At 68.3% G+C, this 55332-nt stretch carries 54 protein-coding genes and 1 riboswitch (2 of these 55 only partly in view); of the genes, 25 read left to right on the top strand and 29 right to left on the bottom strand.

Features of this window, described 5'->3' with window-relative positions:
* The 5 genes in view from EJO71_RS13740 to EJO71_RS13720 are tightly spaced (at most 47 nt apart) and all read left to right on the top strand, a layout consistent with a single transcriptional unit that may run on beyond the window.
* Nucleotides 1-932, top strand: partial view of a tripartite tricarboxylate transporter substrate binding protein gene (locus EJO71_RS13740; RefSeq protein WP_240651412.1) — the 3' portion only. 13 nt of this gene lie to the left of the window's left edge; only the last 932 of its 945 coding nucleotides appear in the window; its start codon lies off the left edge, out of view; it ends in the stop codon at nucleotides 930-932.
* Nucleotides 933-979: 47 nt separating this feature from the next.
* The gene (locus tag EJO71_RS13735; RefSeq protein ID WP_125949528.1) at nucleotides 980-2368 is read left to right on the top strand and encodes a DUF1254 domain-containing protein; all 1389 of its coding nucleotides are present in this window, start codon (nucleotides 980-982) and stop codon (nucleotides 2366-2368) included.
* A 3-nt stretch (nucleotides 2369-2371) separates the two neighbouring features.
* On the top strand, nucleotides 2372-3712 hold the full coding sequence (locus tag EJO71_RS13730) for a DUF1254 domain-containing protein (RefSeq protein ID WP_125949529.1): 1341 nt from the start codon (nucleotides 2372-2374) through the stop codon (nucleotides 3710-3712).
* Entirely contained in the window at nucleotides 3709-4968 is a 1260-nt protein-coding gene (locus EJO71_RS13725; protein ID WP_125949530.1) for an alkyl sulfatase dimerization domain-containing protein, read from the top strand. The genes EJO71_RS13730 and EJO71_RS13725 overlap by 4 nt, the downstream gene beginning before the upstream one ends.
* A gap of 22 nt (nucleotides 4969-4990) precedes the next feature.
* Entirely contained in the window at nucleotides 4991-5989 is a 999-nt protein-coding gene (locus EJO71_RS13720; protein WP_125949531.1) for a tripartite tricarboxylate transporter substrate binding protein, read from the top strand.
* 22 nt (nucleotides 5990-6011) lie between these two features.
* On the opposite strand, the gene ruvA is transcribed toward EJO71_RS13720, so the two are convergent.
* Nucleotides 6012-6584: a Holliday junction branch migration protein RuvA gene (ruvA, locus tag EJO71_RS13715; protein WP_093205790.1), complete on the bottom strand. Its 573-nt coding sequence runs from the start codon at nucleotides 6582-6584 to the stop codon at nucleotides 6012-6014.
* A 20-nt stretch (nucleotides 6585-6604) separates the two neighbouring features.
* Between ruvA and EJO71_RS13710 the strand changes: the two genes are divergently transcribed.
* A complete protein-coding gene (locus EJO71_RS13710) occupies nucleotides 6605-7561 on the top strand; it encodes a PhoH family protein (protein ID WP_171022515.1) in 957 nt (318 codons plus the stop codon).
* A gap of 1 nt (nucleotide 7562) precedes the next feature.
* Nucleotides 7563-8030 (top strand): rRNA maturation RNase YbeY, encoded by a 468-nt coding sequence (ybeY, locus tag EJO71_RS13705; RefSeq protein WP_125949533.1) that lies wholly within the window; start codon nucleotides 7563-7565, stop codon nucleotides 8028-8030.
* 14 nt (nucleotides 8031-8044) lie between these two features.
* Here the strand turns inward: ybeY and dtd are convergent, their stop codons facing one another.
* Both dtd and EJO71_RS13695 read right to left on the bottom strand, forming a co-directional pair.
* Nucleotides 8045-8488, bottom strand: coding sequence for a D-aminoacyl-tRNA deacylase (dtd, locus tag EJO71_RS13700; protein WP_125949534.1), 444 nt, complete (start codon nucleotides 8486-8488; stop codon nucleotides 8045-8047).
* Nucleotides 8485-9402 carry a cation diffusion facilitator family transporter gene (locus tag EJO71_RS13695; protein WP_125949535.1) on the bottom strand — a complete coding sequence of 306 codons (918 nt, stop codon included), beginning with the start codon at nucleotides 9400-9402 and terminating at the stop codon, nucleotides 8485-8487. Before EJO71_RS13695 ends, dtd begins: the two co-directional genes overlap by 4 nt.
* 149 nt (nucleotides 9403-9551) lie before the next feature.
* Here EJO71_RS13695 and EJO71_RS13690 point away from each other — a divergent pair, with 149 nt between their 5' ends.
* Entirely contained in the window at nucleotides 9552-10067 is a 516-nt protein-coding gene (locus tag EJO71_RS13690) for a FecR domain-containing protein (protein WP_125949536.1), read from the top strand.
* A gap of 5 nt (nucleotides 10068-10072) precedes the next feature.
* Complete coding sequence (locus EJO71_RS13685; protein ID WP_125949537.1) at nucleotides 10073-10693, top strand: OmpA family protein; 621 nt, start codon at nucleotides 10073-10075, stop codon at nucleotides 10691-10693.
* A gap of 24 nt (nucleotides 10694-10717) precedes the next feature.
* On the opposite strand, the gene tyrS is transcribed toward EJO71_RS13685, so the two are convergent.
* Entirely contained in the window at nucleotides 10718-11926 is a 1209-nt protein-coding gene (tyrS, locus tag EJO71_RS13680) for a tyrosine--tRNA ligase (protein WP_125949538.1), read from the bottom strand.
* A 185-nt stretch (nucleotides 11927-12111) separates the two neighbouring features.
* Between tyrS and EJO71_RS13675 the strand changes: the two genes are divergently transcribed.
* Nucleotides 12112-13458 (top strand): M23 family metallopeptidase, encoded by a 1347-nt coding sequence (locus EJO71_RS13675; protein WP_125949539.1) that lies wholly within the window; start codon nucleotides 12112-12114, stop codon nucleotides 13456-13458.
* An 11-nt stretch (nucleotides 13459-13469) separates the two neighbouring features.
* Nucleotides 13470-14594, top strand: coding sequence for an anhydro-N-acetylmuramic acid kinase (locus EJO71_RS13670; RefSeq protein ID WP_125949540.1), 1125 nt, complete (start codon nucleotides 13470-13472; stop codon nucleotides 14592-14594).
* Nucleotide 14595: 1 nt separating this feature from the next.
* Here EJO71_RS13670 and mdtD read toward each other — a convergent pair whose 3' ends face one another.
* The 4 genes from mdtD to rplM all read right to left on the bottom strand — a co-directional run bounded on the left by mdtD (nucleotide 14596) and on the right by rplM (nucleotide 17517).
* Nucleotides 14596-16020 (bottom strand): multidrug transporter subunit MdtD, encoded by a 1425-nt coding sequence (gene mdtD, locus EJO71_RS13665; protein ID WP_125949541.1) that lies wholly within the window; start codon nucleotides 16018-16020, stop codon nucleotides 14596-14598.
* 82 nt (nucleotides 16021-16102) lie between these two features.
* Nucleotides 16103-16468 (bottom strand): iron-sulfur cluster insertion protein ErpA, encoded by a 366-nt coding sequence (gene erpA / locus EJO71_RS13660; RefSeq protein WP_007827949.1) that lies wholly within the window; start codon nucleotides 16466-16468, stop codon nucleotides 16103-16105.
* Between the two features lie 212 nt (nucleotides 16469-16680).
* The gene (gene rpsI / locus EJO71_RS13655; RefSeq protein ID WP_125949542.1) at nucleotides 16681-17073 is read right to left on the bottom strand and encodes a 30S ribosomal protein S9; all 393 of its coding nucleotides are present in this window, start codon (nucleotides 17071-17073) and stop codon (nucleotides 16681-16683) included.
* 12 nt (nucleotides 17074-17085) lie between these two features.
* Nucleotides 17086-17517 carry a 50S ribosomal protein L13 gene (gene rplM, locus EJO71_RS13650; RefSeq protein WP_125949543.1) on the bottom strand — a complete coding sequence of 144 codons (432 nt, stop codon included), beginning with the start codon at nucleotides 17515-17517 and terminating at the stop codon, nucleotides 17086-17088.
* Nucleotides 17518-17715: 198 nt separating this feature from the next.
* Here rplM and rlmJ point away from each other — a divergent pair, with 198 nt between their 5' ends.
* A complete protein-coding gene (gene rlmJ, locus EJO71_RS13645) occupies nucleotides 17716-18672 on the top strand; it encodes a 23S rRNA (adenine(2030)-N(6))-methyltransferase RlmJ (RefSeq protein ID WP_125949544.1) in 957 nt (318 codons plus the stop codon).
* Nucleotides 18673-18681: 9 nt separating this feature from the next.
* Here rlmJ and EJO71_RS13640 read toward each other — a convergent pair whose 3' ends face one another.
* The 4 genes from EJO71_RS13640 to ahcY form a co-directional block, all read right to left on the bottom strand.
* Nucleotides 18682-19299, bottom strand: coding sequence for a septal ring lytic transglycosylase RlpA family protein (locus EJO71_RS13640; RefSeq protein WP_125949647.1), 618 nt, complete (start codon nucleotides 19297-19299; stop codon nucleotides 18682-18684).
* Nucleotides 19300-19388: 89 nt separating this feature from the next.
* The gene (gene metF, locus EJO71_RS13635; RefSeq protein ID WP_125949545.1) at nucleotides 19389-20213 is read right to left on the bottom strand and encodes a methylenetetrahydrofolate reductase [NAD(P)H]; all 825 of its coding nucleotides are present in this window, start codon (nucleotides 20211-20213) and stop codon (nucleotides 19389-19391) included.
* Nucleotides 20214-20223: 10 nt separating this feature from the next.
* Nucleotides 20224-21000: a TlyA family RNA methyltransferase gene (locus EJO71_RS13630; RefSeq protein ID WP_125949546.1), complete on the bottom strand. Its 777-nt coding sequence runs from the start codon at nucleotides 20998-21000 to the stop codon at nucleotides 20224-20226.
* 10 nt (nucleotides 21001-21010) lie between these two features.
* Entirely contained in the window at nucleotides 21011-22450 is a 1440-nt protein-coding gene (ahcY, locus tag EJO71_RS13625; protein WP_125949547.1) for an adenosylhomocysteinase, read from the bottom strand.
* Between the two features lie 67 nt (nucleotides 22451-22517).
* A riboswitch (S-adenosyl-L-homocysteine riboswitch) is annotated at nucleotides 22518-22588 on the bottom strand.
* A 115-nt stretch (nucleotides 22589-22703) separates the two neighbouring features.
* Here ahcY and EJO71_RS13620 point away from each other — a divergent pair.
* From EJO71_RS13620 to EJO71_RS13585, 8 genes are all read left to right on the top strand, one after another.
* A complete protein-coding gene (locus EJO71_RS13620; protein WP_125949548.1) occupies nucleotides 22704-23342 on the top strand; it encodes a hypothetical protein in 639 nt (212 codons plus the stop codon).
* A 148-nt stretch (nucleotides 23343-23490) separates the two neighbouring features.
* On the top strand, nucleotides 23491-23997 hold the full coding sequence (phaP, locus tag EJO71_RS13615; RefSeq protein ID WP_125949549.1) for a TIGR01841 family phasin: 507 nt from the start codon (nucleotides 23491-23493) through the stop codon (nucleotides 23995-23997).
* A gap of 14 nt (nucleotides 23998-24011) precedes the next feature.
* A complete protein-coding gene (locus tag EJO71_RS13610) occupies nucleotides 24012-24932 on the top strand; it encodes an alpha/beta hydrolase (protein WP_125949550.1) in 921 nt (306 codons plus the stop codon).
* 42 nt (nucleotides 24933-24974) lie between these two features.
* Nucleotides 24975-25394, top strand: coding sequence for a hypothetical protein (locus EJO71_RS13605; RefSeq protein ID WP_125949551.1), 420 nt, complete (start codon nucleotides 24975-24977; stop codon nucleotides 25392-25394).
* Nucleotides 25391-26464 carry an alpha/beta fold hydrolase gene (locus EJO71_RS13600; RefSeq protein ID WP_125949552.1) on the top strand — a complete coding sequence of 358 codons (1074 nt, stop codon included), beginning with the start codon at nucleotides 25391-25393 and terminating at the stop codon, nucleotides 26462-26464. Before EJO71_RS13605 ends, EJO71_RS13600 begins: the two co-directional genes overlap by 4 nt.
* Complete coding sequence (locus EJO71_RS13595; protein ID WP_125949553.1) at nucleotides 26461-27075, top strand: GNAT family N-acetyltransferase; 615 nt, start codon at nucleotides 26461-26463, stop codon at nucleotides 27073-27075. Before EJO71_RS13600 ends, EJO71_RS13595 begins: the two co-directional genes overlap by 4 nt.
* A 79-nt stretch (nucleotides 27076-27154) precedes the next feature.
* Nucleotides 27155-28783, top strand: a complete 1629-nt coding sequence (locus EJO71_RS13590) for a peptide chain release factor 3 (RefSeq protein ID WP_081269679.1) — start codon at nucleotides 27155-27157, stop codon at nucleotides 28781-28783.
* A gap of 9 nt (nucleotides 28784-28792) precedes the next feature.
* On the top strand, nucleotides 28793-29452 hold the full coding sequence (locus EJO71_RS13585) for an SIMPL domain-containing protein (protein ID WP_125949554.1): 660 nt from the start codon (nucleotides 28793-28795) through the stop codon (nucleotides 29450-29452).
* A 7-nt stretch (nucleotides 29453-29459) separates the two neighbouring features.
* Here EJO71_RS13585 and EJO71_RS13580 read toward each other — a convergent pair whose 3' ends face one another.
* From EJO71_RS13580 to EJO71_RS13570, 3 genes are read right to left on the bottom strand one after another with little or no spacing between them, the layout of a single operon-like run.
* Nucleotides 29460-30263 (bottom strand): ABC-2 family transporter protein, encoded by an 804-nt coding sequence (locus tag EJO71_RS13580; RefSeq protein WP_125949555.1) that lies wholly within the window; start codon nucleotides 30261-30263, stop codon nucleotides 29460-29462.
* Nucleotides 30264-30268: 5 nt separating this feature from the next.
* Entirely contained in the window at nucleotides 30269-31111 is an 843-nt protein-coding gene (locus tag EJO71_RS13575) for an ABC transporter permease (RefSeq protein WP_125949648.1), read from the bottom strand.
* Nucleotides 31112-31116: 5 nt separating this feature from the next.
* Nucleotides 31117-32112 carry an ABC transporter ATP-binding protein gene (locus tag EJO71_RS13570; RefSeq protein ID WP_125949556.1) on the bottom strand — a complete coding sequence of 332 codons (996 nt, stop codon included), beginning with the start codon at nucleotides 32110-32112 and terminating at the stop codon, nucleotides 31117-31119.
* Between the two features lie 92 nt (nucleotides 32113-32204).
* On the opposite strand from EJO71_RS13570, the gene EJO71_RS13565 reads away from it, so the two are divergent.
* Nucleotides 32205-33050, top strand: coding sequence for an HAD-IIB family hydrolase (locus EJO71_RS13565; RefSeq protein WP_125949557.1), 846 nt, complete (start codon nucleotides 32205-32207; stop codon nucleotides 33048-33050).
* Between the two features lie 117 nt (nucleotides 33051-33167).
* On the opposite strand, the gene EJO71_RS13560 is transcribed toward EJO71_RS13565, so the two are convergent.
* Both EJO71_RS13560 and EJO71_RS13555 read right to left on the bottom strand, forming a co-directional pair.
* Complete coding sequence (locus EJO71_RS13560) at nucleotides 33168-34385, bottom strand: porin (protein WP_125949558.1); 1218 nt, start codon at nucleotides 34383-34385, stop codon at nucleotides 33168-33170.
* Nucleotides 34386-34590: 205 nt separating this feature from the next.
* Nucleotides 34591-35856 carry an MFS transporter gene (locus EJO71_RS13555; protein WP_125949559.1) on the bottom strand — a complete coding sequence of 422 codons (1266 nt, stop codon included), beginning with the start codon at nucleotides 35854-35856 and terminating at the stop codon, nucleotides 34591-34593.
* A gap of 89 nt (nucleotides 35857-35945) precedes the next feature.
* On the opposite strand from EJO71_RS13555, the gene EJO71_RS13550 reads away from it, so the two are divergent.
* Nucleotides 35946-36515, top strand: a complete 570-nt coding sequence (locus tag EJO71_RS13550; protein WP_125949560.1) for a TetR/AcrR family transcriptional regulator — start codon at nucleotides 35946-35948, stop codon at nucleotides 36513-36515.
* On the opposite strand, the gene EJO71_RS13545 is transcribed toward EJO71_RS13550, so the two are convergent.
* The 5 genes from EJO71_RS13545 to EJO71_RS13525 all read right to left on the bottom strand — a co-directional run bounded on the left by EJO71_RS13545 (nucleotide 36502) and on the right by EJO71_RS13525 (nucleotide 42099).
* Nucleotides 36502-37485, bottom strand: coding sequence for a tripartite tricarboxylate transporter substrate binding protein (locus tag EJO71_RS13545; RefSeq protein WP_125949561.1), 984 nt, complete (start codon nucleotides 37483-37485; stop codon nucleotides 36502-36504). The genes EJO71_RS13550 and EJO71_RS13545 overlap by 14 nt on opposite strands.
* A 132-nt stretch (nucleotides 37486-37617) precedes the next feature.
* A complete protein-coding gene (locus tag EJO71_RS13540) occupies nucleotides 37618-38658 on the bottom strand; it encodes a histone deacetylase family protein (protein WP_125949562.1) in 1041 nt (346 codons plus the stop codon).
* Nucleotides 38659-38698: 40 nt separating this feature from the next.
* Nucleotides 38699-39748, bottom strand: a complete 1050-nt coding sequence (locus EJO71_RS13535) for an ornithine cyclodeaminase (protein ID WP_125949563.1) — start codon at nucleotides 39746-39748, stop codon at nucleotides 38699-38701.
* A gap of 144 nt (nucleotides 39749-39892) precedes the next feature.
* Entirely contained in the window at nucleotides 39893-41116 is a 1224-nt protein-coding gene (locus EJO71_RS13530) for an amidohydrolase (protein WP_240651404.1), read from the bottom strand.
* Nucleotides 41113-42099, bottom strand: a complete 987-nt coding sequence (locus EJO71_RS13525; protein ID WP_125949565.1) for a tripartite tricarboxylate transporter substrate binding protein — start codon at nucleotides 42097-42099, stop codon at nucleotides 41113-41115. Before EJO71_RS13525 ends, EJO71_RS13530 begins: the two co-directional genes overlap by 4 nt.
* 114 nt (nucleotides 42100-42213) lie before the next feature.
* On the opposite strand from EJO71_RS13525, the gene EJO71_RS13520 reads away from it, so the two are divergent.
* Nucleotides 42214-43173, top strand: a complete 960-nt coding sequence (locus tag EJO71_RS13520; RefSeq protein WP_125949566.1) for a LysR family transcriptional regulator — start codon at nucleotides 42214-42216, stop codon at nucleotides 43171-43173.
* A 10-nt stretch (nucleotides 43174-43183) separates the two neighbouring features.
* Here EJO71_RS13520 and uvrA read toward each other — a convergent pair whose 3' ends face one another.
* Nucleotides 43184-48934: an excinuclease ABC subunit UvrA gene (uvrA, locus tag EJO71_RS13515; RefSeq protein WP_125949649.1), complete on the bottom strand. Its 5751-nt coding sequence runs from the start codon at nucleotides 48932-48934 to the stop codon at nucleotides 43184-43186.
* Between the two features lie 187 nt (nucleotides 48935-49121).
* Between uvrA and EJO71_RS13510 the strand changes: the two genes are divergently transcribed.
* The gene (locus EJO71_RS13510; protein ID WP_125949567.1) at nucleotides 49122-50234 is read left to right on the top strand and encodes an ABC transporter substrate-binding protein; all 1113 of its coding nucleotides are present in this window, start codon (nucleotides 49122-49124) and stop codon (nucleotides 50232-50234) included.
* A 174-nt stretch (nucleotides 50235-50408) separates the two neighbouring features.
* Nucleotides 50409-51521: an ABC transporter substrate-binding protein gene (locus EJO71_RS13505; RefSeq protein ID WP_125949568.1), complete on the top strand. Its 1113-nt coding sequence runs from the start codon at nucleotides 50409-50411 to the stop codon at nucleotides 51519-51521.
* 115 nt (nucleotides 51522-51636) lie between these two features.
* Here the strand turns inward: EJO71_RS13505 and EJO71_RS34325 are convergent, their stop codons facing one another.
* The 6 genes from EJO71_RS34325 to rhtB form a co-directional block, all read right to left on the bottom strand.
* Complete coding sequence (locus EJO71_RS34325) at nucleotides 51637-51786, bottom strand: hypothetical protein (RefSeq protein WP_164546835.1); 150 nt, start codon at nucleotides 51784-51786, stop codon at nucleotides 51637-51639.
* Between the two features lie 110 nt (nucleotides 51787-51896).
* Nucleotides 51897-53591: an MFS transporter gene (locus tag EJO71_RS13500; protein WP_125949569.1), complete on the bottom strand. Its 1695-nt coding sequence runs from the start codon at nucleotides 53589-53591 to the stop codon at nucleotides 51897-51899.
* 188 nt (nucleotides 53592-53779) lie between these two features.
* Nucleotides 53780-54427: a 2-hydroxychromene-2-carboxylate isomerase gene (locus EJO71_RS13495; protein WP_125949570.1), complete on the bottom strand. Its 648-nt coding sequence runs from the start codon at nucleotides 54425-54427 to the stop codon at nucleotides 53780-53782.
* On the bottom strand, nucleotides 54424-54699 hold the full coding sequence (locus EJO71_RS13490; protein WP_125949571.1) for a DUF1289 domain-containing protein: 276 nt from the start codon (nucleotides 54697-54699) through the stop codon (nucleotides 54424-54426). Before EJO71_RS13490 ends, EJO71_RS13495 begins: the two co-directional genes overlap by 4 nt.
* Nucleotides 54696-55184, bottom strand: coding sequence for a YbaK/EbsC family protein (locus EJO71_RS13485; RefSeq protein WP_125949572.1), 489 nt, complete (start codon nucleotides 55182-55184; stop codon nucleotides 54696-54698). Before EJO71_RS13485 ends, EJO71_RS13490 begins: the two co-directional genes overlap by 4 nt.
* Nucleotides 55185-55197: 13 nt before the next feature.
* On the bottom strand, nucleotides 55198-55332 hold the 3' portion of the coding sequence (rhtB, locus tag EJO71_RS13480; RefSeq protein ID WP_125949573.1) for a homoserine/homoserine lactone efflux protein. It continues 504 nt past the right edge of the window; the window shows 135 of its 639 coding nt (coding positions 505-639); its start codon lies off the right edge, out of view — the gene reads right to left on this strand; the stop codon is at nucleotides 55198-55200.

Below are 55332 nucleotides of genomic sequence, written 5' to 3'. Positions count from 1 at the left end.
TGGCAGGCGGCGCGCAGGCCGAAGCGCCCTTTCCGTCGAAGCCGCTTCGCATCATCGTGCAGTACCAGGCGGGCGGCTCCACCGACATCCTCGCGCGCATCGTGGCCGAAGGCCTGTCGAAGCGGCTGGGCCAGCCGGTGGTGGTCGAGAACCGCAGCGGCGCGGGCGGGATCATCGGCACCGACTACGTCGCCAAGAGCGCGCCCGACGGCTACACGCTGCTGCTGACGGTGCCGGGCCCGGTCACCGCGAACATGGTGCTCTACAGCAAGCTGCCCTACGACCCGCGCACCGACCTGCGCATGGTCTCGGACATCGCCACCACGCGCACCGTGCTGGCGGTGCACCCCTCGGTACCCGCGAAGGACTTCAAGAGCCTGATCGCCACCGTGAAGGCCGCGCCCGGCAAGTACACGATGGGCTCGTGGGGCCCTGGCACGCAGCCGCACCAGATCCAGGTCTACATGGACAAGACCTACGGCCTGCAGACGCTGCACGTGCCCTACAAGGGCGAGAGCCCGATGGCGGTCGACCTGATCAGCGGCGTCATCAACATGACCGTCGGCTCGGTCACCACGCTGCAGCCGTACATCGCGGCCGGCAAGCTGCGACCGCTGGCGGTGGCCGGCCCGCGCCGCGCGAAAGCGCTGCCGGACGTGCCGACCTTCGCCGAGCAGGGCTACGCCGACGAGGTCTACGCGCTCACCGGCCCGACCTCGCTGATGGCCCCGGCGAAGACGCCCGACGCGGTGATCGAACGGCTCGGGCGCGAAGTCAGCGCGGTGGTCCGCCAGCCGGAAGTCAGCCGGCGCATCGAGGAACTGGGCGCCGAGCCCGTCGGCAACCTGCCGGCCGAGGCGAGCGCTGCCTACAAGGCCTTTCTTCCGGTGACGCTGCGGCTCACGCAGGCCACGGGCGTGAAGCTCGATTGAGCGCCGTCCATCCGCATTCCATGAACTCCAGCAAAGAGACATCCACCATGAACGCTCCCGATCCCAATCTCGCCGTTTTCCTCGCGCGCAAGGCACTCGCCCGCTCCATCGGCCTGGCCGCCTTCGTCTACGGCTACCCGCTCACCGAGACCTACCGCACCTGCGCCATGCAGACCGCGCCGCAGGCCGAGCGCCGCGCCGGTGCCTCGCACGGCTCGGACGTGCGTGCGCCGCTGAACACGCTGCACCACGCGCCGCGCCCTTCCACCCATGAAGACCGCGACGTGGTGACGCCGGCCAACGATCTGCTCTACACCATCGCGTGGGTCCACCTGGCCCCTGGGCCGATGCTGCTGACGGTGCCCGCGTCGTCGCGCCATCCCGGGCGCTACTTCGTGCTGCCGCTGTACGACGCCTACACCGAGAACTTCGAGAACCTCGGACCACGCAACTGCAACCCCGAGGGCGAGACCGTGGTGCTCGTCGGGCCCAACAGCATGGTGCCCGCATCGCTCGCCGGCCATCGCGTGGTGCATTGCCCCACCGATCTCGTCTGGCTGATCGGCCGCATCCTGGTGGGCGACGAGAGCGACTGGCCTGCAGCACGCGCGCTACAGGCCGAGATCAGGCTGGCACCCGCCCCCGGCACGGCACTGCAGGGCCGGCCGGCTGCGGTCGAGCACTGGGACGGCCCTCTGGTGGACGCGATGGCCGCCGCCTTCGAGAACGGCGAGCCGGCTGCACAGGTGGCACAGCGCTTCTTCACCAACATGTGCCGGGAACTCGCAGAGGCACCGGGCCGCGTGGAAGACCGTGCGCTGGTGGCCTGGTTCGGCCAGGCCGGGCTGCGGCCGGATGCCGCCTTCTCGTGGGACACACTGGACGAACCCGCGCGCGAGGGCCTGATCGAGGGCTTCGCGGAAGGCGTGCAGCTCGTCGGTGCGGCAGGCCGCAACCGCCGTCCCAAGCCCTGGTCGATGGCGCCCGCCACTGGACGCTACGGCGACGAGTTCCTCGGCCGCGCCCGCACCGCCTACCTGGGCCTGGGCGCGTTGGCCACCAGCGAGGCCGTGTACGCCGCTGCGCATCACGACGCGAAGCAGGAGCCGCTGGACGGCAAGCACAGCTACACCATGCGCTTCGAAGCCGACGACCTTCCGCCAGCGGATGCCTTCTGGTCGGTGACGCTCTACGACGCCGACCGTTTCCTCTACCCCAACGAGATCAGGCGCCACGCCATCGGCGACCGCACGCCCGGCCTGAAGCACGGCGCCGACGGCAGCCTGGAGATCCACATGAGCCACGCACGTCCGGCCGACGCCGCCAACTGGCTGCCGGCGCCGGCCGGGCGCTTCTACCTGATCCTGCGCATGTACTACCCACGCGAAGGCGTGCAGAGCTGGCGCGTTCCGGCCCTTCAGGCACGGGAAGGCTGAGCCATGCCAGCGACCATCGACAACGAACTGCGCACGCTGGCCGAGGAGGCCGTCGTCTACGCCTTTCCGCTCTACGAGATGAGCCGCATGCGCGCGGCCACCTCGCCGCAACGCACCGACATCGCCGGAGAAGCTCCGAAGCCTCATCGCTGGTGCAACGTGTTCACGCATGCGCGGCAGCTGCTGGGCGCGGGCAAGAGCCGCGTGGTCACGCCAAACAACGACACGCTCTACACCAACGCCTGGCTCGACCTGGGCGACGGCCCGCTCGTGATCGACGTGCCGGACACGGCCGGGCGCTATTACGTGCTGGGCCTGCTGGACTTCTACACGAACCCCTTCGCGCACATCGGCCAGCGGCTCACGGGCACGACCGCGCGCTCGTTTCTCGTCACGCCACCGGGCTGGCACGGCGAACTGCCGGCCGCGTTCCGGGAGGCGGGCGCGCGTATCGAAGCGCCGACGCGCTGGCTGTGGGTCATCGGGCGCATCCTGGTCGACGGGCCGCAGGACGTGCCTGCCGTCAATGCGCTGCAGGACGGCTTCATCGTGCGCACGCTCGGCGACTGGCAGGCGGGCAAGGCATCTTCGATGCCGAGGCACTTCGACCCGGCCTGTGATCCGAAAGCGCCGCTGACCGCCGAGCACTTCGCGGCGCAGGTGAATCGCGCGCTGCGCGAGAACCCGCCGCCCGCGCGCGATGCCGGGTTGATCGCCCGCTTCGCCTCGCTCGGTCTCGGACCTGACGTCGATGCGCTCGACGACACGCAGCGCAGTGTGCTTCAGGACGCACTCGATGCCGTGCTGCCGCAGCTGCGCGGCGCGCAATCCGGCACCACGTCTTCCACCGGCTGGGTGCAGATGCCGCTGGTCGAAGGCAGCTTCGGCGACGACCACCTGGCGCGCGCGCTGGTGGCGCTCAAGTACATCGGCATGCTCGAGAGCCGCGAGGCGACCTATCCGCTGGCGTGGAACGACGCTTCGGGGCGCAAGCTCAACGGAAGCAGCCGCTACACGCTGCGCTTCGCGCCCGGCGCGCTGCCGCCGGTCGAGGCCTTCTGGTCGCTCACGATGTACGACAGCCGCGACTACATGCTGGTGGACAACCCCATCGGCCGCTACGCCATCGGCGACCGAACGCCAGCGCTGCGCCATGACGCCGATGGCGGGCTTACGCTGCACATCCAGCATGCGCGCCCCGAAGGCGAGGCCGCGCATGCGAACTGGCTGCCGGCACCTGCCGGCGATTTCTATCTCTGCCTGCGCGCCTACGTGCCGCGCGAGGAAATGCTGGACGGCCGCTATGCGCTGCCGGCGCTGGTCCGCACCGGGGAGGCCGTATGAACACGAACGACACGGAACAGGAAAAGCCTTTCCTCATCGTCGGCACGGGCACCGAGACGGTGGCGCCGGGCCTGCACATCCTGCGCGGACAGGGCCAATCCTTCGTGGCCGAGACGGACGCCGGCCTCGTGGTGATCGACGCAGGGCCGGGCGGTCCGGTGACGCAGGGAATGATCGACGCGGTGCGCGAGCTCAGCAACGCGCCGCTGCATGCGCTGTGCTACAGCCACGGGCACGTGGGCTACAACTCCGGCGTGCCGATGTGGCTCGCGCATGCCGCGCAGCGCGGGGACGCGCCGCCGCGCGTCATCGCGCACCGCAACGTGCTGCGGCGCCAGGCCCGCTACCGGGAGACAGAGGCACTGCAGCACCGCATGGCCGAGATCCAGTTCAACCGGCCGGCTGGCTTCTTCGACCGGCGGCTCACGATGCACGCGCCCACGGAGACCTTCGAAGACAGGCTGCAGATCGGCCAGGGCGACAGCTGCATCGAGCTGCGCTGGGCGCCTTCGGAGACCGACGACGCGATCGCGCTGTGGAGCCCGTCGCAGCGCGTGCTGTACGGCGGCGCGGCGCTGATCGATTCGATTCCCAACATCGGCACGCCCTTTCGCACGATGCGCGACACGGTGCGCTGGGCCGACACGCTCGATGCGCTCGCGGCGCTCGGCGCGCGCAAGGCGGTGCGCGAGTTCGGCGCCACGCTCGAAGGCGAGGAGCAGGTGCGGCACGTGCTCACGCACACCGCGCGGGCACTGCGCTGGCTGCGCGCCGAGGTCGTGCGGCTGATGAACGAGGGCTTCAACGAGCGCGGCGTGCTGGCGCGCATCCGCTTTCCCGACGAGCTGTTCGGCGTCGAGTGGATGAAGCCCACGTATGGCGACCCCGGCTACATCGTGCGCGACATCTATCGCTCGGAGAACGGCTGGTGGGACCGCAACCCGACCTCGCTGCATCCCGAGGCGCCCGAGACCATCGGCCGGGCCGTGGGCGAGGCCATAACCGACAAGCGCGGCGTGATCGCGCATGCGCGCAGCCTCGCGAAGGACGGCAACTGGCAGCTCGCGCTACATGTGATCGACCTGCTGGCCATCGCCGAGGGCGACGCGCCCGAGATCGCGGAAGCGCGCTCGCTCAAGGCCGAATGGCTGCGCGAGCGCGCGCGGCAGGTGCCCAGTTACGTGTCGCGCAACCTGTATCGCGTCGGCGCGGACATGATCGAGCAGGGAACGCAGGGGCGCTTCGGCATTCACTGATACAGATGACAGGAGACAAGACATGAGAACAACACGCCTCCAGCGCCGACTGCGCATGCTGGCCCTGGGCGCGCTCGCGACCTGGGGCGCGACCGCCGCTCACGCGCAAGGCTCGGCCGATGCCTACCCCGACAAGCCGGTGACGCTGATCGTCCCCACGGCAGCCGCCGGCGGCACCGACACCATCTCGAGGCTGATCGCGGACGCGCTCTCCAAGAGGCTGAAGCAGCCCTTCATCATCGACAACCGCCCCGGCGCCAACGGCATCCTCGGCACCGAGCTCGCGGCGCGCGGCACGCCCGACGGCTACAAGCTGCTGTTCACCTACGCCGCGGCGATGGTGGTGAACCCCAGCCTCTACAGGAAGCTGCCCTACGACCCGGTGAAGGACTTCGCGCCAGTAGCGCAGATCGGGCGCGGCGGCAACCTGCTGCTGGTCCGGCAGGACCTGCCGGTGAAGACGCTCAAGGAATTCGTCGCCTATGCAAAGGCGCGCCCCGACAAGCTCAACTACTGCTCGTGGGGCAACGGCTCGGGCGGCCACCTCGCGATGGAGAGCCTCAAGAAGCAGGCAGGCCTTGCGATGACGCACGTGCCCTACAAGGGCAGCGGCCCCTGCGTGCAGGACCTGATGGGCGGCCAGGTGGATGCGGCGTTCGCGGACATGTCGTCCACTGTGGAGCTGGTGCGCGCCGGCCGCCTGAAGGCACTGGCGAACAGCGGCCCTTCGCGCATCCCGATGCTGCCCGACGTGCCGACGATGACCGAGGCCGGCTACCCCTTCACGAACTACTCCTGGTACGGGGTGCTGGCGCCCGCGAAGACGCCACCGGCCATCGTGAAGAAGCTCAATGTGGCGTTGAACCAGGTGCTGAAGGATCCGGCCGTGGTGCAACGCCTGCGAGAGCTCAACTTCACCGACCTTCCGCAGAACACGCCCGAGCAGTTCGGCGCGACGATGCAGAAGGACCTGCACGACTGGAGCGTGCTGGTGAAAGACATCGGGCTGACGCTCGAGTGAACGGCCTCCCGCTGGCCGAGGCTTACTTGGCCAGCGACTTCAGCGCCATCTTGATGCCCTCGCTCACCGTCGCATCCTTCGGCAGCGCCTTGAGCGCGAGCGCGGCTTCCTTGTCGCTGTAGCCCAGCGCGACCAGCGCCTGCAGGATGTCGGCCTGCGCATCGGAGGCCGCGTGCGCCGGCAGGCCGATGTCGGCGCCGAGCTTGCCCTTGAGCTCCAGCAGCAGCCGCTCGGCGGTCTTCTTGCCGATGCCGGGGATCTTCACCAGTCGGCCCAGTTCCTGCGTGGTGATCGCCTGCGAGAGCTCTCCCACGCTCATGCCCGAGAGCAGGCCCAGCGCGGTGCGCGGGCCCACGCCGGTGATCTTGATGAGCTGGCGAAAAGCCGCCCGCTCCTCGGCGGTACCGAAGCCGTAGAGAATCTGCGCGTCCTCGCGCACGACGAAGTGCGTGAGCAGCGAAACCTTGGTGCCGACGTTCGGCAGGTTGTAGAACGTGCTCATCGGCACGTCGACCTCGTAGCCGACCCCGTTGCAGTCCACAACCACCTGCGGCGGGTTGCGTTCGGCCAGCGTGCCGGTCAGTTTGCCTATCATGGGTGCCCTTTTTCCTTGAAATGTCCGGCGTGATTCTGCGACACACCTTTACCCCACTGAACAATTCGCGCCTCAGCCACCTGTGCGGCCCCCTGGACGCACACCTGCGCCGCATCGAGGAAGCACTGGGCGTGAAGATCGCGCACCGCCACGAGCAGTTCAAGGTCGACGGCCACAAGGCCGCCGCACAGCGCGCGATGGACGTGCTGCAGGCGCTGTACGAGATCGCGCAGCGCCCCATCGACGCGGCCGTGGTGCAGCTCACGCTGGCCGGCGACGGCGGCATGCTCGATGGCGACGACGACATGGCGATGCTCGTCACCCGCCGCACCGACCTGCGCGCGCGCACGCCCACGCAGGCGATCTACCTCGACAACATCGCGAAGCACGACATCACCTTCGGCATCGGCCCGGCCGGCACCGGCAAGACGTACCTCGCGGTGGCCTGCGCGGTCGATGCGCTGGAGCGCGCCGCCGTGCAGCGCATCGTGCTGACGCGGCCGGCCGTCGAGGCGGGCGAGCGGCTGGGCTTCCTGCCCGGCGATCTGACGCAGAAGGTCGACCCGTACCTGCGCCCGCTGTACGACGCGCTCTACGACCTGATGGGCTTCGAGAAGGTGCAGAAGGCCTTCGAACGCAATGCGCTCGAAATCGCGCCGCTGGCCTTCATGCGCGGGCGCACGCTGAACAACGCCTTCGTGATCCTCGACGAGGCGCAGAACACCACGCCGGAGCAGATGAAGATGTTCCTCACGCGCATCGGCTTCGGCGCGCGCGCGGTGGTGACGGGCGACGTGAGCCAGATCGACCTGCCCAAGCAGCAGCTCAGCGGGCTGATCGACGCGGAGCGCGTGCTCAAGCGCGTGAACGGCATCGCCATGACGCACTTCACGAGCGCGGACGTGGTGCGCCACCCGCTGGTGGCGAAGATCGTCGATGCCTACGACGGGCAGCGCAAGCGCGCGGGGAATCACTGAAATGGCCGCATCGAAGCTCCCTGCACTTTCGCTCTCGCTGCAGTTCGGCCGCTTCAAGGGCGTGGAGCGCCATCGCGCGGCGCTGCCGCGCCACAGCGTGACGCGCTGGATACGCCATGCGCTCGACATCGATGGCGAGATCACCGTGCGCATCGTCGATGCCGACGAAGGCCAGCGCCTGAACCGAGAGTTCCGCGGCAAGGACTACGCGACCAACGTGCTGACCTTCGACTATGCGCAAAGCCCGCTGGTGATAGCCGACCTGGTGCTGTGCGCGCCGGTGGTCGCGCGCGAGGTGAAGGAAAACCGAAAGACGCTGGCCGACCACTACGCGCACCTGCTGGTGCACGGCACGCTGCATGCGCAGGGCTGGGACCACGAGACCAGCGAGGCGGACGCCGACGAGATGGAGGCTTACGAGATCGAGATCCTCGCGGGGCTGGGCATCCGCAGCCCGTACGGCAAGTAGATCGACAGCAGCCGCTACGCCGTCATCTGCAGCGGGATCGTGACCGGCCCGTCGTTCAGCAGGTGCACCTGCATGTCGGCGCCGAATTCGCCGGTGGCAACCACCGGATGCGCGGTGCGGGCCTGCGCCACGAAGTATTCGTAGAGCCGGCGTCCCTCGTCGGGCGGCGCGGCCTGGATGAAACTGGGGCGGTTGCCGGCACTCGCGTCGGCCGCCAGCGTGAACTGGCTCACCACGAGCAGGCCGCCGCCGATGTCCTGCACGCTGCGGTTCATCTTGCCGGCCTCGTCGGCAAAGATGCGCAGCTTGAGGATCTTGGCGAGCATGCGGTCGGCGAGCGCATCGACGTCGCCGCGCTCGGCACACAGCAGCACGAGCAGCCCTGCATCGATGGCGCCGACGGTGCGGCCGGAAATGTCGACGCGTGCATTCGCCACGCGCTGGAGAACAGCTTTCATACGGGGTGATGTTCGCCGGCCTGGGTGGCGCGGGCTTCCATGGTCAGGGGCAGGAGCTGGATCGTGACACGCAGGCCGGGCACGGCGTCCATCAGGGCCTGCTCGAGTTCGTCGCGCATGCTGGCGGCGTGCTGCAGGGTCCACTCGCCGGGCACGTGCATGTGCAGGTCGGCGAAGCGGCGCTGGCCGGCGCTGCGCGTGACCATGTCGTCGAAGCGCAGCCGTGCGCCGTCGGGCACACGGGCGGCGAAGGCTTCGAGCGTGGCGCGCACGGTGGCGAGGGTTTCGGGGTCGAGGGCTTCGTCCATCAGCCCCTGCGAGGAGCGCCACACCAGCTTGACGCCCTCGCGCGCGATGTTCAACGCGACGCCGATGGCCAGGACCGGGTCGAGCCAGAGCCAGCCGGTGAGCAGCACGCCGAGGATGCCGGCCAGCACGGCGGCGGAAGTCCAGACGTCGGCCATCAGGTGGCGGCCGTCGGCCTCCAGCGCGATCGAGCGGTGGGCCTTTGCCGCGCGGAACAGCACGAAAGCCAGCCCGGCATTGAAGCCCGAACTCAGCACCGACAGCGCCAGGCCCCAGCCCAGCTGCTCCAGCGGCTGGGGAGACAGCAGGCGCTGCACCGAGACCCAGAGGATCGCGATGGCCGCGCCGACGATCAGGACGCCTTCGAAACCCGAGGAGAAGTATTCGGCCTTGTGGTGGCCGTAGGGGTGCTCGTCGTCGGCCGGCCGTTCGGCGATGGTCACCATGGCCAGCGCGAACATGGCGCTCGCCAGGTTCACGAAAGACTCCATGGCGTCCGATATCAGGCCCATGGAGTTCGTCATGTAGCCGGCCAGGCCCTTGAGCACGATCGTGATCAATGCCACACCGATCGACACGCGAAGCAGCGCCTTAGGGGTAAACATCATGCAAGAGCCATCAGGAAAGGGGCAGGAAGCAACGCAAAAAGCGGTAAAAGGCCGCAGAAACTGCCTGAATTATCAGCCTCGTGTCCATATGTAACGCCTTCGCATTAATATTTGCGACCATTGCGCAACAGTTCCTTGCAGAGAGCCAGATGATGAAAAACCTCGTGACCGCCCTGGGCGGCCTCGCCATCGCGGGGGCCGCGCTGGCACAAGCACAGACGCCGCCAGCGGCTCCCGCACCCGCGGCAACCACGCCTGCCGCGCCCGCCGCCAAGGCCGATCTCCAGGCCGGCTTCGTGAAATCCGTGCGCGGCAGCGTACAGCTGCTCAACGGCGCCGGCGCCGCCCGCACCGCCAGCCCCGGCGATGCACTGGGCGCCGTGGACCGCATCGTGACCGGCCCCGATTCCTCCGCCTCCGTGGTGCTGCGCGACGACACGACGCTGGTGGTCGGCCCCTCTTCGCGGCTCGACCTCAAGGAATTCCACTTCGACGGCACGACGCGCGACGGCGGCATGCTGCTCTCGCTGCTGCGCGGCTCCATGCGCATGATCACCGGCCTGATCGGCAAGACCAACCCCGACGCGGTTCGGGTCGAAACGCAGACCGCCACCATCGGCATCCGCGGCACCGACTTCATCGTGCAAGCAGACGGCCAACCATGATGAAGATGCCGAAACTCCAATCCTCCCGCCTCGCATCCCTTTTCGCGGCCACGCTGGCCGCAGCGCTGCTGGCCGCGTGCTCGACGCCCGGCACGCGGGTTGTGCTCCTGCCGCAGGCCGATGGCTCTGCTTCCGGGGTGGTGGTGCGCGCCAAGGACGGGGAGGAAGTGCTCTCCACGCCCTACCAGCGCGCCACGGCCGCGGTGGGCGCCAAGGGCGCGCCGGTGGTCGACAAGGTCGACCCGGCCAAGGTGCAGGCTGAAAACAAGTCGCTGTTCGACATGCGCCCGCCCCCGCCGCAGCGATACACGGTGTACTTCGAGCTCGGCGGCACCACGCTGACGGCGGCGTCGCAGCAGATCATGACCGAGGCGCTGGCCGCAGCCCTGGCGCGCAGCGGCGGCGACATCGTGGTCACGGGCCACACCGACACCAAGGGCAGCGGCGAGCAGAACGACGAACTGTCGCGCCGTCGGGCGCAGGAAGTGGCGCAGCTCTTCGTGGAGCGCCAGTTCCCGGCGAACCGCATCGAGGCCGTGGGCCGCGGCGAGCGCGACCTGGCCATTCCGACCGCCGACGAGGTGGACGAGCCGCGCAACCGGCGCGTCACGATCGAGGTCCGCTGAGAAGCGGACCTAGTCCGGCCGGCCTCAGCTCAGGGTCACGCGAGCGAACTTGCGCTTGCCGACCTGCACCACGTAGCTGCCTGCGGGCAGCTTCAGCGCCTTGTCGCTGACCACGGCGGAGTCGATCCGCACGCCGCCGCCGTCGATCAGGCGGTTGCCTTCCGAGGTCGACGGCGCAAGGTTTGCCTGCTTGAGCACCTGGGCGATGCCCAGCGGTGCACCCGACAGCGACACTTCCGGAATCTCGTCAGGCACGCCGCCCTTGCTGCGGTTGATGAAATCCTGCTCGGCCGCGTCCGCCGCCGCCGCATTGTGGAAGCGCGCGGTGATTTCCTTGGCCAGCGCGACCTTGGCGTCCTTCGGGTTGCGGCCGCCCTCGATCTCGGCCTTCAGCGCCGCGATCTGCTCGAGCGACTGGAAGCTCAGCAGCGTGTACCAGCGCCACATCAGGTCGTCGGAGATCGACAGCACCTTGGCGAACATGGTGTTGGCGTCCTCGCTGATGCCGATGTAGTTGTTCTTGCTCTTGGACATCTTCTCAACGCCATCGAGCCCCTCCAACAGCGGCATAGTGAGTATGCACTGCGGCTCCTGGCCATACTCCTGCTGGAGGTGACGGCCGACGAGCAGGTTGAACCTCTGGTCGGTTCCACCCAGTTCGAGGTCGCTCTTCAGGGCGACCGAGTCGTAGCCCTGCATCAGCGGGTAAAGGAATTCGTGGACCGAGATCGACTGGCCGGCCTTGAAGCGCTTGTTGAAGTCGTCGCGCTCCATCATCCGGGCCACCGTGTACTTGGCGGCGAGCTGGATCATGCCGCGGGCACCGAGGGGGTCGCTCCATTCGGAGTTGTAGCGGATCTCGGTCTTCTCGGGGTCCAGCACCAGGCTGGCCTGCTTGTAGTAAGTCTGAGCGTTGGCCTCGATCTGCTCGCGGGTGAGCGGCGGGCGGGTGCTGTTGCGGCCGGAAGGATCGCCGATGGTGGTCGTGAAGTCGCCGATCAGGAAGATCACCCGGTGCCCCAGGTCCTGCAGCTGGCGCATCTTGTTGAGCACCACGGTGTGGCCGATGTGGATGTCGGGCGCCGTCGGGTCCAGGCCCAGCTTGATCCGCAACGGGGTTCCGGTCGCTTCGGAGCGCTGGAGCTTGCGCACCCATTCGTCCTGCGGCAGCAGCTCGTCAGCGCCCCGGAGGGAGATTTCGAGCGCGCGTCCTACACTATTCGAGAGGCTCATGGATGTAACAGATTCGGCCTTTACGGGCTTTTTTGGCTGATTTTTGGGGTGCCGAAGCTATACTCAGCCCGACTTTTCAAGCGCCGAATTCTAAGCGGCGCTTCTTTCCGCACCGTCTCCTGCCGCCCTGAACGTTACTGGGCCTTGCAGCACGGACCTGCAGAACCTGAGCTGGAATTCATAGTTTGATCAACGGCATTCTTGCCGCCGAGGAGCTTCTCGCTTCTCGCGTGGCCTATACATTCCGGACGTACCCCAGGCAGATCACAGCGGTCATCGCTGCCGCCTTGCTGAGCGCCGGCACCCTCGCGGTGGCCTCCCTCGGCCCCGACGCATCCGACCTCCCGGTCCACCAGATCCTCGAAGCCACGGCGCCCGTCTCGTTCGCCGACCAGAGCGAATCGCTCGAGAACTTCAGCTTCACACTCTTCCGCACCGACGTCACCCGCTCGAGCGACACCGCCGACGCGCTGATGAAGCGCCTGGGCATCTCCGACCCGGCCGCCACCGCCTTCGTGCGCGGCAGCGTGGAAGCCCGCAATGCGCTGTTCTCGCGCGCCGGCCGCACCGTGACGGCCGAGGCCACGCAGGAAAACCAGCTCAAGAAGCTCAGCGCCCGCTGGATTCCCGATGGCGACGGCGGCTTCAAGCGCTTCGTCATCGAGCGCACGCCCACCGGCTTCGCCGGCGTGACCGAGCGCGATTCGCTCACCCCGGGCACGCGCCTGGCGAGCGGCACCATCCGCACCTCGCTGTTTGCCGCCACCGACGACTCGCGCATTCCCGACGCAGTGGCGAGCCAGCTGGCCGACATCTTCGCGGGCGACGTCGACGTGCGAAACCTGCGCAAGGGCGACCGCTTCGCCGTGGTGTACGAGACCTTCGAAGCCGACGGGCAGGCGCTGCGCAGCGGCCGCGTACTGTCGGCCGAGTTCGAGAACAACGGCAAGATCCACCAGGCCGTCTGGTTCCAGCCCCCGGGCGCGGGCCAGAAGGGCAGCTACTACCGCCCGAACGGCGACAGCCTGCGCAAGGCATACCTTGCAACGCCGGTCGAGTTCTCGCGCGTGTCCAGCGGCTTCGCGATGCGCATGCATCCGATCCTGAACAGCTGGCGCCAGCACAACGGCATCGACTACGCGGCGCCCACCGGCACCTCGGTGCGTTCGGTCGGCGACGGCACGGTCGATTTCGCCGGCACGCAGAACGGCTACGGCAACATCGTCATCATCAACCACCGCAACAACCAGCAGACGGCGTATGCGCACCTGAGCCGCATCGACGTCAAGGCGGGCCAGGCCGTGAGCCAGGGCCAGACGGTCGGCGCGGTGGGCTCCACCGGCTGGGCCACCGGCCCGCACCTGCACTTCGAATTCCGCGTGGGCGGCGTCTACCAGGACCCGACCTCCATCGCACAGGAAGGCGGCGCACCGATCACCGCCGCCATGCGTCCCGCCTTCGAGCGCGTGGCCATCGGCGCGCGCACCGAACTGGCCGCGGCCTTCTCCGTCATCCAGGCCAGCGCCGACTGATCACCCGGCAAATGGCGGCCGATCTCTTCATCGGCCTGATGTCGGGCACCTCGCTCGACGGCGTCGACGGCGTGCTCGCCGATTTCTCGGACGGCCGCATCGCGGTGCGCTCCTACGCCACGGCCGCCTTTCCCGTGGCACTGCGCGCGGAACTGCTTGCGCTCAACACTCCCGGCGACAACGAACTGCACAGGGCGGCCCTTGCCGGCAATGGGCTCGCGCGCGCCTATGCCGGCGTGGTCCACCAACTACTGGCGGACAGCGGCACGGACGCCCGCGCCGTCACCGCCATCGGCGCGCATGGGCAGACCGTGCGCCACCGGCCGCTCGAGTTCGACGAAGTCGGCTACACGCTCCAGATCAACAACCCTTCGCTGCTGGCTGAGCTGACCGGCATCGATGTAGTCGGCGATTTCCGCAGCCGCGATCTCGCGGCCGGCGGCCAGGGCGCACCGCTGGTGCCGGCCTTTCACAGAGCGCTGTTCGCGCGGGCCGACGAGACGGTCGCGGTGCTGAACATCGGCGGCATTTCGAATTTGAGCTTTTTGCCGGCCACGAACACGTCTGGCGGCGCCTCCGTGCTCGGCTTCGACTGCGGCCCCGGCAACGCGCTGATGGACCACTGGTGCCAGGCCCACCAGGGCCGGCCCTTCGACCTCGGCGGCCAGTGGGCAGCCAGCGGACAGGTGCTGCCCGGCCTGCTCGCGCAGTTTCTGGCCGATCCGTACTTCGGCAGGACGCCGCCAAAGAGCACCGGGCGCGACCTGTTCAATCCGGACTGGCTCGCCGCCCAGCTCGGCACCACGGTGATGGTGCCCGAGGACGTGCAGGCCACCCTGGCCGAACTGACCGCCCAAGCCTGCGCAGCGGACGTGAAGCGCTACGGAAAAGACAGCAAGCTGCTGATCGTCTGCGGTGGCGGCGCCCTGAACGACCATCTGCTGGCCCGCCTGCGCGCACTGTTGCCCGGCGTGACCGTCGCGGCATCGACCGATCACGGCCTGCCGCCCCAGCAGGTCGAGGCGGCGGCATTTGCCTGGCTTGCCCGCGCCAGCGTTCGTCGCGAGGCGGGGAACCTCGCCAGCGTGACCGGCGCGCGCGGAGAGCGCGTGCTCGGCGCGATCTACCCGGCCTGAATCAGCCCTGGCCGGAAACCTCCGGCTGCGCCGGGTGCGGCGCGCGCACTTCCGACGGCAGATGCCAGAAGATCAGCGCAGAAGCCACCGTGATGAGCCCCATGCTCGCAAAAGTAGCCTGAAAAGCGTCCAGCGTGTGCGCCGGCGTATCTGTACCGAAGATGCCGTTGTAGCCTGCCAGCACGGCACCCGCGGCGGCCACGCCCATGCTCATGGCCAGCATCTGCACCATCGACAGCAGGCTGTTGCCGCTGCTGGCCATGCTGCCGTCCAGGTCCTTCAGCGTGATCGTGTTCATCGCCGTGAACTGCAGCGAATTGACCGCACCGAAAGCCAGCAGCTGCAGCACGTGCAGCGCCATAGGCTGGCCCGGCGCCGTCAGGCCGAAGCTGGCCATGGTGCAGCCCACGAGGATGGTGTTGACCACCAGCACCTTGCGGTAGCCGTGGCGCGTGATCAACGGCGTGGCGAAGCGCTTCATGGCCATGCCGGCCAGCGCGATCGGCAGCATCATCAGCCCGGCGCGCACCGGCGAATAGCCCATCGACACCTGCAGCAGCAGCGGCACCAGGAAAGGCATGCAGCTGCTGCCCAGGCGCGAGAACAGGTTGCCGATCAGGCCGATGCTGAGCGTCGGCACGTGAAAGAGCGACGGTGCAAAAAGCGGCTCAGGTATGCGCGCGGCGCGCAGCCAGTAGGCGACGATGCTCGCGAAGCCGAAGATCAGCACGACCATCACGCCGCCCTGGCGCAGGCCCACGCCGTCGAGCGAGAGCGAGATCGCCACCATGCCAAAGGCAAGCATCGCGTAGCCGACGCTGTCGAAACGCTTCTGCACCACGCCACGCAGGTCGGGCATGTACTTGAGCGTGGCGATGCAGCCGGCCAGCCCCACGGGCACGTTGATCAGGAAGATCCAGTGCCAGGAGGCGTACTGCACCAGCCACCCGCCCAGCGTAGGGCCCAGCAAGGGACCTATGAGCCCCGGAATGGCCACGAAGCTCATCGCCTGGAGGAACTCCCCGCGCGGCACCGTGCGCAGCAGCGACAGCCGCCCCACGGGCAGCAGCAGCGCCCCGCCGAGCCCCTGCACCACGCGCGCCGCCACCAGCTGGCCCAGGCTGTGCGACAGCGCGCACAGCACCGAGCCGAGCGCGAACAGCACGATGGCCGAGAAGAAGATGCGGCGCGTGCCGAAGCGGTCAGCGATCCAGCCCGAGGCCGGGATCAGCATCGCCATGGTCAGCGCATAGGCCACCACCACCGACTGCATGCGCAGCGGGCTCTCGCCGAGGCTGGCGGCCATCGCCGGCAATGCCGTGTTGATGATGGTGGCATCGAGCGTCTGCATGAAGAAGCCGACGGCGACCAGCCACAGCAGGCTCTTGCGGACGGGATGGGCGGAGGGTTCAGCCTCGGAAGTCATGGGCGGGAGGAAAAAGAAGCAGGAACGAAAAAGCCGCCCGAAGGCGGCTTTTTGGGGAGGCTAGGTCAGAAGCATCCGGGCATCAGGCCGAGAAGCTCGATCCGCAACCGCAGGTACTGGTGGCGTTCGGGTTCTTGATCACGAACTGGGCGCCTTGCAGGTCTTCCTTGTAGTCGATCTCGGCGCCGACCAGGTACTGGTAGCTCATGGCGTCGATCAACAACGACACGCCGTTCTTGGTCATGGTCGTGTCGTCTTCGTTGGTGATTTCATCGAAGGTGAAACCGTACTGGAAGCCGGAGCACCCGCCGCCCTGCACGAACACGCGCAGCTTGAGGTCGGGGTTGCCTTCTTCGGCGATCAGGTCGGCCACCTTGGCTGCCGCGCTGTCGGTGAAGACGATCGGCTCGGGCATCTGGGTCTGGATGTTTTCGGCTACGGCGCTCATGGACTGGTAACTCCTTGGGGGCCGGACATGCGGCCAATGGAACGGATCGTACTGCAATGCGGCATTCCCGGCAGGCCGGGTGTGGCGTGCACCCCTATGCAAGTGGGGTCGGGACGCCGCCATGCCAGGGCATGCGATGAAAAGACCGCCCGAAGGCGGCCCTGGCAACGAAAAAGCCGCCCGAAGGCGGCTTTTTGATCGCAACAAGTGGATCAGCGCTTGCTGAACTGCTTGCGACGACGGGCGGAGTGCAGACCGACCTTCTTACGTTCGACTTCGCGCGCGTCACGCGTCACGTAGCCGGCCTGGCTCAGCACGGGCTTGAGCGCGGCGTCGTAGTCGATCAGCGCACGGGTGATGCCGTGGCGCGTGGCGCCGGCCTGACCCGATTCGCCACCGCCGTGCACGTTGACCATCACGTCGAAGGTTTCGAGGTTGTTGGTCAGCGCGAGGGGTTGCTTCGCGATCATGATCGAGGTTTCGCGGCCGAAGAACTCTTGGATGTCCTTGCCGTTGACCGTGATCTTGCCCGAGCCCTTTTTCAGAAACACGCGGGCGACGCTCGATTTGCGACGGCCGGTGCCATTGTTCCATTCACCAATCATTCTCAAGGCTCCTTACAGTTCCAGCACTTTGGGCTGTTGGGCGGTATGCGGGTGCTCAGCGCCACCGTACACCTTGAGTTTCTTGATCATTGCGTAACCGAGCGGGCCCTTGGGCAGCATGCCCTTGACAGCCTTTTCCAGGGCGCGGCCCGGGTGCTTCGATTGCATGTCGCGGAAGTTGGTCGCCGTGATACCGCCCGGGTAGCCCGAGTGACGGTAGTACACCTTGTCGATCGACTTGGCGCCAGTGACGCGCAGGTGCGATGCGTTGATGATGACGATGAAGTCACCGGTATCGACGTGAGGCGTGTAAATGGCCTTGTGTTTGCCGCGCAAACGGAGAGCAACTTCGCTGGCTACTCGTCCGAGGACCTTGTCGGTCGCGTCAATCACAAACCACTCGTGCGTCACGTCAGCGGGCTTGGCGCTGAACGTTTTGGTCATGAGTTTTTCTCTTGAAAAGAGGGTTTGGCGGGCCCTTTTCCACGGTCGGCGTTCCTCTGACGGGAATCTCTTAGGTGGGTTTGAAGTCTTCGCCGCGGGGCCACAAAAACGCTGCGAAGCCCGCGATTATACGAAGAATGGCCCTGCGCAGGCAAATTCGCGCTTCTGCGGCCCCAACACCGTTACCATCCTCCCCCTATGTTCAGTTACCGCCACGCCTTCCATGCCGGCAACCACGCCGACGTGCTCAAGCACACGGTGCTGATTGCGACGCTCGACCACCTGCTCGAAAAAGAGGCAGCCCTGACGGTCGTCGATACCCACGCCGGCGCCGGCCTCTACCGGCTCGATGGCGATTACGCCGGCACGAGCGGCGAGGCTGCCGAAGGCGTTTTGCGCCTTCTCTCTTCGGACAAGAAAGAGCCCGCCGCGCCCGCTCCCGCAGCGAAGTCTGCTACCAAAAAAATAGCATCCGAACCCGAAGCCCCATTGGCCAACGCCATCGCCCGCTACCTGAGCGTGGTCCACGACTTCAACCCCAAGGGCGGCGCCCGCGTCTACCCCGGCTCGCCGTTCATCGTGCAGCACCTGCTGCGCGACCACGACAAGCTCAAGCTGTTCGAACTGCATCCCACCGACGCCCGCACGCTGGACGCCAACATCGCGCAGCTCGAAGCCGGCCGCCAGATCGCGGTGCTGCGCGAGGACGGCTTCGGCAGCGCCACCAAGTTCCTGCCGCCGCCGTCGCGCCGCGCGCTGGTGCTGATGGACCCCAGCTACGAAATGAAGACCGACTACGGCCGCGTGCTCGACTTCGTGGCCGAGGCGCTCAAGCGCTTCGCCACCGGCACCTATGCGGTCTGGTATCCGATCATTCCGCGCCCCGAGGCGCATGACCTGCCGCGCCGGCTCAAGACGATGGCGACCAAGGCCGGCAAGCCCTGGCTGCACGCCACGTTGACGGTCAAGTCCAGCAAGATCACGAAGGATGCGGCCTCTGGCGAAACGCACCGGCCCGGCCTGCCGGCCAGCGGCATGTTCCTGATCAATCCGCCCTACACGCTGAAGCCGCTGCTGGCGGCGGCGCTGCCGCAACTGGTGCAGCGGCTCGGGCAAGACCGCAACGCCGCGTTCTCGCTCGATTCGGACGGCTGAAGCCGTCGCCTACTTGCGGCGACGCGGCGGCACCACCGCCTTGCGTCGTGCCGGAACCGGCGCACGCGCGCGTTGCTGCGGCTCGCTCGACGCCACCGGCGCAGTTGCATCGCCCGCTTCCACCTGCAGGCCGCCGCAGCGCATGCCGTCGCGGTCGACGACCGTCAGCGCCACCTGCTTGATGCCCAGCCCCGTGAGGCCGATCCGGTCGGCCGCCGCGCGGCTCAGGTCGATGACGCGACCCGCGGCATAGGGCCCGCGATCGTTGATGCGCACCAGCACCTCGCTGCCGTTGACGAGGCTGCGCACGCACACGCGGGTGTTGAAGGGCAGTGTCTTGTGGGCCGCCGTCATGGCGGTCATGTCGAAGCGCTCGCCGCTGGCGGTCTTGCGCTGGTGGAACTGGATGCCATACCAGGAGGCACCACCGCGCTCGAAGATCTCGCGCGGCCCGTCGTCGGGCACGCCGTCGTCCGGGGCCTGCTCTCCCGCGCCGGACACGGCGAGGTCATAGCGCACCGACGGCACGCTCGAGCGCGCAGCCGCGCCGGGAGGCACGGCAATCGCGCGAGGCAGGGGCAGCAGCTTTGCAGTCGCCCCGCCCTCGGCATCCGTGGCCGGCGGCATGGCGCACCCTGCGAGGACGCAGGTCGCCGCGACCAGGGCCGCATGCAGCCCCGTGCGCAGCGAGTCCGCCGCTCCGGCCACGCGCCCTCTCAATCGAGACGCTCCAGCACAGCCAGCGTGGCGACCGACTGGTTCATCGTGTAGAAGTGCAGCGCCGGGGCGCCGCCTTCCTGCAGGCGCGCGCACAGGTCGGTGACCACGTCGAGGCCGAAGGACTTGATCGATGCTGTGTCGTCGCCGAAGGCCTGCAGCCGCAGGCGGATCCAGCGCGGGATCTCGGCGCCGCAGGCATCCGAGAAGCGCATGAGCTGCGTCGAGCTCGTGATCGGCATGATGCCCGGCACGATCGGCGTGTCGAGCCCCAGCTTGCGCGCGTCGTCGACGAAGCGGAAGTAGGCCTCGGGGCTGAAGAAGTACTGCGTGATCGCCGAGTCGGCGCCTGCCTTCACCTTGGCGGCGAAGGCCTGCAGGTCGGCCTCGGGCGAGCGGGCCTGCGGGTGGATCTCGGGATAGCAGGCCACCTCGATGTGGAAGTCTCGGCCGGTCTCCTCGCGGATGAAGGCGACCAGGTCGCTCGCGTACTGAAACTCGCCGCCGATGCCGTAGCCGCTCGGCAGGTCGCCGCGCAGTGCCACGAGGCGCTTGACGCCCATGGCCTTCAGCTCGGCGAGCTGCTCGCGCACCGTGGCGCGCGTGGCGCCGATGCACGAGAAGTGGCTCGCGGCGTCCACGCCCTCGGACAGGATCTCCTGCACCGCACCGAAGGTGCCCTGGTGCGTGGAGCCGCCCGCGCCGTACGTGACCGAGCAGAACTGCGGCTTGCGCGCATACAGCTGCTGGCGCACCGCGCGCAGCTTGACCGCGCCTTCGGGCGTCTTGGTCGGGAAGAATTCGAAACTCAACGGAAGGCGCACCTGCGTCTCCTTAGGAACCGTTCGCATGAGCAGCGCGAACAGCGTGAATGAAAAACTCGCGGTTGCCGTCGCCGCCGGCGATCGGACTGTCGAACCACTGCAGCACCCGCAGGCCGAGCGCCTCGCAGGCGTCGTGCAGCCGCTTCTCGACCACCGCATACATCGACTCGTCGCGCACGATGCCGCCCTTGCCGACCTGGCCCGGCTGCAGCTCGAACTGCGGCTTGACCAGCATCAGCAGGCGCCCATCGTCCGCCAGGAACCCGACCACCGCCGGCAGCACCAGCGTGAGCGAGATGAAGGACAGGTCGCCGACGATCAGGTCGAAGCGCGACTCGCCCTCTTCCCCGAGATCGTCGGCCGACAGCGCGCGCGCATTGACACCCTCGATGGGCACCACGCGCTCGTCCTCGCGCAGCTTCGCATGCAACTGCCCGTGGCCGACATCGACGCCGACCACCTTCGCGGCACCGCGCTGCAGCAGGCAATCGGTGAAGCCGCCGGTCGACTGCCCCACGTCGAGGCACAGCCTGCCGGCAGGGTCAACGCCGCTTACGGCGAGCGCGCCTTCGAGCTTGAGTCCGCCGCGCGACACGTAGCGCGCCTCGGCCGCATCGACCAGCTCGAGCTCGGCCGATTCGGGCACGTCGTCCTTGTTCTTGACGACCGAGCGCCACGCGTCGCCCGTGCCCGCGTCGCGCCAGCGCAGGCCGCCGGCAATGAGCCGCACCGCCTGCGAACGCGACGCGGCCAGGCCGCGCTCCACCAACAGTTGATCGGCGCGCATGCGCTGTCGATCAGTAGCGGTACGTGTCCGGCTTGTACGGACCGTTCTTGTCCACGCCGATGTAGGCGGCCTGCGCGTCGGTCAGCTCGGTGAGCATGGCGCCGACCTTCTTCAGGTGCAGGCGCGCGACCTTCTCGTCGAGGTGCTTGGGCAGCACATAGACCTTGCCGGCCTGGTAGGCGTCGGGCTTGGTGAACAGCTCGATCTGGGCGATGGTCTGGTTCGCGAACGACGACGACATCACGAAGCTCGGGTGGCCCGTGCCGCAGCCCAGGTTCACGAGGCGGCCCTTGGCCAGCAGGATGATCTTCTTGCCGTCGGGGAACTTGATGTGGTCGACCTGCGGCTTGATTTCTTCCCACTCGTACTTCTCGATCGAAGCGACGTCGATCTCATTGTCGAAGTGGCCGATGTTGCAGACGATGGCCTGGTCCTTCATCTTGACCATCGTGTCGTGCGTGATCACGTCCTTGTTGCCGGTGGTCGTCACGAAGATGTCGGCCTTGTCGGCGGCGTATTCCATCGTCACGACCTTGTAGCCTTCCATCGCGGCCTGCAGGGCGTTGATCGGGTCGATCTCGGTCACCCACACTTGCGCCGACAGCGCGCGCAGCGCCTGGGCCGAGCCCTTGCCCACGTCGCCGTAGCCTGCCACGCAGGCCACCTTGCCGGCGATCATCACGTCGGTCGCGCGCTTGATGCCGTCCACCAGCGACTCGCGGCAGCCGTACAGGTTGTCGAACTTGCTCTTGGTGACCGAGTCGTTCACGTTGATGGCGCGGAACAGCAGCGTGCCCTTGGCCGACATCTCGTTCAGGCGGTGCACGCCGGTGGTGGTTTCTTCGGTCACGCCGATGATCTCGGCCGACTTGCGGGTGTACCAGGTCGAGTCGACGGCCAGCTTGGCCTTGATGGCGGCGAAGAGAATGCGCTCTTCCTCGCTGCCCGGGTTGGCGAGCACGCCCAGGTCCTTCTCGGCGCGCTGGCCCAGGTGCATCAGCAGCGTGGCGTCGCCGCCGTCGTCCAGGATCATGTTCGGGCCTTCGCCCTTCGAGTCCTTGGCGCCGAAGTCGAAGATGGCGTGGGTGTAGTCCCAGTAGTCCTTCAGCGACTCGCCCTTGATGGCGAACACCGGCGTACCGGCGGCGGCGATGGCGGCGGCGGCGTGGTCCTGCGTCGAGAAGATGTTGCACGAGGCCCAGCGCACGGTCGCGCCCAGAGCTTGCAGGGTCTCGATCAGCACGGCCGTCTGGATCGTCATGTGCAGCGAGCCGGTGATGCGCGCGCCCTTCAGCGGCTGCGACTTCGAGAACTCCTCGCGGATGGCCATCAGGCCGGGCATCTCGGTTTCCGCGATCTTGATCTCCTTGCGGCCCCAGGCGGCAAGGGACAGGTCGGCGATCGCCTGGTCGGCGGTCGAAACGGGGGTGGGCTTGAGAACAGCGCTCATGGGAACTCCAACAAAACTGGTTTGAAAGATGCCGCCGGATACGGGGAAAAAGGCTCACCGCAAGAACAGCGGGTGAGCGTCGTTGCGGTATGTGGTCCGAGCCTCACGCCTGATGGCGCTGCAACGCTCCTCGGAGGGGCGGATTGTAGTCGGGGCGAAAGGCGACGCCAATCACTGGGAGATACCACATCACGGAACGCACGCTTTTCGGTCGAGGCGTACATTGAATCGCCCCAACCACTGGAATCTTTCCATGCCTTTATCCATCAGGCGCTACTCGAGCTTGCTCGTCGCAATCACGTTTCTTGCCGCCGCAGGCGCCTCGTTGTCTGCCACTGCGCAAAGCTCCGACACCGTCCGCATCCGCGGCACCCTCGTTCGCGTCGATGCCAGCACCCTCGTGGTGCAGGACCGCGGCGGCGAAGTCGTCTCGCTCGCCCGCCCGGCCGACCTGGCCGTGTCCGAGGTTTATCCGATCAAGCTGTCCGACATCAGGCGCGGCAGCTTCATCGGCACTGCCGCCATGCCGCAACCCGACGGCACGCAGAAGGCGCTCGAAGTGGTGGTGTTCCCCGAGGCCGCGCGCGGCACCGGCGAAGGCCACCGGCCATGGGACCTGCTGCCCCAGAGCACGATGACCAACGCCACCGTCGCCGACCTGGCCGCGGCGCCGAAGTCGGTGCGCGGCGGACAGCAGTTGCACCTGACCTACAAGGGCGGCGAGAAGACCGTCATCGTGCCGCCCCACGTACCGGTGGTCACCTTCCGCCCCGGCACCGACGCGCTGCTGGTGCCCGGCGCCCGCGTGCTGGTGAATGCGCAGGAGAAGAACGGCACGCCCACTGCCCTGCGCGTGACGGCCGGGCGCAACGGCTTCGCGCCGCCGATGTAGGGCCGCGCCACCCAAGGGAAATCCCGCAGGCATTTCTGTCGCTGCGGCGACCTCCGGCGCACCGGTGCGGCGTATCGTGGCGAGGGACTTTTGCCGTCCGGCCGGTCCCTGCCATCCAACCGTTCACCGTCACAGGAGATTCCGCACCATGGCCACTGCCAAGAAAGCCGCCGCCAAGAAGACCACCGCCAGCAGTAGCAGCAACAGCAGCACCTCCGGCGCGAAGAAGGCGGCCCCGAGCGCCGCGGACATGCTCAACCCGCTGAAAGGCATGGCCGACAAGCTGCAGAACCTCAACCTGACCGGCGGCGCCGGCAAGCTGCTGGAGAGCGGCCGCAAGGACCTGGCGGCACTGATGCAGGCCAACGAGAAGTCCTACCAGGGCCTGCAGACCGTCGTGGCGCGGCAGACCGAGATGATCAAGAGCGCCATCGCCGAATGGCAGGCCGCGGCCAAGGAAATGCCGGGCAAGGACCCGAAGGAGAACTTGGCCAAGCTCGACGAGCTCGGCCGTCAGTCGTTCCAGCGCGCCATCGACGACATCAAGGAGCTGGCCAACCTCGCCGCCAAGTCGCAGGCCGACGCCTTCGACGTGGTGCGCCAGCGCATCCAGGCCAACGTGGACGAAGTGACGAAGCTGCTTCAGCGCAAATAGGCAAGGGCCCACGCATGACAGCAGTTCCGCCTCGCGTGGAGCAGCGCACGCGCGCCAACGGCATCGAGCTGGCCTGGGACAGCTTCGGCGACCCTGCCGGCTCGCCGCTGCTGCTGGTCATGGGCCTCGGCGCGCAGATGGTGGCGTGGGACGACGCTTTCTGCGCCCGGCTCGCCGAAGCTGGCGGGCATCGCGTGATCCGCTTCGACAACCGCGACATCGGCCATTCGACGCACCTCCCGCTGCTCGGCGTGCCCGACATCCAGGCGCTGATGGCGCAGGCGATGGCCGGCCAGCCGCTGCGCACGCCCTACAACCTGCGCGACATGGCGGCCGACTGCGTCGGGCTGCTCGACGCGCTGGGCATCGCGCGGGCCCACATCGTGGGCGCCTCGATGGGCGGCGCCATCGGGCAGGAGATGTGCATCCATCATCCGCACCGGATGCTGTCGTTCACCAGCATCATGTCGACCACCGGCGCACCCGGCCTGCCGCCGCCCACGCCCGAGGCGATGGCGGTGCTCTTCACGCCGGCGCCGACCACCTTCGACGCCTACCTGCCGCACCACGCCAGGGTGTGGCGCGTGCTGCGCGGACCGTCGGACTTTCCGCTCGACGAGGCGCAGGACGCGCAGCGCGCGCAGCTCGTCTTCCTGCGCGGACTCAACCCGCCCGGCGTGGCGCGGCAGCTCGCGGCCATTCTGGCCTCGGGCAACCGCAAGCCCGCGCTGCGCGAGGTGCGCGTGCCGACGCTGGTGATCCACGGCGACGCCGATCCGCTGGTGCCGGTGGCCTGCGGTGTGGACGTGGCCGATGCGATTCCCGGCGCGCAGCTGCTGCGCATTCCGCGCATGGGCCATGCGCTGCCGATCCCGATGTGGCCGCAGATCGTCGATGCCATCGCCGAACACACGGCACGGCATGCCGGCACCTGAAACGACAAGGACCCAGGCGACAGAAAAAAGGGAGCACCCGCCATGACGAACAAGTTCTCCCCGCTCGACCCGATGGCCATGTGGCGCGAACTCACGGCCCAGTGGGAAAAGAGCACCAACGAATTCGCCAACGAGGCCATGGCCTCGGATCCGTTCCGCCAGGGCATGCACGGCGGCATGAACGCCTCGCTCACCGCGCAGAAGGCGCTGGGCGACCTGATGGCGCGCTACCTCACGATGCTGAACCTGCCCACGCGCGCCGACCTCCAGGTGCTGGGCGAGCAGCTGCAGCGCATCGACGACCACCTTGCGCGCATCGCCCGCGCGGTGGAAGAAAGCGGCGCCGCCTCGGCATCGGCCGCGCCCGGACCGCGTCACACGCGCCAGCCGCCGAGTCCGCCACCGGCCACGGCGCCCCAGCCCGCCCGCACGCGCAAGCCCGCGGGAAAGCGCCCGTCATGACCGCCGAAGCCGACGCCTTCGCGCTGCCCGACATCGTCGGGGAGATCGAGCGCGCGATCCAGCGCAACATCAAGGGCCTCGATTTCCTCACCTCGACCGCGCCCTCGGTCGGCCAGACGCCCAAGGACGAGATCCACCGCCGCGGCACGCTGAGCCTGTACCACTACCGCCCGATGGTCGACGAGATCTACCGCGTGCCGCTGCTGATCGTCATGGCGACCACCAACCGCGGCTACATCCTCGACCTCGCGCCGGGCCAGAGCATGGTCGAACACCTGCTGCTGCAGGGCTACGACGTCTACATGATGGACTGGAACGCGCCGCGTCCGCAGGAAAAGCACCTGCGCATCGACGACTACGTGCTCGACTTCATCCCCGACTCGCTGCGGCGCGTGCAGGAACGCTCGGGCGAGGAAGACATCACGCTCATCGGCTACTGCATGGGCGGCGTGCTCTCCACGCTCTACATGGCGCTGCACCCCGACGGCCCGGTGAAGAACCTGGCGCTCTTCACCACGCCCATCGACTTCAGCCGCATGAAGCTGTTCCACGCGTGGTCGGACCGGCGCTACTTCGACGTCGACCGGCTGGTCGACACCGTGGGCAACGTGCCGCCCGAGATGCTCTTCGCCTCCTTCGACATGCTGCGCCCGGCAGGCCGAAGCGCGGGCATGGTGCAGCTGTGGGACAACATGGACAACGACGAATTCGTCAAGTCGTACCGCATGTTCGACCACTGGGGCAACGAGATGCTGCCGCTGGCCGGCGAGTACTTCCGCCAGACCGTGAAGGAACTCATGTGGGGCAACAAGCTGTTCAAGGGCGAGCTGGTGCTCCGCGGGCGCAAGGTGCAGCTGAAGAACATCAAGGTGCCGGTGCTGCACGCGCTCGCGCAGCACGACCACATCGTTCCCTACGAGGCCGGACAGCCGCTCATCGCCGGCATAGGCTCCACCGACAAGGAAGAGGTGGTGCTCAAGGGCGGCCACGTCAGCCTCGCCGCCGGCCCGAACGCCGTGCGCAGGCTGTGGCCCAGACTGGACGAATGGCTTGGAGTGCGATCGACATGAGCATCACCACCGTGACCGACTCTTTCTCGCGGACCTACCCGCGCACCGTGACCAGCAGCGAGGGCAACATCGTCCTGCGCCTGATGGGCGCGGAAGACGCCGGCGCCGTGCTCGCCTTCGCGCAGGCCTTGCCGGCGCACGATTTGCTCTTTTTGCCGCGCGACATCACGCAGCCCAAGGTGATGAACGCCTGGGTGCGCGCCATCGAGCGCGGCGACATCGACAGCGTGCTCGCCGTGCGCGACAAGGCGGTGCTCGGCTGCGCGGCGGTGATCCGCGACCCGCACTCCTGGTCCAGCCACGTCGCCGAGCTGCGCGTGCTCGCCGCGCCCGAACTGCGCGGCAGCGGCCTGGGCCACAAGCTCGCCCGCGAGGCCTGCGCGCTGGCCATCGAGCGCGGGGCGGAAAAGCTCGTCGCCCGCATGACCGTCGACCAGCGCGGCGCCATCGCCGTCTTCCAGGCCCTGGGCTTCAAGCCCGAAGCGCTGCTCAGCAAGCACGTGAAAGACCGGCAGGGTTTGACGCACGACCTGGTGGTGCTGAGCCACGACGTGGCGCGGTTCGAGGCGCAGATGCGGGCGTACGGGATGGGCGAGGCGCTGGGGGGCTGAAACCCCTTGGGCGGGGCTGCGGACGGGCGAAAACCGCCAGCCTTTTAAAATCGCGGATTCCCCCCGCAGATTGCCCACCTTGTCTTTCGTAGCCGAAACCCGCCGCCGCCGCACCTTCGCGATCATTTCCCACCCTGACGCCGGCAAGACCACGCTGACCGAAAAGCTGCTGCTTTTCTCCGGCGCGATCCAGATCGCCGGCTCGGTGAAGGCTCGAAAGGCCTCGCGCCACGCCACGTCCGACTGGATGGAAATCGAAAAGCAGCGCGGCATTTCGGTGGCCTCGTCGGTCATGCAGATGCTGTACCGCGACCACGTCATCAACCTGCTCGACACGCCCGGCCACAAGGACTTCTCCGAAGACACCTACCGCGTGCTCACCGCCGTCGACTCGGCGCTGATGGTGATCGACGCGGCCAACGGCGTGGAAGCGCAGACGCGGCGGCTGATCGAGGTCTGCCGCCAGCGCGACACGCCCATCATCACCTTCGTCAACAAGATGGACCGCGAGGTGCGCGAGCCGCTGGACATCCTGGACGAGGTGGAGCGCGAGCTCGGCATGCCCTGCGTGCCCATGACCTGGCCCGTGGGCCAGGGCAAGACCTTCCGCGGGATCATGAACCTGCGTACGCAGGCCATGACCGTGTTCGAGTCGGGCAGCGAGCGCCTGCCGCAGGACTTCGAGACCATCCCGCTGAGCGAGCGCGACACACTCGCCAAGCGCTTCGGCGCCGACTTCGAGACCGCCATGGAAAGCATGGAACTCGCCACCGGCGCCTCGCCCACCTGGGACCGCGAAGCCTTCCTGGCCGGCAAGCAGACGCCCGTGTTCTTCGGCTCCGGCGTGAACAACTTCGGCGTGATGGAAGTGCTCGACGCGCTGGTCGACCTGGCGCCTTCGCCGCAATCGCGCACCAGCACCACCATGGTCAACCGCCAGCCGGTGGTCAAGGAGATCCAGCCCGAGGACAAGGACTTCGCGGGCGTGGTCTTCAAGGTGCAGGCCAACATGGACGCCAACCACCGCGACCGCATCGCCTTCGTGCGCATGGCCTCGGGCAAGTACACGCCGGGCATGAAGCTCAAGGTGCAGCGCACCGCCAAGGAGCTGCGCCCCACCAGCGTCGTGACCTTCATGAGCCAGCGCCGCGAGGCGGTGGAAGAGGCCTACGCAGGCGACATCGTGGGCTTCACCACGCACGGCGGCGTGCAGCTGGGCGACACCATCACCGACGGCGCGAGCCTGCAGTTCACCGGCCTGCCCTTCTTCGCGCCGGAGCTCTTCATGACCGTGATCCTGAAGAACCCGCTGCGCACCAAGCAGCTGCAGCAGGGCCTGGCCCAGCTCGGCGAGGAAGGCGCGATCCAGGTGTTCCGCCCCGAGATCGGCGGGCCGATGCTGCTGGGCGCGGTCGGCCAGCTGCAGTTCGAAGTGGTGCAGCACCGCCTGAAGGCCGAATACGACGCCGACGTGCGGCTCGAAGGCTGCCAGTACACCGGCGCGCGCTGGATCACCGCCGACACGCCGGCCGAGCTGCGCGAATTCGTGAACGCCTACCCGCAGCGCATGGCGAAGGACGCGGCGGACACGCTGGCCTTCCTGTGCACATCGCCCTACGACGTGCGGCTGGCGCAGGAGCGCTTTCCGAAGATCCACTTCCATCCGCTGCGCGAGCATGCGGGGCTGGCGCTGCAGAGCGCGGGATAGGCATTCGTCATGGACACCTACATCCAGGTGGCGGGCATCGGCCAGGTGGTCGAGACGATCGTGGAGCAGCGCGCCGCGCTGACGATCACCGTCAAGGCTTCGAAGACCGAAGTGGCGATGGCGGAAGCCACCACCCTTCGCAACGAGACGATCCGCGCGCTGAAAGCCGCGGGCCTGGATGCGGACGAGATAAGCGAGGGCGGACGCCAGTCGTGGCAACCGTGGTACCGCAAGCGCAGCGCGGGCCAGGAAGTCTCGCATCGCGTGCTCCTAGCCTGTCGCGAAACGCCGCGCCTGTACAAGGCGCTCGATGCGCTGCAGCCGCTCTTCGAAAACTCCCGCTACACGCTGGACGTCAGCATGCAGCAGCCCCGTTTCGAGGCATCGGAAGATGCGGAGACGGCTGCGCGGCTCGCGGCCATCCAGCACGCGCGCGGCAAGGCGTTGGCCATCGCGAAGGAAGCCGGCGCGACGCTGGGCGCGATCGCGCAGGTCGAGGAACTGGGCTCGCAGGCGGAGAACTCGGGCTCCTACGGCGACCACACCTGGGCATATGCTGGTGGTGCGGTGGCGCTGGCCGCCGCAGGTCCGGGAGACGACTTCGAGGAGCTTGCCGGCGCCACGCGTGTGCGCACCCTGCGCTACCGCGTGCGCTTCCTGATCGGCTGAGGCCCTCTCAGCTCCCCGTCGAAGCGTAGTGGCGCAACCCGACGCGCCACACCCCGAACGCCGCCGCGAGAAACACGCCCCCCGCGAGCGGCGACACCAGGCCCACCCACGTCGGCGCCCCCAGCGGATCGGTCTTCCCCAGAATCGCCAGCACCGGGTAGTACGCCACGCAGGCCAGCGGCACGATGAAGGTCAGCACATACCGGAACCATCGCGCATAGAGCGCCAGCGGATACTGCGCCGCCTGCACGCCGCCATAGGTCAGCACGTTCGCTATCTCCAGGCTCTCGACGGTCCAGAAGGCCAGCGTGCCCTGCAGCACCAGGATGCCCAGGAACAGCGCCACGCCGCCCGCAACCGCAAGCAGCGCAATGGCGACGGCGCCCGGTGTCCACGCGATGCCCATCTGCTGCGTCGCGAACGCAATCATCGCCAGCCCCTGCAGAAGGCGGCCCAGCCGGCTGATGCGGAAGTCGTTGCCCATGAGCTGCAGCGAGAGCGGACGCGGGCGCAGCAGCAGGCGGTCGAACGCACCGGTGCGCAGGAACTCGGTGCCCAGTACGTCGAAGCCGCGGCCCAGTGCATCGGCCAGCGCGAACATGCAGTTCACGAGCCCGTAGAACAGCGCGACCTCGCCGATGCGCCAGCCCTGCACGTCGCCGAAGCGATGGAACAACGCCCACACGGCGACGGCCTCGATGCCGGTGCCGAGGAACTGGCCGACCGTCAGCATCAACGCCGAGGCCGGGTAGCGCGCCTGTCCGCCGACGGACGCGCCCACCAGCCGGAAGAAGAGCGGAATCGATCCCATCGCCCTCACCCGCCCTGCACCTGGAGGCTGCGCATGGTGCGGCCCATCGCCAGGTGCCCCAGCGTCACGAGCACGGCGATCCAGAAGACCTGCAGCCCCAGCCCGCCGATGGCCTGCCAGCCCTGCAGCTGCCCGAAGTACAGCCGCGCGGGAATGTCCATCAGCCCGGCCAGCGGCTGGATCAGCAGCGCCGTCTGCCACGCGTCCGGAAGCATCGCGAGCGGCAGCAGATTGCCCGAGAACACGATGACCACGGGCGTCGCCACCGCACTGATGCCGCGTTCGTTGAGCGCGGCGGTGGCCGCCACGTTCAGCAACATCACCATCGAGGTCGAGAGCAGCAGCGCGAAGACGGCCGACAGCGCGAAGGCGAGCCCCGCCGCCACGCCCGCCGGGAGCTGCCATGCCCAATCGCCGAGTCCGACCAGCGGCAACGCGACCATCGCGAAGGCCGCCATCAGCGCCACGCGCGGAAGCACGCGCGCGGCGATCCAGCCGGCGCTGCGCGCGAACCACAGCGCGTAGGCGTCCACCGGTCGCAGGCGGTCGTAGGCGACGGCACCGGTGCGCACAGCCTGCGCCACCTCCGGGTCGCCCAGCCAGGGCAGCAGCACGAGCAGCCCCTGCGCGAGCCACGTGTAGGTGATGGCCTGCGCGAGCGACATCGACGCGCTCGCCCCCGCAGCAGTCGCGCCGCCGTAGAAGGCCGCGAACACCATCACCTTGATGCCGCCCCACCAGCACTGCGTGGCAAAGCCGGCGAGCGCGGCGGTGCGGTACTGCAGCATCTGCATGAAGCGCGATGCGAAGGCCGCGATGTAGGGCCGCGCGAGGTCGTGCGCGCTCATCGCCGTCATGCCTCGGCCGCTCCATGCATCGCGTAGAAGCGCGCGATGACGGCCTCGATCGCCAGGCCTTCGAGGCGGATGTCCTCCACCGCGTGCGCGGCGGCGATGCGCGCGATGAGCGCTGGTGCGGCGGTCTGCGCCGGATCGAAGTCGAGCACCAGCGTCTGGCCGTCGCGCGAATGCACCCGTGCGCCGTCCACCTGCGCGGGCAGCTCGGCGCCCTGCGCGAAGTCGACGACGAGGCGGCGCTCGGCCATCACCTGCGCGCGCAGCGCCTCGACAGGGCTGTCGGCCAGCACGCGGCCGTGGCCGATGATGATCACGCGTCGGGCCAGCGCCTCGATGTCGTGCATGTCGTGCGTGGTCAGCAGCACGGTGGTGCCGCGCTCGCGGTTGGCGCGGCGCACGAAGTCGCGCACTGCCAGCTTCGAGGGCGCGTCGAGGCCGATGGTCGGCTCGTCGAGGAACAGGATGTCGGGCTCGTGCAGCAGCGCAGCAGCGATCTCGGCGCGCATGCGCTGGCCCAGCGAGAGCTGGCGCACCGGCTGCGCGAGCACGCGCTCCAGGTTCAGCAACGCCACCAGCTCGTCGCGCGTGCGACGGTAGCGCGCCGGGTCCACGCGGTAGATGTCGCGCAGCAGGTCGAAGCCGTCGCCCACGGGCAGGTCCCACCACAGCTGCGTGCGCTGCCCGAAGACCACGCCGATGCGCGCCACGTGGCGCTCGCGGTCGGTGAAAGGGTCGCGCCCGTCGATCTCCACGCGCCCGCCGTCGGGCCGCAGGATGCCCGAGAGGATCTTGATGGTGGTCGACTTGCCCGCGCCGTTCGGCCCGATGAAGCCCAGCAGCTCGCCACGCTCCAGCGCGAACGACACACCCGACAGCGCCTCCACCGTGCGATGGCGGCGCTGCACGAGCCCGCGCAGCGCGCCCATCACGCCAGGGTCACGCTCGGAGATGCGGTAGGTCTTGCGGAGTTGGTCGACGAGGATGTGGGGCATGGAAGGCGCCGCGCCGGCCTCGATGGCGCGGCGGGGGCGGGATGCTACACGAAAGCGCCGGTACGATCGCGGCTCCTTCCGGTTTCCTTGCCATGTCTTCGTCGTCCTCTCAGCCCGTGCTGCCCTCCCCGCCCCATCACCTGCTGCCCCTGTCCCGCTGGGAGGCCGCCGCGCGCGGCGGCCTCGTCGGCGTCTTCACCGACATCGACGACACGCTGACCCACGACGGCGCGATCACGCCCGACGCGCTGCAGGCGCTGGGCGATCTCAAGGCGGCGGGGCTTTCCGTGGTGGCGATCACGGGCCGGCCGGTGGGCTGGAGCCTGCCCTTCGTCAACACCTGGCCCATCGACGCCATCGTGGCGGAGAACGGCGCGGTGGCGCTGCTGCCTTCGGCCGGCGGCCAGGTCGAGAAGCGCTACCAGCAGGACGAAGCCACGCGCACCGCCAACTTCGCGCGCATGCAGGCGGTGCTGGAGCGCATCGAGCGCGAGCTGCCGGGCGTCGGCCGCGCCACCGATTCGCCGGGACGCGAGACCGACATCGCCATCGACCACAGCGAGTTCGTGCAGCTGAGCGACGAGACCATCGCGCGGGTCGTCGCGCTGATGCGCGGCGAAGGCATGCACGCCACCGTGAGCAGCATCCACATCAACGGCTGGTACGGCGACAACGACAAGCTCGAGGGCGCGCGCTGGATCGTGCGCGAACTGTGGAGCCGCACGCTCGACGACGAGATGGACCGCTGGGCCTACGTGGGCGATTCCACCAACGACCATCTGATGTTCCGCACCTTCGCGCACAGCATCGGCGTGGCGAACGTCGCGCGCTTCGTGCCGCAGCTGGAGCATCTGCCGCGCTACGTGACGCAGGGCGAGCGCGGCACGGGCTTCGCGGAAGCGGCGCGCGCGATTCTCTCGGCCCGCACGGTCCGCTGAGCAGCGCGGATCGCGGCGAAGAAACAACACACAGACGAAAAAAAGCCCGCACGAGGCGGGAAAAAAAGAACCGGTGAAGGCTCCTTGGAGAAAAGGTTGCGGTAGCCGGCGTGCGGCTCAGAAGCTGTGGCGGATGCCGAACTCGTAGCCGGTCGACGACTTCGGCTGCAGCGCCGTGCGGTTGAACGTGGCGACGTACGACGGGCCGGCACCGACCGTGTTGCCCGCGCCGTTCTTGTTGCTGACGCGCGCGATCGTGCCGTAGAGCGCGGTGCGCTTCGACAGGTTGTGCACGTAGCCCAGCGCCAGCTTGTTGGACTTCGGATCGGGAGCGTTCACGGCGAAGAGGGCCGGCGTGCGGTTGAAGTCGTACTTGATCTGCGAGTACGAGGCACGGATCTGACCCGGGCCGATCGGCACGGTCACGCCGATCAGGTAGCCGGTCAGGTCGGTGCTCGGCACGCGGGTGAAGACGTTCAGCGGATCGCGCTGGTCCTTCGAGCGCGAGAACTCGCCGAACAGCTTGGCCACGCCGAAGTCGTAGGTCGCGCCGAGGTTGAAGGTCTTGATCTTGCCCGGGCGCGCCACGGCGGCCGCGCCGGTGCCGGTGGTGAAGCTGGTGTCGTTCTGCGCGTAGCTGACGGCGACGTCGAACGGGCCCGACGCGTAGCCGACGCGACCGCCGATGTGGCGGCCGGTGTTGCTCCGGTCGGCGCCGGCCACGGAGTCCGGCGAGGTGCGGGTGATCTCATGCAGGCTGTAGCCCACGTTGCCGTAGAAACCGCCGAGGTTGCGCGGCAGGAAGTACTGCACCATGTTGCCGGCGCGCTTGTAGGTGCTGTTGCTGCCGTAGCCGGTGCCCGACACGCTGGCTTCGTTGGCGTCGATGATCAGCGAGCCGCCGATGCCGGTGTCGGCGAACGGGTCGAACTGCTCGTCGTTCAGCACGGTGGCGGTCTTGTCGCGGCCGAGGCGGACTTCGCCGAAGCTGCCGGCCAGGCTCACCGTCGAGCGGCGGCTGAAGTTGGAGACGCCGGTGGCGCCGTCGTCGTTGGTGATCGGGGCTTCGAGCCAGAAGCTCGCCGACAGGCCGCCGCCGAGGTCTTCCACGCCGCGGAAGCCGAGACGGCTGGAGCTCAGGCCCGAGTTGGCCAGTTCGCTGCGGCTGGCCTTCACGCTGTAGTAGGGGGTGAAGGGGGTAGCCGGAATCGACTCGCTCTTGTTCGACACGTTGCGGTAGGCGGCATCGACCACGCCGAACAGCGTCACGGTCGACTGCGCCGAGGCGGCACCGCAGGCCGCGAGGGCGGCCAGAACAAGCAGGGATTTCTTCATTCGTATCACTCCAGGATGGGGAATTGCCACACCCGTGTCAGGTGTGGCTGTTAAGGGCCCGGGCCTTCGCGCCACAGGTCTGCATCCGAGTGTTTCCATCGTGGAAGACAAATGAATTACATAGGGTAAATACTCTCCTGCCGAAGGGCCAAGGGACTTGACATACGTGTCCTGACTATTAACTGACTCGATACAAGATTCCGGGCTACTCGCTCACGGGCAGCTCGCGCGCACCACGACGCAACACCGCCCACTGGTTCCACACGCCGAAGGCGGCAATCAGCAGCAGCACCGCCGCATAGCCCTCGGTCGTGGTCAGCAGTCCGACGGGCGCCACCAGGAAGCCCGCCAGCATCGCCGGCAGGCTGAACGCGAGATAGCTCACCACGAAGATCGCCGCGAACAGCTCTCCGCGTTCGTGCGACTGCGCCAGCGGCGCCAGCGTCTGCACCAACGCAGAGAACGCGCCGCCGAAGCCCAGGCCCGCCACCGCCGTGCCGACGAAGAACAGCGCGAGCGAGCGCGTGGCGAGCGACGCGAGCAGCAGCACCAGCCCGACGGCGATGCTCGCCATGCCGAGGATGATCGGCTTCGGCGCGGCGAAGCGCGCGAGCAGAGTGGGCGCGATCGCCCCCATGCCCGACAGCACCGCCACCGTGAGGCCGTTGACCACGCCGTTGTCGATGCCGAACACGTGCAGCATCAGCGAAGGCGCGAGCGACAGGTAGAGCCCGCCGAGCGCCCACACCACGACGAACACCGGCAGCCCGCGCGCGAACTCGGCGCGCGCCCTCACCGGAATCGACACGCGCGGCACCAGCGAAGCCAGCGCGCCGGCGCGCGGCGTGACGGTCTCGGGCATCCACAGCACCACGGCCGCACCCAGCGCGAACACAAGGGCCAGCACGCCGAACACCAGCATCACCGGCTGGACCGAGAACTTCACCGCGATGCCGGTCAGCAGCGCCCCCACGGCAAGGCCAGCCAGCGGCGACACGCTCGTGATCATCGCCCCCAGCCGCTTGCGCGTGGCCGGCGCAGCCTCGACCACCGCCGCGCTCAACGCACCGCTCGCGACGCCCGTGGCGATGCCCTGCACCACGCGCGCGGCGATCAGCCCGCCGATGCCGTTTGCGAGCAGGAAGAGCCCCATCGCCACCGCCTGCAACACCAGCGCCGCCAGCACCACCGGCCGCCGCCCGATGTGGTCCGACAGCGAGCCCGCGATCAACAGGGAAACCAGCAGCGCGATCGCATAGACCGCAAAGGCCACCGTGAGCAGCGAGGACGAGAAGTGCCACGCATGCTGGAACACCACGAAGAGCGGCGAAGGCGCTGCAGCCGCGAAGAAGAAGGCGAACAGCACCGCCGCCAGCAGCGGAAAGGCCGCGCGTGGCGGCAGGCGCCAGGGCCTGGAGCGCGCCGCGAGGTCGGCGGTGGCGGATGCGAGTTCGGGGCAGGAGGACGGCATGGCGAATCCTTAATGCAACTTTTTTTGCTTTTGCGATTCTAGACCTGAGAATCGACTAAAGCAAATATCTTTGCGTTAAAGTGACAACCATGACTGACATCGCCCTTCCCAACAAACGCCCCGGCGGCCGCAGCGCGCAGGTGCAGGCCCTGGTGCGCACCGCCCTCGAAGAACTGGTGGTGGAGCAAGGACGGGAGCGCGTCACGGTGCCGGCCGTGGCCGAACGCGCTGGCGTCAGCGCATCGAGCATCTACCGGCGCTGGGGCGACCTGCAGGGCCTGCTGGCCGAGACGGCCACCCACCGGCTGGACCCGAACCGCCCGCTGCCGGACACCGGCTCCCTGCGCGCCGACCTGGAAGCCTGGGCGCGCGAACTCATCGAGCACCTGGCCAAGCCGTGCAATACCTCGTTGCTGAAAGCCGCGGCCGCGCTGGCCAATGGCAACTCCGACACCGACTGCCTGCGCAACCGCCGCAGGGAAGCGCTGGCGCTGGTCGAGCAGGCGCACGCCCGGGGCGAGCGCGCACCCGAGCCGCAGCAGGTGATCGATCACCTGATCGCGCCGATCGTGTTCCGGCTGGTGTTCGGGGGAGATGCGGTGCAGCCGGAGCTTGCGCAGCGGCTGGTGGACGAGCTCTTCGCGATCAGTTCGTCTTGACTTCCTTCGCCAGGCCCAGCTTGTCGATGATCGCCTTCTCGCGCACCACCGTGTCCTGCGCGAACTTGGTGTAGGTCGCCGAGCTCATGTAGTTCGGCAGCATGTCGTAGCGGCCCAGCGATGCCACATAGCTGGGCTCTTCCATCGCCTGCTTGAAGGCGTCGTGCAGCTTCTTCACCACCTCGGGCGGCGTGCCCTTGGGCGCGCCGATGCCGAAGGGCGAGTTCTGCACCACGTCGTAGCCCAGCTCCTTCAGCGTGGGCGCGTCGGGGAACTTGGCCAGGCGCTTCTCGCCCCAGGTGTTGAGCACGCGCAGCTTGCCGGCCTCGACCTGCGGCGCGAAGCCGGTGCTGTCGGCGGCGGCCATCAGCTGGCCGCTGACCACGGCGAGCATCAGGTCGGCGCTGCCCTTGTAGGGCACGTGCTGCAGCTGGATGCCGGCCTTCTGCGCGACGATCTCGGTGGTCAGGTGCGGGCTCGTCAGCGTGCCGGTCGAGCCGTAGGTGAGCTTGCCGGGGTTGGCCTTGGCGTAGGCGACGAAGTCGGCCCAGGTCTTGAAGGGGCTGTCGGCCGGTACCACGATGCCGAAGGCATAGCCCGTGACGTTCAGCACGTACGTGATGTCCTTCAGCGGGTCCCAGTTGATCTTGGTCGTGTAGCCCAGGCGGAACACGCCCAGCGGGATCTGCGCGACGGTGTAGCCGTCGGGCTGCGCGGTCTGCAGCGCCTGCGCGGGCAGCGTGCCGCCGGCGCCGGGCTTGTTGTCGATGATGACCGGCTGGTTGAGGATCTTGCTCGCGTTCTCGGCGAGCTGGCGCATCGTGATGTCGGTCGGGCCGCCCGCCGGGAAGGCGATCACCAGCTTGATGGGCTTCGCGGGAAAGCCCTGCGCAAAAGCCGCCAGGGGAGAAGCGAGACCGCACGCTGCAACGAGCGAGGCGGCACGGAGGAAAGTGGAGCGGCGGAGCATGGCTGACTGGTTCCTGACTTGGAAAAGCGCCGATTGGGCCCCGCCGGTCCGGTGAAGGCAATCGGGACTGCCCTGATTTCCCGCTCCGGCACGGGTGATTCGGGCAATCCGAGTCGCCTGCGCGTCAGCCGGTCAGGCCTGGGCGAAGCCTTCGATCACGTTCACCGCGTTGACGCCCACCTCGGCCACCGCATAGCCGCCCTCGAACACGAACACCGTCGGCAACCCGGCGCGCGCCAGGTCTTCGCCCATGCGCAGGTAGTCGTCGCTCCTGAGCTTGAAGCCCGAGATCGGGTCGCCCTCGAAGGTGTCGACGCCGAGCGAGACCACCAGCGCGCCGGCCTTCACCTCGGCGATGCGGGCCAGCGCAGTCTTCAGCGCCGCGCGCCATGCCGTGAAGTCCGTGCCGCGCGGCAGCGGCAGGTTGTGGTTGAAGCCCTCGCCCCGCCCGGCACCGCGCTCGTCGGCGTGGCCCAGGTAGTACGGATAGTCGGTCAGCGGATCGCCGTGCAAGCTCGCGAAATGCACGTCGTCGCGCTCGTAGAAGATGGCTTGCGTGCCGTTGCCGTGGTGGTAGTCGACGTCGAGCACGGCCACGCGTTCCACGCCCGCGTCGCGCAGCGCCTGCGCCGCGACGGCGGCGTTGTTCAGGAAGCAGTAGCCGCCGAAGAAATCGGCACCCGCATGGTGGCCCGGCGGCCGCGTCAGCGCGAAGGCAGCGCGCTCGCCGCCGACGATGCGCCGTGCCGCGGTCCACGCACAGGCCGCGCCGTGGCGTGCCGCCGCCCAGCTGCCGGCCATCAGCGGTGTGCCCGCGTCGAACGAGAACAGCCCCAGGCGCGCCGGAAAGCTCTTCGGCAGCACGTCGCTGCGCATGCCGCGCGTGGGCCAGTACGAAGGCAGCGCGTCGCGCGTCGCATTGGCCGGGTCCAGCGCCACCCACTCATTCCACGCATGCGCGATGAAGTCCAAATAGCGCGGCGCATGCACCTTGGCGAGCAGCGCGTCGTCGAAGGCATCGGGCGCCTGCAGCGGGCCGAGTCCTCGGCGCTCCAGCTCGCTCTTCACATGGTCGACGCGGGCGGGCACCTCGAAGCACGGCACGAGTTCGCCGCGGAACATCTCGACTTTGCCCTGGTGAAGAACGTGCTGGTCGTTGTAGATGGTGAGCATGGATGAGGGAAGGCGGGATCGGCGGTGACGAAGCCGCCCATCATGCCGCACGCCGCAGCACCGCCCGGCGCCGGCCCGAGGCCGTGAGCCCGAACAGGTCCTTCGGATCGTCGAGCTCGGGCACCAGCGCGATCTGCCGGCCGATGCCGCGCTCGGTGGCGATGCGCTGGATGTAGCGCAGCGCCGTGTAGTCCTCCAGCGCGAAGCCCACCGAGTCGAACAGCGTCACCTGCGCCGGGCTCCCCCGGCCGGGCACCTCGCCGAGCAGCACGCGCCAGAGTTCCTGCACCGGAAAGTCGGCGGCCACCTGCTGGATCTCGCCTTCCACGCGGGTCTGTGGCTCGTACTCGACGAACACGCGCGCCTTGCCGAGCACGCCGGGATGCAGCTCTGTCTTGCCGGGCGAATCACCGCCCACCGCGTTGATGTGCATGCCCGGCTCGATCATGTCGGGCGTGAGCACCGTCGCGCGCCCCTGGTAGGCGGTGACGGTGGTGACGATGTCCGCGCCGCGCACCGCCTCGGCCACGGAACGCGCACGCACGATCTCCAGCGGCGTGCAGGCTGCCAGGTGACGCACCAGCTTGTCGGTGGCGTGCGGATCGATGTCGAACACGCGCACCTCCTCGATGCCCAGCAGCGCATGGAAGGCCAGCGCCTGGAACTCGCTCTGCGAGCCATTGCCGATCAGCGCGAGGCTGCGCGAATCGGGTCGCGCCAGCGCCTTCGCGGCCATCGCGGAAGTGGCTGCCGTGCGCAGCGCGGTGGTGAGCGTGAGTTCGGAAAGCAGCACGGGGTAGCCCGTGTCGACTTCGGCCAGCACGCCGAATGCCATGACGGTCGGCAGCCCGACCTGGGTGTTGTGGGGATGCCCGTTGACGTACTTGAAGGCGTAGGCGCCGTCGTCGGCCACCGGCATCAGCTCGATCACGCCGAGGTGCGAATGGCTGGCCACGCGCGCCTTCTTGTCGAACTCGCGCCATCGCAGGAAGTCGTCGCGCAGCGCGTCGGCCAGCGCGGTGAGGAACTCCGGCACACCAGTCTCGTCCACCAGGCGGACCAGGCTGTGAACATCGATGAAGCGGGTCATGACATGGCTCCTTGCGTAGCCCCGCCGCGGCGCTTCATCCCCTCACATGTTTACTCCACCATGGCTGATTCAGGATGCGCCTGCGCCAAGGGTTGAAGCCATTGTGCGCCTCTTTGCACAACCCTGGCGAGGCCCCCGAAAGGCCTATGCGTTCAGGTGGAAGGGCGCGTTCGCGAACAGCTGCACGCCATGCAGCAGCGCGTCTTCGTCGAAGTCGAAATGCGGATGGTGATGCGGATGCACGATGCCCTTGGCGGCACTGCGCGCGCCGATGAACACATAGGTGCCCGGCGCGTGCTTCAGGAACGCGCTGAAGTCCTCGCTGTTCGGCAAGGGCCGGATGGTTTCCAGCGCCGCCGTCGCAATGCCCTGGCTCACCGCCGTGCGCACCAGTGCGGCCACGGCGGGATCGTTGACCACCGGGCTGTAGCCGCGGATGTACTCCAGCTCGCATGTCGCGCCATGCGCCGCCGCCACGCCATTGGCGATGCGCTCCACCAGCGCAGGCACGCCGGCGCGCACCTGCTCGCTGAAGCAGCGCACCGAGCCCCACAGCTCCACCGCGTCGGGAATCACGTTGAAGGCGCTGCCGCCGTCGAAGCGCGTGACCGAAAGAATCAGCGCCTCGTGCGGGTCGGTGTTGCGCGAAACGATGGCCTGCAGGTTCCCGACGATCTGCGCGCCGATCATGATCGGGTCGATGCAGCGGTCGGGGTTGGCCGCATGGCCGCCGCGTCCGCGCAGGCGCAGCACGAAGCGGTCGGAGCTGGCCAGCGCCGGGCCGTCGAGCACGGCGATGCTGCCGGTGTCCAGCGTCGACATCACGTGCGCCGAGATCACCTGGTCGACGCCCTGCATCACGCCCGCGTCCACCATCTGCTGCGCGCCGCCCGGATGCTGCTCCTCCGCGTGCTGGAAGAAAAAGCGCACTTCGCCCGGCACCTGCGCGCCCAGGCCGGCGAGGATGCGCGCCGCGCCGAGCAGCATCGCCGCGTGGCCGTCATGGCCGCAGGCGTGCATGACGTTGGCGTTGTCCGAGGCGTAGTCGCAGCTTTTCTGGTCCTGCAGCGGCAGCGCGTCGATGTCCGCGCGCATCGCCAGCGTGCGACCTTTCCTGCCGCCGGTCAGGCGTGCGAGCAGGCTGGTGGGCGTGGGGCGGGTCACCTCGAGCCCGTCGATGGCTGCAAGCTCGCGTTCGAGGAAGTTGGCGGTGTCCACCTCCTTGAACGACAGCTCGGGGTGGCGGTGCATGTGGCGCCGCCATGCGACGACTTCGGCATGCTGGCGCTGCGATTGCGCGTCGACGGTTTCGGCGATGGCGGAGAGCGAAAGGGGCGTGCTGGATGCGTTCATGGTGCTGTCGCTCATTCGGGGCTGATGCCTGCGGCCTGGACGATGCGGCGGTTGCGCGCCAGCCCGCTCTCGATCTGCGAACGGAAGACGTCGGAAGAACCGCCGACCGCCTCCACGCCCATCTCCTTCAGGCGCGCGAGCAGCGCCGGGTCTTTCAACGCCGCCACGGCCGCGTCGTGCAGCTTCTTCTGGATGGCAGGCGGCGTCTTCGCCGGCGCCACCAGGCCGAACCAGGTCATCGCCAGCTCGTTGAGATCGGGCTGACCAAGCTCCTTCAGCGTGGGCACCGAAGGCAGCGCCTCCAGCCGCTTGTGCGCGCCCACGGCGAAGGGCAGCAGCTTTCCGCTCTTGATGTACGAGGCCGACGAGGGGTACTGGTCGCTCGACACCTGCGTCTCGCCCGCCAGCGCCGCCGTCAGGGCCGGACCCATGCCGCGGTACGGGATGTGGCGCAGCTTGAACTTGAGGTCGGTGTTCATCGCCTCGATCAGCAGGTGGCTGATGGAGCCCGGCCCCGAGGAGCCCATGTTGTAGACATCGGGCTTCGCGCGCACCTCGGTCACCACCTGCTCGAAGCTGCGCCCCGGGAACGACGGGTGCACCATGAACACCGCCGGCACGGTCGCCAGCATGGTGATCGGCGCCAGGTCCTTCAGCGGATCGACGCGGTTCGCCTTGAGCATGACCGGGTTCACCGTCAGCGTGCTCACGGTGCCGATGCCGACGGTGTAGCCGTCCGCGTCGGCGCGGGCCACGGCTTCGGAGCCGATCATGCCGCCGCCGCCCGCGCGGTTGTCCACCACCACCGGCTGGCCCAGCGTGGCCTGCATCCTGTCGGCCACCAGCCGGGCCACGAGGTCGGTCGAGCCGCCGGGTGCGAAGGGCACGATCAGCTTGACCGGCCGCTGTGGATAGCTGTCCTGCGCGAAGGCCGGAATCGCGAAAAGGCCCAGCAGGGCCGCTGAGAAGGCCGCAAGCCGGCGACGGGAAAGCTGCATGTCATGTCTCCGAGGGAACCGAAAAGTGGCCGGATTATGTTGACGCCAGCGATCGGCTTCCAATAGATTCATTGCCCACTCGATAAGCAAACCCGATACCCCACGAAGCCAGCCATGCCCACGGTGACGCCCGCCTCCTCTGTCCTCTACGCCCGGCTGGTTGCGAAGGGACGCCTGCGGCACCTGCAGCTGCTGGTGTCCGTCGCCGATTCGGGCAGCGTGCGGCGCGCGGCCGAGCAGATCGGCATGAGCCAGCCCGCGGCGACGCAGGCGCTGGCGGACATCGAGGGCCTGCTCGACACGCCGCTGTTCGAGCGGCATGTGCGCGGCATGAGGCTCACGGCCGCCGGGCGCGCGGTGATCCCGATGGCCCGCAACACGCTGAGCGCCCTGCGCGCCTCGGCCGACACCGTGCATGCGCTGCAGGCCGGCGCGAGCGGCGTGCTGCGCGTGGGTGCGATCCCGGCGGCCGTCTCGGGCCTGCTGTGCCGTGTGCTGCCCGCGTTCGGCGCGCGCCACCCGGCCTTGCGCATCGAGGTGCTGGAGGCGCCCGGCGAGCAGCTGCTGGCCGACGTGATGTCCGGCCGCGTCGATGTGGCGCTGTGCCGCCGGCCGCCGGAGCTGCCCGCGCCCTGCACCTTCGAGCCGCTCGCGCCCGACGTGCCCTGGATCGTGGCGGGCCGCCGCCATCCGCTCGCGCGCAAGGCGCAGCCGACGCTGGCCGACCTGCGCGCCGCGCGCTGGACGCTGCCGGTGCATGGCATCGGGGTGCGCGGCGTCTTCGATGCGCTGTTCGACGCGCCCGATGCACCGAAGCCCGAACTCCATCCGATCTCGAGCACCTCGCTGCCGCTGGTGCTCGAACTCCTGCGCGGCGACCGCGTGCTCTCGCTGGTGCCGCGCAGCCTCATCGCGCCGTTCGTGCAATGGGGGCTGGTCGCGCGCGTGGCCTACGAACTCGACGGCGAGTTCGAAGGCATCGGCGCGCTGCAGGGCGCGGAGAGCGACAGGCCGGCCGTGGCCGCCTGCCTGGAAGCGCTGCGCGAGGCGGCCCGGTCGGAAGAAGCCGCCTGAGCGGCTCCGGTCAGCGCGCCAGCACCGGCGCCAGCGCCACGCCGGTGTGCGTGCCCAGCCGCACCACCTCTTCGGGCGGTGCCGACGCGACGATGCGCCCGCCCGCGTTGCCGCCTTCAGGCCCCAGGTCGAGGATCCAGTCGGCCTCGGCGATCAGGTCGAGGTCGTGCTCGATCACCACCACGCTGTGGCCGCCGTTCACCAGCCGGTGCAGCACGTGGATCAGCTTCTCGACGTCGGCCATGTGCAGGCCCACGGTCGGCTCGTCGAGCACGTACAGCGTGTGCGGCGCCTTCTGGCCGCGGCGGGTGATGTCGTCGCGCACCTTGCTCAGCTCGGTCACCAGCTTGATGCGCTGCGCCTCGCCGCCAGAGAGCGTCGGCGAGGGCTGCCCCAGCGTGAGGTAGCCGAGTCCCACGTCCTTCAGCAGCTGCAGCGGGTGGCTGATGTTGGGCATGCTCGCGAAGAACTCGACGGCCTCGTCGACTTCCATCTTCAGCACGTCGCCGATGCTCTTGCCGCGCCAGCTCACGGCCAGCGTCTCGGGGTTGAAGCGCGCGCCGTGGCAGACCTCGCAGGGCACCTTCACGTCGGGCAGGAAGCTCATCTCGATGGTGCGCACGCCCGCGCCTTCGCAGCCCGGGCAGCGGCCTTCGCCGGTGTTGAAACTGAAGCGCGCCGGGCCGTAGCCGCGCGCCTTGGCTTCGAGCGTGTCGGCGAAGAGCTTGCGGATGGTGTCCCAGAAGCCGATGTAGGTGGCCGGGCAGCTGCGCGGCGTCTTGCCGATTGGCGTCTGGTCGACCTCGAGCACGCGGTCGATGGTCTCGTAGCCTTCGACCTTGCTGCAGCCGGCCCACGCCGGGCGCTTGCCTGCGGCATCGGCGTCGCGGCCCGCCTTGGTCATGCGCTGCACCACGATGGCCTGCACGTTGGCCAGCAGCACGTCGCGCGCCAGCGTCGACTTGCCCGAGCCGCTGACGCCGGTGACCACCACGAGGCGGTGCAGCGGCAGCGTGGCGGTGATGTCCTGCAGGTTGTGCAGGTCGGCGCCGTGCACGGTGAGCCACTCGCCGCTCTTCCCGGCCTTGGGGTCTGGCGACGGCACCAGCCGGCGCGCCTGCAGCGGGTGCCTGATCGCATCGCGCAGGTAGCGGCCGGTCTGAGAATCGCCGGCCTTCTGGATGTCGGCCACCGTGCCTTCCGCCACCAGCCTGCCGCCGCGCTTGCCGGCGCTCGGGCCGATGTCGATGATGTGGTCGGCGCGGCGGATGGTGTCCTCGTCGTGCTCCACCACCACCAGCGTGTTGCCCTTGTCGCCGAGCTTGTGCAGCGCGTCGAGCAGGATCTGGTTATCGCGCGCGTGCAGGCCGATGGTCGGCTCGTCGAGCACGTAGCACACGCCCTGCAGGTTGCTGCCGAGCTGCGCCGCGAGGCGGATGCGCTGCGCCTCGCCGCCTGAAAGCGTGGGCGCGCCGCGGTCGAGCGTGAGGTAGCCCAGGCCCACTTCTTCGAGGAATTCGAGCCGGCTCCTGATTTCCGGCACGAGATCGCGTGCGATCTCGGCCTCGCGGCCGGTAAGCGTGAGCCCGTCGAACCACTGCCGCACCTCGGTCACGCTCATGCGCGCGAGTTCGGTGATGCCGATGCCGCCCGTGCCGTCGGCCGCGGTGCCGAAGCTCACGGCGCGCGCCGTGGCGTTCAGGCGCGTGCCCTCGCAGGTCGGGCAGACCACGTCGGCCAGGTCTTCGACCTCGGGCTCGGCGAAGGTCTGCTCGCGGCCCTTGCTGTCGTCGGCCAGCACGGAGTCGTCGAACACCTTGCGCTGGTCCTTGCTGAGCTTGACGCCCGTGCCCACGCAGTCGGGGCACCAGCCGTGCTTGCTGTTGTAGCTGAACAGGCGCGGATCGAGCTCGGCGTAGCTGGTGCTGCACACCGGGCAGGCGCGCAGCGTGGAGAACACGTTCACGCGGCCGATGCCGGCCGCGGACACGCCCGCCATCATCGCGGCGCGCAGCCCGTCGAGCTCGCTCAGCACATGCACCACGCCCTTGCCGTGTTCGAGCGCCTTGGCCAGCGCCTCGCGCAGCTCGTTCTCCTTCGAGGGCAGCACGTCGAGGCTGGCCACCGGCAGCTCGATGCTGTGTTCCTTGAAGCGGTCGATGCGCGGGAAGCCGGTGGTCGGCAGGAAGTCGCCGTCCACGCGCAGGTGCGTGAAGCCGCGCGGACGCGCCCAGTCGGCCAGCTCGGTGTACACGCCCTTGCGGTTGCTCACCAGCGGCGCGAGCAGGCCGATGTGCTGGCCCTTGAAGTTGCGCATGAGCTGCGCGGCGATGCTGTCGGGCGTCTGCGGCTGCACGGCCGCGCCGTCGTGGATGCAATGCTGGATGCCCAGCTTCACGTACAAGAGGCGCAGGAAGTGCCAGACCTCGGTGGTGGTGCCCACCGTGCTCTTGCGGCCGCCGCGCGACAGGCGCTGCTCGATGGCCACGGTCGGCGGAATGCCGTACACCGCGTCCACCTCGGGCCGGCCGGCCGGCTGCACGATGCTGCGCGCATAGGCATTGAGCGATTCGAGGTAGCGGCGCTGCCCTTCGTTGAACAGGATGTCGAAGGCCAGCGTCGACTTGCCCGATCCGCTCACGCCCGTCACCACGCTGAACTTGCCGCGTGGAATGTCGACGCTGAGGTTCTTCAGGTTGTGCTCGCGCGCGTTGACGATCTGCACCGCCTCGGCGCCCGGCGCCTTCCTGGCGTTGGCGATGTAGCGGCGCGCGGCGCGCTCGGCCACCTTGTAGGCGTCGGGGCCGATGGCCAGCTCGTAGTCGGCCAGCGCGGCGCCGGTGAGCGAGGCGCGGTTCTCGCGCAGCTGCTCGGGCGTGCCTTCGGCCACCACCTGGCCACCGCCCTCGCCGCCTTCGGGGCCGAGGTCGATGAGCCAGTCGCTGGCGCGGATCACGTCGAGGTTGTGCTCGATCACGATCAGCGAATGGCCGGCGTCGAGCAGCTTGCGCAGCGCGCGCATCAGCCGCGCGATGTCGTCGAAGTGCAGGCCGGTGGTCGGCTCGTCGAACAGGAACAGCGTGCCCTTGCGCGCCACCGACTGCTTGCTGGCGGTGGCGTTCTTCGCGGCCTCGGCCAGGAAGCCCGCGAGCTTCAGGCGCTGCGCCTCGCCGCCGCTGAGCGTGGGCACGGGTTGGCCCAGCTTGACGTAGTCGAGACCCACGTCGGAAATCGGCTGCAGCACGCGCAGCACGTCGCGGTCGGCCTCGAACACCGCCGCGGCCTCGGCCACGGTGAGGTCGAGCACGTCGGCCACGTTGTAGCTCTTGCCCTTGCGTTCCACGCGCACTTCGAGGATCTCGGGGCGGTAGCGCTTGCCGTCGCAGTCGGGGCAGCGCAAGTACACGTCGGACAGGAACTGCATCTCGACGTGCTCGAAGCCCGAGCCGCCGCAGGTCGGGCAGCGCCCGTCGCCGGAGTTGAAGCTGAACTTGCTGGCGGTGTAGCCGCGCTGGCGCGAGAGCGTCGCGGTGGCGAAGATCTCGCGGATGGCGTCCCAGGCGCCCACGTAGCTCGCGGGGTTGGAGCGCGCGGTCTTGCCGATGGGCGACTGGTCGACGAACACCACGTCGCCAAGGTGGTCGGCGCCCAGCATGCGGTCGTGCGCGCCGGGCGTTTCCGTGGCCTTGCCGAAGTGGCGCATGAGCGCGGGCGCCAGCACGTCCTGGATCAGCGTGGACTTGCCCGAGCCGCTGACGCCGGTGACGCACACCAGGCGCGCCAGCGGGAACTCGACCGTGATGTTCTTCAGGTTGTGCTCGCGCACGCCTTCGAGGATGAGCCGGTGCGTGTTCTCGCTCACGAGCCGCTTGAAGCCCATGCCGATCTTCTTGCGCCCGCCCAGGTACTGGCCGGTGAGCGTGTCGGCATCGCGCAGCTGGTCGGTGGTGCCGTCGAACACGATCTGTCCGCCGCGCGCGCCGGGGCCGGGGCCCATGTCGATCACGCGGTCGGCGGCCAGCATCACGGCCGGGTCGTGCTCCACGACCACCAGCGTGTTGCCCGCATCGCGCAGGCGCAGCATGGCCTCGGTGATGCGGTTCATGTCGCGCGGATGCAAGCCGATGCTGGGCTCGTCGAGCACGAACAGCGTGTTGACCAGCGAGGTGCCGAGCGCGGTCGTGAGGTTGATGCGCTGCACCTCGCCGCCGCTCAGCGTGCGGCTCTGGCGGTCGAGCGTGAGGTAGCCGATGCCGACGTCATGCAGGTAGCGCAGGCGGGTGGTGATTTCCTCGAACAGCAGCTTCAGCGCCTGCAGCTCGCCTTCGCTCGCCGTGTGGCCGTTGCTGCGGTGCTCGATGCGGTCGAACAACTGCCGCAGCCGCTCGATGGGCAGCAGCATCAGGTCATGCAGGCACAGGCCCGGCAGGGCCTCGAGCTGCGCGCGCGTCCACTTGGCGCCGGTGGGCATGAAGCGCTTTTCGGGCGGCAGCACCGCGTCGGCGTCTTCCTTGCTGCCGATGCGCCACAGCAGGCTGTCGAGCTTCAGGCGCGCGCCGCTGCAGGTGGGGCACGGCGTGTAGCTGCGGTACTTGGACAAGAGCACTCGGATGTGCATCTTGTAGGCCTTGCTCTCCAGGTAGCCGAAGAAGCGGCGCACGCCGTACCACTGCTTGTTCCAGTTGCCTTCCTTGTAGTTGGGCGTGCCCTCGATCACCCAGTGCTTCTGCTCCTCGGTGAGCTTGTTCCAGGGCGTGTCGCGCGGAATGCCCGCCGCCTCGGCGTGGCGCATGAGGTCGTCCTGCGCCTCTTTCCATGCCGGCGTCTGGATGGTCTTGATGGCGCCGGCACGCAGCGTGAGCTTGTCGTTCGGGATCACCAGCCCCAGGTCGACGCCGATCACGCGGCCGAAGCCGCGGCAGGTGTCGCAGGCGCCCACGGCGGAGTTGAACGAGAACATCGACGGAATGGGGTCGGCGTAGCGGATGTCGCTCTCGGGGCAATGCAGGCCGGTCGAGAACTTCCACACATCTGTCGGCGCGTTCTCTTCGGCACCCGTGGCATGCACAGTGACACGCCCACTGCCACGCTTGAGCGCAACCTCGATGGCTTCCACCACGCGCGAGCGCTCGGCGCTCGATGCGCGGAAGCGGTCTGCCACCACGTCGAGCACCTTGCGCGGCCCGGTGGGCGTGGCCACCTCGCGCTCGGCCTGCACGCGCGTGAAGCCGCTCGCCGACAGCCACTGCGTGACCTCCTCGGCCGTGGTGCTCGCCGGCAGCTCGACCGGGAAGGTGACCACCAGGCGCGGGTCGCCCGCCGCGGCTGCGCGCTCGACGATCTGCGCATAGATGCTGTCGGGCGAGTCGTGGCGCACCGGCAGCGCGGTCTCGCGGTCGAACAGGTTGGCCGCGCGCGCGAAGAGCAGCTTCAGGTGGTCGTTCAGCTCGGTCATCGTGCCGACCGTGGAGCGCGAGGAGCGCACCGGGTTGGTCTGGTCGATGGCGATGGCGGGCGGCACGCCCTCCACCTTGTCGACGGCCGGCTTGTCCATGCGGTCCAGGAACTGGCGCGCGTAGGCGGAGAAGGTCTCCACGTAGCGCCGCTGGCCTTCTGCGTAGAGGGTGTCGAAAACGAGGCTCGACTTGCCCGAGCCGCTGGGCCCGGTGACCACCGTCATCTCGCCGGTGCGGATGTCGAGATCGAGGTTCTGGAGGTTGTGCTGGCGCGCGCCGCGAATCCGGATGGAGCCCTGTGTCATGAGTGCCTTGGGGGGTGGGGCAAACATTCTAGGGAGTGCTCCGTGACGGGTTTGCGCACTACGTCACAAGGTCGGTGGCTGCGCAGGGGTTTGTCCGGATGGAGTTCAAAACACTTTCAGAAACAAATACCACATTTGTTTTCATGCGCACCCGAGCCGGGCTCGCGCATTGCCCCGAAAGGTTTCCATGACGAAAACGCGCATGCTTTGCGCCACCGCACTGCTGGCCTTCAGCGCGCTCGGCGCGTCGGCGCAGATCCTGATCGGCCAGACCGCCGGCATGACCGGCTCGGTGGCCGCGAGCGTGAACGAGACCATCGGCGGCGCGCAGCTGGTGATCGATGCGGCCAACGCGCAAGGCGGCATCCACGGCGAGAAGATCGAGGTGCTGCGCATGGACGACGGCTTCGACGTGAAGCGCGCCAGCGAGAACGCGCGCGTGCTGATCGAGGACAAGAAGGTGCTGGCGCTCTTCATGAGCCGCGGCACGCCGCACTCGCAGGCCATCATCCCGTGGCTCGACAAGTACGACGTGGCGCTCATCGGCCCCTCCACCGGCGCGATGGTGCTGCACAAGCCGCTGCAGAAGCATGTGTTCAACGTGCGCGCCACCTACCAGCGCGAGGCCGAGAAGGCGGTGCAGCACCTGCTGACCATCGGCCTCACGCGCATCGCGGTGGTGTACGTGACCGACTCCTTCGGCTCCGACGCGCTCGAAGGCGCGATGACCGGCTTCACCAAGGGCAAGGCCAAGCCGACCGTGACCATCCCGGCCGACCGCGACAAGCCCGACTACAAGGCCATCGTGCCGGCCATCAAGGACGCCAACGCGCAGGCCGTGGTGTGGATCGGCTCGGGCGTGGCCGTGGTCGACGGCATCAAGGCGCTGCGCGCCGCTGGCTCGGCGGCGCAGGTGGTCACGCTGTCGAACAACGCCTCGTCGGGCTTCATCAAGCAGCTGGGCGACGCGAGCAAGGGCGTGATCGTGACGCAGGTGTTCCCCAGCGAGCGTTCGCTCGGCCAGCCGATGGTGAAGGAAGCCCTGGCTCTCGCACAAGCCAAGGGCCAGACGGAACTGTCGCCGGCCGCGCTCGAAGGCTTCGCCTCGGCCAAGGTGCTGGTGGAGGCGCTGCGCCGCGCCGGCCCCAAGCCCACACGCGCAAGGATGGTCGCCGCGCTCGAAGGCCTGCGCGGCTACGACCTGGGCGGGGGGCTCGAGGTGAGCTACTCGCCGACCGACCACAGCGGCATCGATTTCGCGGACCTGTCGATCATCAGCGACGGGCGCTTCAAGCGTTGAGTCCCCGCCCCCAGAGGGCGTTTCCACAGGCCCGCCGGCGCAATCCGGCGGGCTTTTTTTGGCCTGAAAACCTTGGTCTGACAGGGTTTGCGCGAACTGGCGGACGGTGACGTTCAGCAACACATTACACACCTGTTGACAGAAGCACCCCGCTTCGTGGAAAGGCTTTGCTCGATGAAGAAGACGTTCACGTCCTGCGCCGTTGCGCTGCTCCTGGCCATGACGGCGCCGGATGCATCGGCCCAGATCCTGATCGGCCAGTCGGCCGACCTCTCGGGCCCCGTGGCGGCCAGCGTCAAGGAAACCATCATGGGCTCGCAGCTGGTCATCGACCAGGTCAACGCCCAGGGCGGCATCAACGGCGAGCAGATCGAGGTGATCCGCATGGACGATGGCCTCGACGCCAAGCGCTCGCTGGAGAACACGCGCGTGCTCATCGAGGACAAGAAGGTGGTTGCGCTGCTGCTCAACCGCGGCACGCCCAACACGCTCGCGGTGATCCCGCTGCTCGACAAGTACGGCGTGGCGCTGGTCGGCCCCTCGACGGGCGCGATGGCGCTGCACAAGCCGGTGCAGAAGAACATCTTCAACGTGCGCTCGACCTACCAGCGCGAGGCCGAGAAGGCGGTGCAGCACCTGCAGACCACCGGCATCCAGCGCATCGCCGTCGTGCAGGCCGACGACTCCTTCGGCAAGGATGCGATGGAAGGCGCGAACAAGGGCTTCGAGAAGGCCAATCTGAAGCCGGCCGTGGTGGCGCTGGCGGACCGCAGCAAGCCCGACTACGCGGCCATCGTGCCGCAGCTCACCAAGGCGAACGTGCAGGCGGTGCTGTGGATCGGCTCGGGCACCGCGGTGACCGACGGCATCAAGGCGCTGCGCGCCGCGGGCTCGGCGGCGCAGATCATCACGCTGTCGAACAACGCGGCCTCGGGCTTCATCAAGGAACTGGGCTCGGCCAGCGCGGGCGTGATCATCACGCAGGTGCTGCCCTACGAGCGCTCGTTCGGCCACCCGCTCATCAAGGAAGCGCTGGCGCTCGCCAAGGCCAAGGGCCAGAACGAGCTGTCGCCCGCGCTGCTCGAGGGCTTCGTCGCAACCAAGGTGATGGTGGAGGCGCTGCGCCGCACGGGGCCGAAGCCCACGCGCGCGAAGCTGATCGCCACGCTCAACAGCTTCCAGTACGACGTGGGCGGCGGACTCGACGTGAGCTACTCGCCGACCGACCACACGGGCATCGACTACGTCGACCTCTCCATCGTGAGCGACGGCCGGTTCAAGAGGTAGGCTCGCCCCCAGGCTTCGCGCACTTCGTGTCGCTTCTCCAACCCCCTACCGGGGACAACACCTGCGGCCCGGCAAAGCCGGTTCCGCGGTGTTCCGGCCTGAAGAATCCTCGGGCCTACTTCGGCGCCGCGGCTGGCGCGGGCTCGTGCGTGGTGGTGTCGCCACCATGCTTCTCGCCCGACATGTCGACCTTGTCACCGGCCTTCGAGATCACGTACAGGGCAATGGCGGCGAAGATGACGAAGCCGACGACGATTTTCCACATGGGTGCTGTCTCCTGGATGGTTCAAGAAAAAGGCCTCATGCGGTCGGCATGAAGCCTCTTTGTTGAACGGAGGGCGCGGAGCCCTCCTCTCTTTTCTTGTTCGGCGACGATCAGTCGTTGGCGTAGATGTCCACGTCCTTGGTCTCGCGGATGAACAGCGTGCCCACCACCAGCGTGATGCCCGCGATGATGATCGGATACCACAGGCCGTTGAACATGTTGCCGGTCGAGGCCACGATGGCGAAGGCGGTGGTCGGCAGCAGGCCGCCGAACCAGCCGTTGCCGATGTGGTACGGCAGGCTCATCGAGGTGTAGCGGATGCGCGTGGGGAACAGCTCGACCAGCATCGCTGCGATCGGGCCGTAGACCATGGTCACCAGCAGCACCAGCCAGAACAGCAGCACGATGGTCAGCACCTTGTTGATCTTGGCGGGATCGGCCTTGGCCGGATAGCCCGCGACCTTCAGGTCTTCGGCCACGCCCTTCTTGAAAGCGGCGATCTCCTTGACGGAGTTCTCGTCGAACTTCGAGTTCACGACAGTGCCCACGGGCGCCTCGACCGTCTTGTCGCCGATCTTCACGATGGCCTTCGAGCCCGGCGCGCCGGCCACGTTCTCATAGCTCACAGAGTTCTGCACGAGGTAGCGCTTGGCGATGTCGCACGAGCTGCGGAAGTCGATCTCGCGGGCCACCGGGTTGCCCTGGAACGAGCAGGTCGCCGGGTCGGCCGTCACCGTGACGCCTGCCGTGGCCTGCGCGCGGGCCAGGTCGGGGTTGGCGGCCTCGGTCAGCATCTTGAAGACCGGGAAGTACGTGACCACGGCCAGCAGGCAGCCGGCCATGATGATCGGCTTGCGGCCGATCTTGTCGGACAGCGTGCCGAACACCACGAAGAAGGGCGTACCCAGCAGCAGTGCCGCGGCGATCATCAGGTTGGCCGTGGTCGCGTCGACCTTCAGCTGCGCCGTCAGGAAGAACAGCGCGTAGAACTGGCCCGAATACCACACCACCGCCTGGCCGGCCGTGAGACCCACCAGCGCCAGGATCACGATCTTCAGGTTCTTCCACTGGCCGAAGGACTCGGACAGCGGCGCCTTCGAGGTCTTGCCCTCGGCCTTCATCTTCTGGAAGGCGGGCGATTCCGACAGCGTCAGGCGGATCCACACCGAGATGCCCAGCAGCAGGATCGACACCAGGAACGGAATGCGCCAGCCCCAGTCGTTGAACGCGGCTTCGCCCATGAACTCGCGCACGCCCAGGATCACCAGCAGGCTCAGGAACAGGCCGAGCGTGGCGGTGGTCTGGATCCACGAGGTGTAGGCGCCGCGCTTGCCGTGCGGCGCGTGCTCGGCCACGTAGGTGGCGGCACCGCCGTACTCGCCGCCGAGCGCGAGGCCCTGCAGCATGCGCAGCGCGATCAGGATCACCGGCGCCGCGACGCCGATGGTCGCGTAGCTCGGCAGCAGGCCGACGATGAAGGTCGACAGGCCCATGATCAGGATCGTCACCAGGAAGGTGTACTTGCGCCCGATCATGTCGCCCAGTCGCCCGAACACGATGGCGCCGAACGGACGCACCAGGAAGCCGGCGGCAAACGCCAGCAGCGCGAAGATGAAGGCCGCGCCCGCATCGAGGCCGCTGAAGAACTGCTTCGCGATGATCGCGGCGAGCGAGCCGTAGAGGTAGAAGTCGTACCACTCGAACACAGTGCCGAGTGAAGAGGCGAAGATGACTTTCTTCTCCTCCGAGGACATGGGCCGGGGGGCCTGATGCGGAACCCCCCTCGAATCCAGTGTGGCTGCCATTGGTCGTCTCCTGTATGTATGCGTTCATTCGTTCCCGGCATTCGGGACCGTGAGGCATTCTTGGAGGCGCGACTGACCCGAGCCTTGCGCGAAACTGAACGCGCGCTTACGGATTAGGGTGAAACCCGCGCAGCGCGTTTCAGCCTGTAAGAAATCGGGCCGTTACCGGGGCTTGCCCGGGTTTGTACTCAGGCCGGCTTGCTGCTGCGCAACAAGGCCGGGCGCTGGTCCGCCGAGGCCCATTGCGGGCCGTCGAACCAGGCGTCGCCCGTCAGGTACGCGCGCAGCATCTGCAGGCCGTCGAAGCCCCAGAACAGGCGGCCGTCGACCACATAGGAGGGCGTGCCGAACACGCCCTGCTGCAGGGCTTCCTCGGTGTTGCGCTTGAGCAGGGCCTTGCTCTCGTCGCTGTTCGCGTCGCGCTTCGGGTTGAGCTGGGCAGTGAGCGCGGCAAGGCGCGCCGCATCGCCAGCCTCTTCACCGCCGCGCCACACGTGACGGAAGATGGTCTCGGCCACGAGGCGGCTGATGCTGCCGTCGTCGCCCGTGGACACCGCGAGCCGCAGGTGCGCCAACGGGTTGTAGGGATGCGATGCGGGCATCTGGATCTCGATGCCGTTCGCATGGCCCAGCCAGAGCACATGGCGGTACGTCCAGCTGCGCTTCGACGGAATCTCGGCGGGGCCCAGCTGGCCATGCTGCTTGAGCAGCGCACCCAGCAGCACCGGCTTGTAGGCCACGCTGTAGCTCAGTCCCTCGAGCGCCTCGGGCAGGTGCTCGAACGCGAGGTGCGCGTAGGGAGAGATGAAGTCGAGATGGAAGTCGATGTGCTTCATGCGTGCCTGTCTCCTGTGTCGCTTGTGCCGTCTGGAGCCCGCCAGATGCCGGCCTTGGCACGCAACTCTATCGCGCGCCACACATGGCGCCGGGTCTCGTCTTCCATCTTGCTCCAGCCCGCGATCTCGGGAATGGTGCGCAGGCAGCCTTCGCAGAAGCCGCTCAGGCGGTCCATGCGGCACACCGACGAGCACGGCGAGGGCACGTCTTCCGCCATGGACTGCACGGCCACGGCGCGTTCGGCGAGCGTCTCGGCTTCCGCGAAATTCACACCACGTCCGCCACCGGCGCGCCGGTGAGCTTCTCGAGGTCGTGCGGGCGCAACTGGAACACCGCATGCGGATGGCCGGCCGCGGCCCAGATCTCCTCGAAGCGGAACAGCTCGCGGTCGATCAGCACCACGGGTTGCGTCACATGGCCCACGGGCGACACGCCGCCGATGGTGAAGCCGGTGCGCGCCTTCACGAAGTCGGCGTCGGCGCGGCCGGTCTTGCCGACCAGCGCGTCGACCTTCTTCTCGTCCACGCGCTTGTCGCCCGAGGTGATGACGAGCACTGCCACCTCGTCGCTCTTGCGCCGGAAGATGATGCTCTTGGCGATCTGGCCGACCGAGATGCCGAGCGCGTCGGCCGCCTGCTGCGCGGTGCGGCAGGCGTCGTCGAGCATGCGTGGCGAATGGGGATGACCGGCGTCCTGCAGCACGCGGGACACGCGCTGGACGCCTTCAGGGAGGGAATGGAGTTCGGAACCGCACATGGATTCGAATCTATCAGGCGCTGCGCTTGAACATGAACAGGAACGCGCCCATCGCCATCAGCACGCCGCCGAAGACGCGGTTCTGCGCGCGCCGGGCACGCACGCTGCGAAGCAGGCCCTGCAGCCGCGCGGCCAGCCAGGCGTAGCC

Origin of the sequence: Variovorax sp. 679 (assembly GCF_003952185.1) — a bacterium.
GTDB lineage: Bacteria > Pseudomonadota > Gammaproteobacteria > Burkholderiales > Burkholderiaceae_C > Variovorax.
The sequence above is the reverse complement of the archived record's forward strand: the minus strand, read 5'-3'. Positions and strand labels throughout refer to the sequence as shown.

Coding starts and splice junctions, on each gene's coding strand:
- EJO71_RS13735 (WP_125949528.1), top strand. CDS start 980: ATGAACGCTCCCGATCCCAATCTCGCCGTTTTCCTCGCGCGCAAGGCA.
- EJO71_RS13730 (WP_125949529.1), top strand. CDS start 2,372: ATGCCAGCGACCATCGACAACGAACTGCGCACGCTGGCCGAGGAGGCC.
- EJO71_RS13725 (WP_125949530.1), top strand. CDS start 3,709: ATGAACACGAACGACACGGAACAGGAAAAGCCTTTCCTCATCGTCGGC.
- EJO71_RS13720 (WP_125949531.1), top strand. CDS start 4,991: ATGAGAACAACACGCCTCCAGCGCCGACTGCGCATGCTGGCCCTGGGC.
- ruvA (WP_093205790.1), bottom strand. CDS start 6,584: ATGATAGGCAAACTGACCGGCACGCTGGCCGAACGCAACCCGCCGCAG.
- EJO71_RS13710 (WP_171022515.1), top strand. CDS start 6,605: ATGTCCGGCGTGATTCTGCGACACACCTTTACCCCACTGAACAATTCG.
- ybeY (WP_125949533.1), top strand. CDS start 7,563: ATGGCCGCATCGAAGCTCCCTGCACTTTCGCTCTCGCTGCAGTTCGGC.
- dtd (WP_125949534.1), bottom strand. CDS start 8,488: ATGAAAGCTGTTCTCCAGCGCGTGGCGAATGCACGCGTCGACATTTCC.
- EJO71_RS13695 (WP_125949535.1), bottom strand. CDS start 9,402: ATGATGTTTACCCCTAAGGCGCTGCTTCGCGTGTCGATCGGTGTGGCA.
- EJO71_RS13690 (WP_125949536.1), top strand. CDS start 9,552: ATGATGAAAAACCTCGTGACCGCCCTGGGCGGCCTCGCCATCGCGGGG.
- EJO71_RS13685 (WP_125949537.1), top strand. CDS start 10,073: ATGCCGAAACTCCAATCCTCCCGCCTCGCATCCCTTTTCGCGGCCACG.
- tyrS (WP_125949538.1), bottom strand. CDS start 11,926: ATGAGCCTCTCGAATAGTGTAGGACGCGCGCTCGAAATCTCCCTCCGG.
- EJO71_RS13670 (WP_125949540.1), top strand. CDS start 13,470: ATGGCGGCCGATCTCTTCATCGGCCTGATGTCGGGCACCTCGCTCGAC.
- mdtD (WP_125949541.1), bottom strand. CDS start 16,020: ATGACTTCCGAGGCTGAACCCTCCGCCCATCCCGTCCGCAAGAGCCTG.
- erpA (WP_007827949.1), bottom strand. CDS start 16,468: ATGAGCGCCGTAGCCGAAAACATCCAGACCCAGATGCCCGAGCCGATC.
- rpsI (WP_125949542.1), bottom strand. CDS start 17,073: ATGATTGGTGAATGGAACAATGGCACCGGCCGTCGCAAATCGAGCGTC.
- rplM (WP_125949543.1), bottom strand. CDS start 17,517: ATGACCAAAACGTTCAGCGCCAAGCCCGCTGACGTGACGCACGAGTGG.
- rlmJ (WP_125949544.1), top strand. CDS start 17,716: ATGTTCAGTTACCGCCACGCCTTCCATGCCGGCAACCACGCCGACGTG.
- EJO71_RS13640 (WP_125949647.1), bottom strand. CDS start 19,299: ATGCCGCCGGCCACGGATGCCGAGGGCGGGGCGACTGCAAAGCTGCTG.
- EJO71_RS13630 (WP_125949546.1), bottom strand. CDS start 21,000: ATGCGCGCCGATCAACTGTTGGTGGAGCGCGGCCTGGCCGCGTCGCGT.
- ahcY (WP_125949547.1), bottom strand. CDS start 22,450: ATGAGCGCTGTTCTCAAGCCCACCCCCGTTTCGACCGCCGACCAGGCG.
- EJO71_RS13620 (WP_125949548.1), top strand. CDS start 22,704: ATGCCTTTATCCATCAGGCGCTACTCGAGCTTGCTCGTCGCAATCACG.
- phaP (WP_125949549.1), top strand. CDS start 23,491: ATGGCCACTGCCAAGAAAGCCGCCGCCAAGAAGACCACCGCCAGCAGT.
- EJO71_RS13610 (WP_125949550.1), top strand. CDS start 24,012: ATGACAGCAGTTCCGCCTCGCGTGGAGCAGCGCACGCGCGCCAACGGC.
- EJO71_RS13605 (WP_125949551.1), top strand. CDS start 24,975: ATGACGAACAAGTTCTCCCCGCTCGACCCGATGGCCATGTGGCGCGAA.
- EJO71_RS13600 (WP_125949552.1), top strand. CDS start 25,391: ATGACCGCCGAAGCCGACGCCTTCGCGCTGCCCGACATCGTCGGGGAG.
- EJO71_RS13595 (WP_125949553.1), top strand. CDS start 26,461: ATGAGCATCACCACCGTGACCGACTCTTTCTCGCGGACCTACCCGCGC.
- EJO71_RS13585 (WP_125949554.1), top strand. CDS start 28,793: ATGGACACCTACATCCAGGTGGCGGGCATCGGCCAGGTGGTCGAGACG.
- EJO71_RS13580 (WP_125949555.1), bottom strand. CDS start 30,263: ATGGGATCGATTCCGCTCTTCTTCCGGCTGGTGGGCGCGTCCGTCGGC.
- EJO71_RS13575 (WP_125949648.1), bottom strand. CDS start 31,111: ATGAGCGCGCACGACCTCGCGCGGCCCTACATCGCGGCCTTCGCATCG.
- EJO71_RS13570 (WP_125949556.1), bottom strand. CDS start 32,112: ATGCCCCACATCCTCGTCGACCAACTCCGCAAGACCTACCGCATCTCC.
- EJO71_RS13565 (WP_125949557.1), top strand. CDS start 32,205: ATGTCTTCGTCGTCCTCTCAGCCCGTGCTGCCCTCCCCGCCCCATCAC.
- EJO71_RS13560 (WP_125949558.1), bottom strand. CDS start 34,385: ATGAAGAAATCCCTGCTTGTTCTGGCCGCCCTCGCGGCCTGCGGTGCC.
- EJO71_RS13555 (WP_125949559.1), bottom strand. CDS start 35,856: ATGCCGTCCTCCTGCCCCGAACTCGCATCCGCCACCGCCGACCTCGCG.
- EJO71_RS13550 (WP_125949560.1), top strand. CDS start 35,946: ATGACTGACATCGCCCTTCCCAACAAACGCCCCGGCGGCCGCAGCGCG.
- EJO71_RS13545 (WP_125949561.1), bottom strand. CDS start 37,485: ATGCTCCGCCGCTCCACTTTCCTCCGTGCCGCCTCGCTCGTTGCAGCG.
- EJO71_RS13540 (WP_125949562.1), bottom strand. CDS start 38,658: ATGCTCACCATCTACAACGACCAGCACGTTCTTCACCAGGGCAAAGTC.
- EJO71_RS13535 (WP_125949563.1), bottom strand. CDS start 39,748: ATGACCCGCTTCATCGATGTTCACAGCCTGGTCCGCCTGGTGGACGAG.
- EJO71_RS13530 (WP_240651404.1), bottom strand. CDS start 41,116: ATGAGCGACAGCACCATGAACGCATCCAGCACGCCCCTTTCGCTCTCC.
- EJO71_RS13525 (WP_125949565.1), bottom strand. CDS start 42,099: ATGCAGCTTTCCCGTCGCCGGCTTGCGGCCTTCTCAGCGGCCCTGCTG.
- EJO71_RS13520 (WP_125949566.1), top strand. CDS start 42,214: ATGCCCACGGTGACGCCCGCCTCCTCTGTCCTCTACGCCCGGCTGGTT.
- uvrA (WP_125949649.1), bottom strand. CDS start 48,934: ATGACACAGGGCTCCATCCGGATTCGCGGCGCGCGCCAGCACAACCTC.
- EJO71_RS13510 (WP_125949567.1), top strand. CDS start 49,122: ATGACGAAAACGCGCATGCTTTGCGCCACCGCACTGCTGGCCTTCAGC.
- EJO71_RS13505 (WP_125949568.1), top strand. CDS start 50,409: ATGAAGAAGACGTTCACGTCCTGCGCCGTTGCGCTGCTCCTGGCCATG.
- EJO71_RS34325 (WP_164546835.1), bottom strand. CDS start 51,786: ATGTGGAAAATCGTCGTCGGCTTCGTCATCTTCGCCGCCATTGCCCTG.
- EJO71_RS13500 (WP_125949569.1), bottom strand. CDS start 53,591: ATGGCAGCCACACTGGATTCGAGGGGGGTTCCGCATCAGGCCCCCCGG.
- EJO71_RS13495 (WP_125949570.1), bottom strand. CDS start 54,427: ATGAAGCACATCGACTTCCATCTCGACTTCATCTCTCCCTACGCGCAC.
- EJO71_RS13485 (WP_125949572.1), bottom strand. CDS start 55,184: ATGTGCGGTTCCGAACTCCATTCCCTCCCTGAAGGCGTCCAGCGCGTG.